The organism is Planococcus sp. A6 (assembly GCF_028823615.1).
Classification (GTDB): Bacteria; Bacillota; Bacilli; order Bacillales_A; family Planococcaceae; genus Planococcus.
The window spans coordinates 1-45134 of sequence record NZ_JAPEHT010000008.1; the positions used below are offsets into that span (position 1 = coordinate 1).

Annotated in this window: 44 protein-coding genes, 1 pseudogene and 1 other annotated feature; of the genes and pseudogenes, 37 read left to right on the forward strand and 8 right to left on the reverse strand. The window is 50.4% G+C overall.

What is annotated here, in order from left to right:
• Positions 1–11: 11 nt before the first annotated feature.
• Positions 12–374, reverse strand: a complete 363-nt coding sequence (locus tag ON064_RS02215) for a DUF2188 domain-containing protein (RefSeq protein ID WP_274623428.1) — start codon at positions 372–374, stop codon at positions 12–14.
• Between the two features lie 109 nt (positions 375–483).
• Between ON064_RS02215 and putP the strand changes: the two genes are divergently transcribed.
• Entirely contained in the window at positions 484–1962 is a 1479-nt protein-coding gene (gene putP / locus ON064_RS02220) for a sodium/proline symporter PutP (protein WP_274623429.1), read from the forward strand.
• A gap of 86 nt (positions 1963–2048) precedes the next feature.
• Here the strand turns inward: putP and ON064_RS02225 are convergent, their stop codons facing one another.
• Positions 2049–2471: a VOC family protein gene (locus ON064_RS02225; protein WP_274623430.1), complete on the reverse strand. Its 423-nt coding sequence runs from the start codon at positions 2469–2471 to the stop codon at positions 2049–2051.
• Between the two features lie 213 nt (positions 2472–2684).
• Positions 2685–4235: a BCCT family transporter gene (locus tag ON064_RS02230; RefSeq protein WP_121300900.1), complete on the reverse strand. Its 1551-nt coding sequence runs from the start codon at positions 4233–4235 to the stop codon at positions 2685–2687.
• A 203-nt stretch (positions 4236–4438) separates the two neighbouring features.
• Here ON064_RS02230 and ON064_RS02235 point away from each other — a divergent pair, with 203 nt between their 5' ends.
• The 3 genes from ON064_RS02235 to ON064_RS02245 all read left to right on the forward strand — a co-directional run bounded on the left by ON064_RS02235 (position 4439) and on the right by ON064_RS02245 (position 7585).
• Positions 4439–5152: a VOC family protein gene (locus ON064_RS02235; RefSeq protein ID WP_274623431.1), complete on the forward strand. Its 714-nt coding sequence runs from the start codon at positions 4439–4441 to the stop codon at positions 5150–5152.
• A gap of 105 nt (positions 5153–5257) precedes the next feature.
• The gene (gene hflX, locus ON064_RS02240) at positions 5258–6529 is read left to right on the forward strand and encodes a GTPase HflX (RefSeq protein WP_274623432.1); all 1272 of its coding nucleotides are present in this window, start codon (positions 5258–5260) and stop codon (positions 6527–6529) included.
• A 180-nt stretch (positions 6530–6709) separates the two neighbouring features.
• Positions 6710–7585 (forward strand): DUF6612 family protein, encoded by an 876-nt coding sequence (locus ON064_RS02245; protein ID WP_274623433.1) that lies wholly within the window; start codon positions 6710–6712, stop codon positions 7583–7585.
• 250 nt (positions 7586–7835) lie between these two features.
• Here ON064_RS02245 and ON064_RS02250 read toward each other — a convergent pair whose 3' ends face one another.
• On the reverse strand, positions 7836–8093 hold the full coding sequence (locus ON064_RS02250) for a hypothetical protein (RefSeq protein ID WP_274623434.1): 258 nt from the start codon (positions 8091–8093) through the stop codon (positions 7836–7838).
• Positions 8094–8291: 198 nt separating this feature from the next.
• On the opposite strand from ON064_RS02250, the gene ON064_RS02255 reads away from it, so the two are divergent.
• The 4 genes from ON064_RS02255 (at position 8292) to ON064_RS02270 (ending at position 11689) form a co-directional block, all read left to right on the forward strand.
• On the forward strand, positions 8292–9242 hold the full coding sequence (locus ON064_RS02255) for an ABC transporter permease (RefSeq protein ID WP_274623435.1): 951 nt from the start codon (positions 8292–8294) through the stop codon (positions 9240–9242).
• Positions 9235–10146 (forward strand): iron chelate uptake ABC transporter family permease subunit, encoded by a 912-nt coding sequence (locus ON064_RS02260; protein ID WP_274623436.1) that lies wholly within the window; start codon positions 9235–9237, stop codon positions 10144–10146. The genes ON064_RS02255 and ON064_RS02260 overlap by 8 nt, the downstream gene beginning before the upstream one ends.
• A complete protein-coding gene (locus tag ON064_RS02265; RefSeq protein ID WP_058381852.1) occupies positions 10147–10908 on the forward strand; it encodes an iron ABC transporter ATP-binding protein in 762 nt (253 codons plus the stop codon).
• Positions 10909–11041: 133 nt separating this feature from the next.
• Positions 11042–11689: a phosphatase PAP2 family protein gene (locus ON064_RS02270; RefSeq protein ID WP_274623437.1), complete on the forward strand. Its 648-nt coding sequence runs from the start codon at positions 11042–11044 to the stop codon at positions 11687–11689.
• Between the two features lie 90 nt (positions 11690–11779).
• Here ON064_RS02270 and ON064_RS02275 read toward each other — a convergent pair whose 3' ends face one another.
• Entirely contained in the window at positions 11780–13063 is a 1284-nt protein-coding gene (locus ON064_RS02275; RefSeq protein WP_058381850.1) for an ammonium transporter, read from the reverse strand.
• Positions 13064–13075: 12 nt separating this feature from the next.
• Positions 13076–13417: a P-II family nitrogen regulator gene (locus tag ON064_RS02280; protein WP_101189453.1), complete on the reverse strand. Its 342-nt coding sequence runs from the start codon at positions 13415–13417 to the stop codon at positions 13076–13078.
• Between the two features lie 187 nt (positions 13418–13604).
• On the opposite strand from ON064_RS02280, the gene ON064_RS02285 reads away from it, so the two are divergent.
• The 20 genes and pseudogenes from ON064_RS02285 to ON064_RS02390 all read left to right on the forward strand — a co-directional run bounded on the left by ON064_RS02285 (position 13605) and on the right by ON064_RS02390 (position 33323).
• Positions 13605–14261, forward strand: coding sequence for a uracil-DNA glycosylase (locus tag ON064_RS02285; protein WP_407951586.1), 657 nt, complete (start codon positions 13605–13607; stop codon positions 14259–14261).
• Between the two features lie 92 nt (positions 14262–14353).
• Positions 14354–15163, forward strand: coding sequence for a zinc transporter ZupT (gene zupT / locus ON064_RS02290; RefSeq protein WP_274623439.1), 810 nt, complete (start codon positions 14354–14356; stop codon positions 15161–15163).
• Between the two features lie 53 nt (positions 15164–15216).
• Positions 15217–16161 carry a DUF4003 family protein gene (locus tag ON064_RS02295; RefSeq protein WP_274623440.1) on the forward strand — a complete coding sequence of 315 codons (945 nt, stop codon included), beginning with the start codon at positions 15217–15219 and terminating at the stop codon, positions 16159–16161.
• 98 nt (positions 16162–16259) lie between these two features.
• The gene (locus ON064_RS02300; RefSeq protein WP_274623441.1) at positions 16260–17477 is read left to right on the forward strand and encodes an MFS transporter; all 1218 of its coding nucleotides are present in this window, start codon (positions 16260–16262) and stop codon (positions 17475–17477) included.
• 119 nt (positions 17478–17596) lie between these two features.
• On the forward strand, positions 17597–18439 hold the full coding sequence (locus ON064_RS02305) for a GNAT family N-acetyltransferase (RefSeq protein WP_274623442.1): 843 nt from the start codon (positions 17597–17599) through the stop codon (positions 18437–18439).
• A 53-nt stretch (positions 18440–18492) separates the two neighbouring features.
• Positions 18493–19447: pseudogene (locus ON064_RS02310) on the forward strand (ABC transporter ATP-binding protein).
• Positions 19444–20082 carry an ABC transporter permease gene (locus ON064_RS02320; RefSeq protein ID WP_274623444.1) on the forward strand — a complete coding sequence of 213 codons (639 nt, stop codon included), beginning with the start codon at positions 19444–19446 and terminating at the stop codon, positions 20080–20082. The pseudogene ON064_RS02310 and the gene ON064_RS02320 overlap by 4 nt, the downstream one beginning before the upstream one ends.
• Positions 20083–20164: 82 nt before the next feature.
• On the forward strand, positions 20165–21058 hold the full coding sequence (locus ON064_RS02325) for a glycine betaine ABC transporter substrate-binding protein (protein ID WP_274623445.1): 894 nt from the start codon (positions 20165–20167) through the stop codon (positions 21056–21058).
• Between the two features lie 160 nt (positions 21059–21218).
• Positions 21219–22370 (forward strand): thiolase family protein, encoded by a 1152-nt coding sequence (locus ON064_RS02330; protein ID WP_274623446.1) that lies wholly within the window; start codon positions 21219–21221, stop codon positions 22368–22370.
• 33 nt (positions 22371–22403) lie between these two features.
• Complete coding sequence (locus ON064_RS02335; protein WP_274623447.1) at positions 22404–23153, forward strand: SDR family NAD(P)-dependent oxidoreductase; 750 nt, start codon at positions 22404–22406, stop codon at positions 23151–23153.
• A 24-nt stretch (positions 23154–23177) separates the two neighbouring features.
• The gene (locus tag ON064_RS02340) at positions 23178–24326 is read left to right on the forward strand and encodes an acyl-CoA dehydrogenase family protein (RefSeq protein WP_274623448.1); all 1149 of its coding nucleotides are present in this window, start codon (positions 23178–23180) and stop codon (positions 24324–24326) included.
• Positions 24327–25310, forward strand: a complete 984-nt coding sequence (locus tag ON064_RS02345) for a CaiB/BaiF CoA transferase family protein (protein WP_274623449.1) — start codon at positions 24327–24329, stop codon at positions 25308–25310.
• A 144-nt stretch (positions 25311–25454) separates the two neighbouring features.
• Positions 25455–25684 (forward strand) — a binding site (T-box leader).
• A 62-nt stretch (positions 25685–25746) separates the two neighbouring features.
• Positions 25747–26739, forward strand: coding sequence for an anthranilate phosphoribosyltransferase (gene trpD / locus ON064_RS02350; protein ID WP_274623450.1), 993 nt, complete (start codon positions 25747–25749; stop codon positions 26737–26739).
• On the forward strand, positions 26736–27509 hold the full coding sequence (gene trpC, locus ON064_RS02355) for an indole-3-glycerol phosphate synthase TrpC (protein ID WP_274623451.1): 774 nt from the start codon (positions 26736–26738) through the stop codon (positions 27507–27509). Before trpD ends, trpC begins: the two co-directional genes overlap by 4 nt.
• On the forward strand, positions 27506–29314 hold the full coding sequence (gene trpB / locus ON064_RS02365; RefSeq protein WP_342455307.1) for a tryptophan synthase subunit beta: 1809 nt from the start codon (positions 27506–27508) through the stop codon (positions 29312–29314). The genes trpC and trpB overlap by 4 nt, the downstream gene beginning before the upstream one ends.
• The gene (gene trpA, locus ON064_RS02370; RefSeq protein ID WP_274623452.1) at positions 29311–30081 is read left to right on the forward strand and encodes a tryptophan synthase subunit alpha; all 771 of its coding nucleotides are present in this window, start codon (positions 29311–29313) and stop codon (positions 30079–30081) included. The genes trpB and trpA overlap by 4 nt, the downstream gene beginning before the upstream one ends.
• A gap of 20 nt (positions 30082–30101) precedes the next feature.
• Positions 30102–30695: a DNA-3-methyladenine glycosylase gene (locus ON064_RS02375; protein WP_274623453.1), complete on the forward strand. Its 594-nt coding sequence runs from the start codon at positions 30102–30104 to the stop codon at positions 30693–30695.
• A 70-nt stretch (positions 30696–30765) separates the two neighbouring features.
• A complete protein-coding gene (locus ON064_RS02380) occupies positions 30766–31284 on the forward strand; it encodes a type 1 glutamine amidotransferase domain-containing protein (RefSeq protein ID WP_274623454.1) in 519 nt (172 codons plus the stop codon).
• Positions 31285–31682: 398 nt separating this feature from the next.
• Positions 31683–32012: an ArsR/SmtB family transcription factor gene (locus ON064_RS02385; protein ID WP_274623455.1), complete on the forward strand. Its 330-nt coding sequence runs from the start codon at positions 31683–31685 to the stop codon at positions 32010–32012.
• 15 nt (positions 32013–32027) lie between these two features.
• Positions 32028–33323 (forward strand): arsenic transporter, encoded by a 1296-nt coding sequence (locus ON064_RS02390; protein WP_274623456.1) that lies wholly within the window; start codon positions 32028–32030, stop codon positions 33321–33323.
• Positions 33324–33364: 41 nt separating this feature from the next.
• On the opposite strand, the gene ON064_RS02395 is transcribed toward ON064_RS02390, so the two are convergent.
• Complete coding sequence (locus ON064_RS02395; protein WP_274623457.1) at positions 33365–34165, reverse strand: GNAT family N-acetyltransferase; 801 nt, start codon at positions 34163–34165, stop codon at positions 33365–33367.
• Positions 34166–34392: 227 nt separating this feature from the next.
• Between ON064_RS02395 and ON064_RS02400 the strand changes: the two genes are divergently transcribed.
• From ON064_RS02400 to ON064_RS02415, 4 genes are all read left to right on the forward strand, one after another.
• On the forward strand, positions 34393–35319 hold the full coding sequence (locus ON064_RS02400; protein ID WP_274623458.1) for a manganese-dependent inorganic pyrophosphatase: 927 nt from the start codon (positions 34393–34395) through the stop codon (positions 35317–35319).
• A gap of 103 nt (positions 35320–35422) precedes the next feature.
• Positions 35423–36133 (forward strand): DsbA family oxidoreductase, encoded by a 711-nt coding sequence (locus ON064_RS02405; protein ID WP_274623459.1) that lies wholly within the window; start codon positions 35423–35425, stop codon positions 36131–36133.
• 95 nt (positions 36134–36228) lie between these two features.
• Complete coding sequence (locus ON064_RS02410) at positions 36229–36861, forward strand: FMN-dependent NADH-azoreductase (protein WP_274623460.1); 633 nt, start codon at positions 36229–36231, stop codon at positions 36859–36861.
• A 281-nt stretch (positions 36862–37142) separates the two neighbouring features.
• Positions 37143–38696: an FAD-dependent oxidoreductase gene (locus tag ON064_RS02415; RefSeq protein ID WP_274623461.1), complete on the forward strand. Its 1554-nt coding sequence runs from the start codon at positions 37143–37145 to the stop codon at positions 38694–38696.
• A 49-nt stretch (positions 38697–38745) separates the two neighbouring features.
• Here ON064_RS02415 and ON064_RS02420 read toward each other — a convergent pair whose 3' ends face one another.
• Positions 38746–39270 (reverse strand): YceI family protein, encoded by a 525-nt coding sequence (locus ON064_RS02420; RefSeq protein WP_274623462.1) that lies wholly within the window; start codon positions 39268–39270, stop codon positions 38746–38748.
• 202 nt (positions 39271–39472) lie between these two features.
• Between ON064_RS02420 and murB the strand changes: the two genes are divergently transcribed.
• The 5 genes from murB (at position 39473) to ON064_RS02445 (ending at position 45131) form a co-directional block, all read left to right on the forward strand.
• Complete coding sequence (murB, locus tag ON064_RS02425; RefSeq protein WP_274623463.1) at positions 39473–40390, forward strand: UDP-N-acetylmuramate dehydrogenase; 918 nt, start codon at positions 39473–39475, stop codon at positions 40388–40390.
• A 104-nt stretch (positions 40391–40494) separates the two neighbouring features.
• On the forward strand, positions 40495–41970 hold the full coding sequence (locus ON064_RS02430) for a potassium/proton antiporter (RefSeq protein ID WP_274623468.1): 1476 nt from the start codon (positions 40495–40497) through the stop codon (positions 41968–41970).
• A gap of 85 nt (positions 41971–42055) precedes the next feature.
• Positions 42056–44413 carry a penicillin acylase family protein gene (locus tag ON064_RS02435; protein WP_274623464.1) on the forward strand — a complete coding sequence of 786 codons (2358 nt, stop codon included), beginning with the start codon at positions 42056–42058 and terminating at the stop codon, positions 44411–44413.
• 32 nt (positions 44414–44445) lie between these two features.
• Entirely contained in the window at positions 44446–44799 is a 354-nt protein-coding gene (locus ON064_RS02440) for a fluoride efflux transporter FluC (protein ID WP_274623465.1), read from the forward strand.
• The gene (locus tag ON064_RS02445; RefSeq protein WP_274623466.1) at positions 44796–45131 is read left to right on the forward strand and encodes a fluoride efflux transporter FluC; all 336 of its coding nucleotides are present in this window, start codon (positions 44796–44798) and stop codon (positions 45129–45131) included. Before ON064_RS02440 ends, ON064_RS02445 begins: the two co-directional genes overlap by 4 nt.
• The last annotated feature ends 3 nt before the right edge of the window (positions 45132–45134 follow it).

Consider the following 45134-nt stretch of genomic DNA (forward strand, 5'->3'; position numbering starts at 1 on the left):
CTGTTTTGGTTTTAATCGTATAGTTTTTCCTGCAGTGAATCATCTTCCGAGTAAATATGGAGCTCCCCATTGTTGCGGTTGACGTAGCGCTTCGCTTCGTCCATCAAGTCATCCTTCGTTTCTTCAATGAGTATGGCTTTTTTGCTGTCTTTCTTCTTCAGTTGCCAGCCTTCTGAATGCTTGCGGATTTCATAAATCGGGCCTTCGCTGTCTCCTTGTACGGTGTCACGTGCCTGGTCCAAAGCAATTGGAATGGCGCGCCCTTCCTCGTAGCCATCCCGCAAAAGAGCATTGGCGATTTCAATCGCTTTATTGCGGACATCTTCATCCAAATTTTTGAAGGAATCCGGGTAATCATTCTTATTCCACGGCATATTTATCGCCTCCTTGCCTCTCTATCCCCATTTAAATAGGAAATAAAACGCAAAGCCCCCTTTTCATATAAGCTCATTATGTTAAAGTGTTTAATAAGGAGGAGATGTCATGACAGATACAACTTATCAAATCATAGCCTTACTCGTGTACCTCGCGGCTATGCTATTCATTGGCTGGTATGCGTATAAGAAGACAGCCGACTTATCCGATTACATGCTCGGAGGAAGGGGACTCGGTCCATCCGTTGCGGCTCTCAGCGCCGGTGCATCGGATATGTCCGGATGGCTCTTGCTCGGATTGCCGGGGGCGATTTACGTCGGCGGTCTCGTGGAAGTATGGATTGCCATCGGTTTAACGATCGGTGCGTTTCTGAACTGGTTCTTTGTTGCGCCTCGTCTGCGGATCTACTCATTTGTCACCAGTGATTCCATCACCATTCCTAGCTTCTTAGAAAATCGTTTAAAAGACCGTTCGCGCCTCTTGCGGATTGTCGCTGGTATTATCATTTTGATTTTCTTCACATTCTACGTTTCATCCGGAATGGTAGCTTCTGGATTATTCTTCCAGAGTTCATTCGGAATGGATTACCATCTGGGCCTCATAATCGGTTCGGTGGTAGTCGTCGCTTATACTTTATTCGGCGGGTTCCTCGCCGTCAGCTACACGGACTTTGTGCAAGGGATCATGATGTTCCTGTCGCTTATTGCAGTACCGGTCGTCGGGATTTTCGTTACCGGCGGAGTGAGCCTTGTATCCGGCGCTTCCACCATTGGCGTCATTTCTGCCGCAGCGTGGGGCCTTGGTTACTTCGGCCAACCGCATATCATCGTCCGTTTTATGGCTATCAAAACTTTAGGAGAAGTTCGGACTGCCCGCCGCATCGGTATGGGCTGGATGATCTTGAGCCTTATCGGTGCCACGGGTACGGCTTTGGTCGGGATTGCTTATTTCCAGCAAAACCCCGAATCCACATTAGTAGATCCGGAAGCGGTCTTCTTGGACATGAGCCAAGTGCTCTTCCACCCGCTAGTGGCAGGTTTCGTTTTGGCTGCAGTTTTGGCAGCGATCATGAGTACGATTTCGTCTCAATTGCTCGTCAGCTCGTCAGCATTGATCGAAGATTTGTATAAAATTGCCTTTAAGAAAGAGTCGAGCGCTAAAGGCTATGTGACGCTTGGCCGTATCGCTGTAGCAGCCATTGCGGTCATCGCTGCAGCGCTTGCATGGGAGCAGAACAATACCATCCTTGGATTGGTCGCTTATGCATGGGCTGGATTTGGTGCCGCTTTCGGACCGATCATCTTGCTGTCCCTATTCTGGCGTAAACTTACTTCTAAAGGTGCGCTCGCCGGTATGATTGTCGGTGCTATCACTGTCATCATCTGGGACTTGGTTGGTACAGCTCCTGATGAAGCGGGGGCTACTGACCTGACGAACTTCATTGGCAGCGTCTATGAAATCATTCCAGGCTTCATCCTCAGCTGGTTGGCAACTTGGATTGTCAGCTTGGTGACTTACAAGCCAAATGCTGAAATTGATGCAGAGTTCGATGAAACAGTTCGCTTGATTCAAGAAGACAAGAAATAATCCATGGAAATAGGCTATCCTCATTGAGAGGATAGCCTATTTTTAATGCCTGCGTATGGTCAGCAATCTAGGGGGAATCTGCCCGTTCATTGCCGGCCGTCATCGTGGTTGAACATCCAGACAACACCGTATTTATCTTCTACTATGCCGTATCCAAGGCTCCAGAATGTTTCCTGCAGTTCCATTTGAACTGTCCCGTCTTGTCCAAGTTGGTTGAATTCCTCAGTCATTTTCCCCAAATCATCGGATAGCACGGTTACATTGATGTTTTTTCCGATTGAGACCGGTTCTTCTGACATGGCATCTGAAAACATGACGGCACTTCCATGGATGTCCAAGCTTGCATGCATGATCCGATTTTTCATCACTTCGGGCATTTCTTGCCCAGGCTCTGAAGGCATGTCTCCGAAACGTGAAAGCCCCTCCGGTTTTGTCCCGAATATTTTTGCATAATAGGCTACGGCTTCTTCGCAATTGCCATTGAAAATCATATAGACGTTGACGGTCATCATGAAAACTCCTTTCTATAAAATATGTAAAATACGAACAAACATTCCCTTTGATTTTATTATAGACCCTTGATGAAGAATGTAAAGTTATATTAACTCAATAATCGTTTTTTTTAGCTAGCTCGCTGAACGTGAGCATCATCAGCTTATCCAATGAAAAACTGCCTTAAAAGCTTTGAATCTTGAGCTTTTAAGGCAGTGATGGTTTTGCGCTTACTTATTCTGTTGTTTTCTCGCTTCGCGTTCCAAACGTCTAAAGCGGCGCAGTTCGGATTTACGTATCGGCGGCGACTCGCCGCGGATGATTTTGGTGAATGACCAAAGCATCAGGAGCAGGAGCACCGTAAACGGTAAGGCCGATATGAGTGAAGCGGTCTGCAAAGCGCTAAGCCCGCCAGCGTAAAGGAGAACGGCTGCGATGGCTGACATTAAAACGCCCCAGATGACTTTGAATAAAGTCGGCGGGTTCAAGCTGCCGAAGCTGGTCATGGTCGCTAAGATGTATGTAGCGGAGTCGGCTGATGTCACCAGGAACGTGAAGATCAGCAGAATCGCCAATACGGACATGATAGTCGATAGCGGGAGTACGTCAAAGGTTTGGAACAAGGCAGAAGTCAAATCGACATTGACTGCTTCCGCGATGCCCGATTGTTCGTTCAGGTCGTACCATAAAGCTGTACCGCCGAAGACGGCGATCCATACACAAGCGATGGCTGGTGGAATGACCAAAACGCCGAAGACGAATTCGCGGATGGTACGCCCGCGTGAAACCCGTGCAACGAACGCCCCGACAAATGGTGACCAGGCAGTTGCCCAAGCCCAGTAGAAGATGGTCCATCCGAGCACCCATTCTCCACCTGTATAAGGCTCCATGCGCAGGCTATACTGAACGAAATTAGTGATATAATCGCCGATTGCGAGTGTAAATGTATCCATTATAAAGACTGTCGGGCCGGCAAAGAAGACGAACACCATTAAGACAAGTGCCAAGCCTAAGTTTAAATTACTCAAATAGGCGATCCCTTTGTGAAGCCCTGTAGAAGAAGATAGGGTATAGGCTGCGAACATGACGCCGATAATCGCCAATTGGATTGGGAAGGCGTTGTCGATACCGAATACAGCGTTCAAGCCGCCGTTCATTTGCAAGACGCCGAGACCAAGTGAAGTCGCGATTCCCATGACGGTTGCAATGACTGCAAGTGAATCAATCGTGTGCTTGACTACTGGCTTTGAACCTAAGACCGGCTCGAGTGCGGTCGAGACAAGGCCAGGCTTTTTGCGTCTGAACTGCAAGAAGCCGATGACCAAACCGACGATGGCAAAGACGGACCATTGGCTGATGCCCCAGTGGAAGAATGAATAGCCCATCGCAATGCGCGCGGCTTCTTCCGTCTGCCCTTCCGTACCGAACGGTGTCGTAAAGAAATGGCTCATCGGTTCCGCGACGCCCCAGAAGACGAGCCCTGCACCGAAGCCGGCTGAGAACAGCATGCCGATCCAAGTGAAGAACGGGAATTCCGGGCGGTCGGAGTCGGCTCCGAGCCGGATGCTGCCATATTTGCTAATGGCAATGATGATTAGGAAAAGGGTGATGATGAAGACAGCTAGTAAGTAGAACCAACCGAAGTTAAGAGTGGTGAAGTTAAATAAAGTGCCGGCAACTTCGCCGAAACGAATCGGCATGAATGCCCCGGCAATGACCAACAGCAGGATCACGGCTGTCGATATGATAAACACGGGGTTTTTCAATAATTTTTTATCCATGATGACCTCCTTTGAAATATGGTAATTATCTTTTCCTATACCCTACCCTATCGAAAATGATGCCTAAAAACCACCCATTTCGCGGAAAAATCAGAATTGACAGGGAAAAAGTGACCATATACACAGCAAATTGACAACGCTAGAGGGTATTATATTTATATAGAAGAAAACGATTAATAGGCAAAGAAAAGGAGTGATAGCAAATGAAATTGGATCACATCGTCCATTTTACCCACACCAATCCAGAAGCCAGCAGCAAGTTTTGGAACGAAAAAGGTTTCCATGCAATTACAGGAGGCAGCCATAAAAACTGGGGAACGCAAAACGCCCTCATGTACGGTCCGGATTATTATATCGAGTGGCTGACAATTGAAGATGAAAGCGTTACAGAACGTTCCGGGCATCCGCTTGTCGAGCATTTGCGCCATGACCAGAGAGGTTTTGGCACGGTTTGCCTGCGTTCTGATAACCTAGACCTTTTGGCAAAACAAATCGAAGGGCGGGGGTTTCGGACGATTGGCCCAATGGATGCTGAACGGCTGACTGAAACAGGCGAAACCATCCGCTGGCGCTTGCTCTTTATCGATGAGCCAATTTCGTCCGCTTTGCCGCTGCCGTTCTTTATTGAATGGGAAGAGCCGGACGAGGCGCGCTTTGCTGGCTTGAAACAAAAAGGCGCCATCACGGAGCTTAATGAAGGCCTGAGCTTGGAGGCGCTTGTTTTCTCAGTGGAAAATCCAGCGCAAAGTGAAGCGCGATGGAGCAGTTTGCTCGGAGGAGGCATAGACTTGGAAAATTGTCATCTCGTGTTTGAGGCAGGCAAAGGAAAAGAGCGGCTGCGTGAAGTGCGTTTCGAATCGGCCGAGCAGGAAATCGTTTTTGAAGATGGCCGCTATCATGCGCCGCGTTTCGGATAGGGGCGGGCGTGGTACTGTGGTAGGATAGAAGGAAACTTCAAATTGACGAACAAAGACATAAGGGACCGGGCAGAATCCAGATTCTGCCGAAGGAGGCAACCGTAGATGGAACAATTGATTGAAAAAGCGATTATCGTGGGCGTCCAATTGCAAAAAGATACCCATTTTGAATACAGCATGGAAGAATTGCGGAATTTGGCGGAAGCGCTGGGTGTCGAAGTCGTGGGCGAACTGCACCAGAACTTGGACCGCGTCAATCCTGCCCATTACATCGGCACGGGAAAAGTTGACGAAGCAAAAATGTTGTACGAAGAAGCAGATGCTAACCTGATTATCTTCAACGACGAACTGTCGCCATCCCAGATCCGCAACCTTGAAGAAGAGTTGGAATGCAAAGTGATCGACCGGACGATGCTGATTCTGGACATCTTCTCGAGGCGCGCCCGTACACGCGAAGCGCAAGTGCAAGTGGAATTGGCGCAATTGCAGTATATGTTGCCACGCCTCGTCGGCTTGCGCGCGTCGCTCGGTCGCCAAGGTGGTGCCAGCAGTGGCGGGCTCGCCAACCGCGGCGCCGGGGAAACCAAGCTGGAGCTTGACCGCCGGAAAATCGAAGACCAAATCACCAAGCTTAGACGGGAACTCGACCAAGTAAAAGAACAGCGCACGACACAGCGCAAGCAGCGGCTGAAAAAAGGCATGCCGGTCGTCTCGCTGGTCGGATATACCAACGCTGGCAAGTCGACGATCATGAACAGTTTACTGTCGAAGACGGGGCAGGATGTAGACAAGCAGGTATTTGAAAAAGACATGCTGTTCGCGACTTTGGACACGTCCATCCGCCAAATCCGGCTAGAAGACAATAAGACCTTTTTGCTATCCGATACCGTCGGGTTTGTCAGCCGCTTGCCGCACCATCTAGTCAAAGCATTCCGCTCGACACTGGAAGAAGCGCGCAATGCGGACCTACTGCTTCACGTTGTAGATGTCTCGAACGATGAGCATGATTACATGATGGAAGTGACCGATGCGACGCTGCAGGATGTGGGCGTGGAGAACGTCCCGACTTTATATGTCTATAATAAATCGGACCTTGCCGGTGTCGTGTATCCAAGAAAGAGCGCGGATGCTGTGTGGATATCCGCCAAAGAAGAGGTGGGACTCGATGAACTGGTCGAAAGCATCCGCGACCGGCTCTTTGCGAACCATGTCATGTGCCGGATGGAAATTCCGTTCGGGCGCGGGGATGTCGTCGCGTATTTGAACGACCATGCGAGCATCAAAGAAACCGAATACGGCGAAGAAGGCACGTTGATTACCGTAGAACTGAGCCGTGCGGATTATGACCGCTACGAACAATTCGTTGTCGGTAAATAATCAAGCCATATTGCAAATAGACGAAAATAGGAAAAAGCCGGGGGAATTCTCCGGCTTTTTCCTGTGGAAATTCCATATTCGAAAGGTTCGGCAATTAATCGGTTGTAAATTGGGTAAACTGTGAGTAAAGGCAAAATGCTGTATAATGGACGACAAGTCTTTATAAGGAGAGTGAACGCCATGAGGAAATGGGTGGCAGTCATAGGAGCGGGCGCCGCTGTCATTGGTCTTGGCGCATGCAGTAATGCGCAAGCACCAACGACTGAAGAAGAGAGCGAGAATCCTGCGCAAGAAGCTCCTGAAGAAACGAAGAGCGCTTCGGAAGTTTACGCAGAAGCGGTAGAAGCTTCGCAGCAAGTAGAAAGCTTGCGCGCGCAGTCGAACACCGAACAACAGATGAAGATGCAGCCGGATGGCATGGAAATCAACATGACGGTGGATTCTGAAATGGAAATGACCTACGAGCCTTTAGCATTTCATCAAACAGGCGAAACCAGCATTGTATCGGATGATATCGACAACAGCAATCCGATGCTGACGGAAATGTATATGACAGAAAAGGGCTTATACATGCACGAGACATCTGTCGATATGTGGCTGAAGATGCCGGAAGAAATGCACGAAAACATGCAGTCGATTGCCGGACAGCAATCAGCTGACCCTGCGCGCCAATTAGATGAACTCGGTGATTTCGAAGAGGATTTCGTGCTGGAAGAAACGGATGAAGCATATATCCTGACACTCGATGCCTCGGGAGAAGAGTTCCAGGAACTAACGGACGAACAATTGGAGAAAACGCTGGGCCAGATGGAAATCGAAGCCCCGTTAGCCCCGGAAGATCTGGAAGTGCATGCCGTGAATTACATCATCACGCTGGATAAAGAAACTTATTTAGCGGACCGCATGGAAGTTGATATGGAACTCGACGTCGACGTGCGCGGCGAAATGATGGCAATCGAATCGCAGATGCAAGTGGACTACAGCGACTACAATGCCATCGAGCCGATCGAAATTCCACCGGAAGTATTGGAACAAGCACAGGAAATCGAATTTTAATACTGAACACAGAAAGCAGAGGGAATTTCCCTCTGCTTTTTTGTGCGCTGAAACACGTGCATAGCAGAGAATCCAGAAGCGGCGCCCGATGCCAGTACACACCCTGATTCCCAACCCAAGAAGCGATTCCCCCGCTAGCCGGGAACTGCTTAAAGAAGCAAATCCGGTAAACAAGCTTCAAACAATGAAATGTCTCAGCCGCCCAGCGTCAAGGGTGAGCCGAAACAATGAGACAAGCGTTCTTCTTTGCTCATTGTGAAAGGCCAACCCAAAGCAAGGCGGCGACTCCACAAATGACGTTCAATGCCTCGACACAATCCAACCCCAACCCAAGAAGCGATTCCCCCACTAGCCGGAAACTGCTTAAAGAAGCAGACCCGGCTAAACACACTTCAATCAATGAAATCACCCAGCCGCCCAGCGTCAAGGGTGAGCCGATGCAACAAGACAGGCGTTCTTCCTGGCTTGTTGCAAGAGGCCGACCCAAAGCAGGGCGGCGACTCCACAAACGACGCCCTGCTCAAGCAAGTCGGTTACCAAATTTGAAAAACAAGTGAACATTTCAAAGCGCCTACATTCTTAATGACAATAGTTCTCAATTATCCCTTGACGCTATTTTTTATACTGCTATACTAAAAAACAGTTAGTCATTGATAATCATTATCATTCTCAATTGGCAATAGCACTAGATAGGGAGCGGCATTACATGAAAAAACGTATTTTAATACCCATATTGATCCTTCTGTCGTTCATCTCCCTGTTTGTCGGAGTCAGCAGCATCAGCCCGCTGGACCTCCTTGATTTTCAATCGGAAGAAACACAGATTTTCCTCGTCAGCCGTTTTCCGCGTTTGGTCGCGATTTTACTTGCAGGGGCCGGCATGAGCATGGCGGGGCTCATCATGCAGCAATTGAGCCGCAATAAATTCGTCTCGCCAACAACTGCCGGGACGCTCGATGCAACGCGCCTCGGGATTCTTGTTTCGATGCTATTGTTTGCGAACGCTTCGATGATCGAGAAAATGGCTGTGGCGTTCTTGTTCGCGCTCGCCGGCACTTTCTTATTCATGCAAATTCTCAACCGCATCAAATTCAAGGATGCCATCTTCATTCCACTCATTGGCTTGATGTTCGGCAATATCCTGTCGTCGATCACGACATTTTTCGCCTACCGGGCAGACGTCATCCAGAATATGTCGGCTTGGCTGCAGGGCGATTTTTCAATGGTCATGAAAGGCAGCTATGAACTTCTTTACATAAGTGTACCGGTCTTCATCATCGCCTATATGTACGCCAACCGCTTTACGGTCGCAGGCATGGGGGAGGATTTCTCGAAAAACTTGGGACTGAAATACCGCAGTGTCGTCAACATTGGCTTGACGCTGGTCGCGCTTATTACGGCGACGGTCGTCTTGACGGTCGGCATGATCCCGTTCCTCGGCTTGATCATTCCGAATATCGTTTCCATCTTCAAGGGGGACCATCTGCAGAAAACCTTACCGCATACCGCGATGCTCGGCGCTATCTTTCTCTTGGTCTGTGACATTCTCGGCCGTGTTTTGATATATCCGTACGAGATTACGATCAGCTTGATGGTGGGGATCATCGGAAGCTTTATCTTCCTGATCATGTTGTTTAGGAGGAAGGCGTATGCGTGATATACATAAACTATGGATTTTAATTGGACTTGCCGCAGCGGCATGCGGTTTGTATTTATTTGATAATTTGAATGGCAGTTTTGATTATGCGCTGCCGAGAAGAGGCGTGAAAGTCTTCGCGATGGTGCTGACCGGTGTGGCGATCGCTTATGCGACGGTGGTATTCCAGACGATCACGCATAACCGCATTTTGACCCCAAGCATCATGGGTTTGGATTCGCTGTATATGCTGCTGCAGACGGTCTTGATTTTCTTCTTGGGCTCGGGGCATATCACGATCATCAACAAGCAAGTGAATTTCTTATTGTCGATTGCTGTCATGGTCATCTTCGCTTTATTGTTCTATAAATTGCTGTTCAAGAAAGACAACCAGCCGATTTACTTCTTATTATTGATTGGCATCATTCTCGGGACATTTTTCGGCAGCGTCTCGACGTTCCTTCAGGTGTTGATCGACCCGAATGAGTTCCAGATCGTCCAGGACCGGATGTTCGCCAGTTTCAATAATGTGAATGCCGATCTGGTCTGGCTATCGCTTTTTTTCATTGTCGTCTTGATCGGCTTGGCCTGGCGCCACAACGCGTCGCTTGACGTGCTGTCTTTGGGACGTGATACGGCGGTGAATCTGGGTGTTGGCTATGACGCGCTCGTCAAGAAGATGCTCGTGCTTTCTGCCGTATTGATCGCCATTGCGACGGCACTGGTCGGGCCGATCACGTTCTTCGGCTTGATCGTCGCCAATCTGTCCTATCAATTTTTCAGATCCTATAAACATTCAGTTATTATTGCCGGTGCGAGCATTATCAGTATCGTGGCGCTGGTCGGCGGCCAATGGGTCGTCGAACATGTCTTCACGTTCAATACGACGCTCAGCGTCATCATCAATTTTGTCGGCGGCGTCTAAATGATCCAAGTCCGTGAACTGACGAAATTATATGGAAAGAAACAAGTCGTGGAAAATGTCTCCGTCGATATTCGGCGAGGGCAGATCACTTCCTTTATCGGGCCGAACGGAGCCGGGAAATCGACGCTCTTGTCGATGGTCAGCCGGCTGTTGGACGCAGACACTGGAGAAGTGTTAATCGATAAGACCAACACGAAGCAGATGAAGTCCAACGAATTCTCGAAACGTGTCTCCATCTTGAAGCAATCGAATTTCATGAACGTGCGCTTGACGATCCGAGAATTGGTGTCGTTCGGTCGCTTTCCTTATTCCAGGGGCCGCTTGAACGCGGAAGATGAGCAGATGGTCGATCAGGCGATTGAATACATGGATCTTGGGGATATGGAGGATTCGTATTTGGATGAACTTTCAGGCGGGCAGCGGCAGCGGGCGTTTATCGCCATGGTTATCGCGCAAGACACGGATTACGTGCTGCTTGATGAACCGCTCAATAATTTGGACATGAAGCATTCCGTACAGATCATGAAGATTTTGCGCCGCTTGGTCGATGAGCTCGGCAAAACGGTCATCATCGTCCTTCATGACATCAACTTCGCATCGGTCTATTCCGACCGCATCGTCGCATTGAAAAATGGCCGTGTCGTCAAAGATGGGCCAACAGAAGAGATCATCCAATCGGATGCGTTAAAGGAAATCTACGATATGGACATTCCGATTCAACAAATGAATAATTGCCGGATTTGCGTGTATTTCAATTCCTGATAGTGGAAGTTAGTGGCTGCGAAAACAAGGAAATCCAGAATCCGTGTGGAAGTGTACTCCATGCGGGTTTTTTATTGGTTGCGGATGGTTTTCCAAAATGCCCTATGGATGCGGCAAGGAAGAAGGTGCAAGTATGAAGCGAATCTTTTATCCGTTGGCGATGGCGACACTGCTCGGGTTTTTCGGTATCCTTTACTATTATCGGCAAGAACCGGTCCGGGAACTGGATGAACGGGCCGCTGCGTTGTTCGGGGGAATGGGGTGGCTTGAGGCCATGTCATTCATCGGGGAGCAGTGGATGATCTTTACTGTAAGCTTTCTGCTTCTGGTCTTTCTGTGGGTATTTCGCCATAACTACCGGGGCATGTTTTTCGTTTTGTTGGCGGTCGGCGCAGGGAATGCATTGAATCAATTGCTGCAGCAATGGTTCGAGCGCCCGATGCCGGAATTTCCCGAAGAGGTAGCGTCCTATAGCTTCCCATCCGATCATGCGATGGTCGGCTTATTGTATTTATTCACGTTGGCCTATTTCCTGGGCGAAAGGGCCGCCGCAAGGTCTGTTCGCCTGCTGATCTGGCTGGCCGCAGCATTGCTGACGGTGCTCACGGCTTTATCGCAGGTAGCAAGCGGCACGCATTATCTGTCGGATGTTATGGCTGGGCTGTTTCTCGGTTATACCTTGTTCGTCTTGATAGCCATCTGGTATGAAATGAGGGAGCGGCATTTCCGCAAGCGCAAGGATATGCGACTTGTTGAGCGGGAAGATATTGAGGAGCGTTAAATTAGTGCAATAAAAAACGAACGGAGAAATTTTCTCCGTTCGTTTTTCTATTTAAGAACCCCCAAGTTTTTCGTTCTATCTCTCTTTGTTTTATACTTTGCCTGAAGCTGGCCGTTCTTCGCCGAGCTGGTTCAGGCGGTCTGCGAAATTATCCGCTCTCCCGGATGAACCGCGTAGCACGTCCTGCATCGAATAGGCTTGTGATCCGTGTTCTGCGAAGTCCAAGCCGGTTTCTTCCTCTTCAGCCGTTACACGCAGCGGCGTCACAATGCTGATCAATAGAAGGACGGCGCCAGTAGACAAGGATGCCCAAGCGATGACGGCCAGTACGCCGACTGCCTGGATGCCGAGAATTTCAGCTCCACCTCCGTAAAGCAATCCACCGTTAACATCGAAGAATCCGATCGCGAGAGTTCCCCAAATCCCTGCGATTCCGTGAACCGATACAGCCCCCACTGGATCATCCACACGAATTTTCGTATCCAATAGATGGACGGCTTCCGTCATGATGATGCCGGCGATCAAGCCGATCAAAATCGCACCGAGGAAGGATACATTGGCAGCGCCGGCAGTGATGCCGACAAGCCCTGCAAGTGCACCGTTCATCGTCAATGTGCCGTCAATGCGGCCATAGCGGAAGCGGGTGTAAAGGGCCGTAGCCAAAACACCGGCAGATGCAGCGAGCAAAGTGTTGGCGATGACGGGCGGAACCAGTGCAGGATCTGCTGCGAGCGTGCTGCCGCCGTTAAAGCCGAACCAGCCGAGCCATAGGATGAATACGCCAAGTGCGCCGAGCGGCAAGCTGTGGCCAGGAATCGTGTTGACGGTTTTTCCGGAATACTTCCCAAGGCGCGGCCCGATTTTCCAAGCCGCGATAAAGGCTGCGACGGCACCCGTCAAGTGGACGACTGTGGAACCGGCGAAGTCGATAAAGCCGATTTCAGATAACCAGCCGCCTCCCCATACCCAGTGGCCGACAATCGGGTAGATGATGGCTGTCATGGCAACCGTAAGCAAGATATAAGCGGTCAAGTGCATGCGTTCTGCGACAGCACCCGAGATGATTGTGGCACATGTGGCGGCGAAAACTGCCTGGAACACGAAGAATCCGATATCCGTGACACCCGATAAAGCGAATCCTTCCGTACCGATCAAGCCGAACGATGACGGCCCGAACATCAATGCATAGCCGACAATGAAATAAAGAATGGATCCAAGCGAAATGGTGATCATGTTTTTCATCAAAATATTAAGGGTATTTTTAGAGCGAGTGAATCCTGTTTCAACCATGGCGAATCCGGCGTGCATGAAAAAGACGAGCATGGCACCGAGCATGACCCACAGCATATCGACTGAACTTTGTACAGCTTCCATAATTATCTCCCCTTATCCAATCGCGACAGTGCCGCGTTCTTTTGTTCTGATCCGGATGGCTTCTTCTACAGGCAAGATGAAGATTTTGCCGTCTCCGACTTCACCGGTGGAGGCATAGTCAAGCAAAGCTTGGATGATGTCCTCGACTTTTTCGTCCGAGACGACCATTTCCAATTTCAGTTTTGGGGAAAATTCCATTCGGTAGGCATTCCCGCGGAACAAGCCGACGCGCCCTTCCTGTTTGCCGATTCCCGCGATTTCAGTGACGGTCAGCCCATCGATTCCTTCAAGAGCCAATGCTTGCCGGACATCAGCGAAAACAGAAGGGCGAATGATAGTCTCAATCTTTTTCATGCTTCTTCCTCCTCGTGTTAGGTTTTCTAACATGTAATTCGTGTTAGGTTTGTTAACATATTAATCAATATTTTCTGACAATGCAAGTTTTATTTTAGTTTATGTTAGGTTTTATAACGTGAAAGCGATTGCAAATAGCGGTAATCAAGAGAAAAATATATTTTTGACTTATTTAAAGGAAAAGGTGATGAGTGTGTATAGAATTTCGCAAGAACTGGCTGAATTGGGGAAAAAGCGCATTGCAGATTTTCCGGTAGAAGGTTTTGTCTGGGGGAGCGGCCCGCAGTCTCCGGCGTTGATGCTGGTCGGAGAAGCGCCAGGCGAGAACGAAGTGGAGACGGGGATTCCGTTTACGGGGCGCGCTGGAAAAGAATTGATGGCTTCATTGGAAGGGATTGGACTTGAGCGGGAAGATGTCTATATCACCAGCGCTGTCAGAAGCCGCCCGTATAAATGGGGAGAAAAACGCACCCGGAGCGGTGAAGTGGTGAAGCGTAAATACAACCGGGCCCCGAACAAAAAAGAAATCATCGCCCACGCCCCGATCCTTGATGAAGAAATTCGGGCGGTGAAGCCTCCATTGATTGTGACGCTCGGCAATATCGGCCTGCAGCGGCTCGTCGGGCGTGAGGCGAAGATCATGCAATTGCATGGAACGCTGATGGAAACGCCGATCCTGTACTGGGATGAAGATAGCGGCGCGTTTTTGGAAACGGAGGAGAGCTATCACATCTTTCCGACCTTCCATCCGGCGAGCGTGTTCTATAATCCGGCAGTCCGCGAACACAAGGATGCCGATTGGGAAAAACTTGGGCGATTGCTGCGTAATGAAGTGAATGAATAATGGGAAATCTTTCTTCGTTGAAAAAAGTTGCGCAAAGGAAACTTCTGGAGTAGAATAGCTTTATTCACTACTACTGGAAGGAAGTTGGCTTTATGGACAGTACGGTTTTATTCGCGCTTGGCTTGACGCTGTTCGCGGGGCTGGCAACCGGGATCGGCAGTTTGATCGCGTTTTTTGCTTCGCGCACCAATACGAAGTTCTTGTCAGTGTCACTCGGTTTCTCGGCTGGGGTCATGATTTATGTCTCCATGATCGAGATTTTCTTTAAAGCGAAAGATTCGCTGACGACTGCCCAAGGAGAAACGGCGGGATACTGGCTGACGCTCGTTGGATTTTTCGGCGGCATGGTCTTCATGGCAGTGCTTGACCGGATACTGCCGCAAATGGGAAATCCCCATGAAGTGCGCACTGTAGAAGATATGGACGAGGGCCCGACCAATGATGAATACGCTCGCCTCCGCAAAATGGGGATATTCACGGCGTTGGCCATCGCCATCCACAATTTCCCGGAAGGCATCGCGACGTTTATGTCAGCGATCCAGGATCCTGCGCTCGGCATCGCCATTGCAATCGCGGTGGCGATCCACAACATCCCGGAGGGCATTGCGGTGTCGGTGCCGATCTATTACGCGACAGGCAGTCGCAAGAAAGCATTTCAATACAGTTTTCTCTCGGGGGTATCTGAACCGGTTGGCGCAATTGCCGCTTGGTTGTTCCTCATGCCTTTTTTGAGCGATACTTTGTTTGGCATCATCTTCGCCGGCGTTGCCGGAATCATGGTGTTCATCTCATTGGATGAATTATTGCCGGCAGCGAAGCGTTATGACGAAGCCCATTTATCGATTTATGGATTGGTTGCGGGGATGGCGGTCATGGCACTCAGTCTCGTCCTTCTTGCGTAACTTGAAACTTCACGCTTTCTTGACCGTATAAATGGTCAAGGAGGCGTTTTTCAATGGAAGTCAAAAAGATAGAAGAAACTTACGGCCAAGTCTCGAAAGCGCTCGGGTGGGCAACAGACAAGCAAGTGTCGCTTGCGGTCACGATGATGTATTTGAGCCGAGGGCACGAATTCGATGCGGATGCACATCTCGAAGCGTCCCAGCTCATCAAAAAGAAAGAAGGGTTCACCTCGCCGCTGCGTGCGCATCTTCACCACATTGCAGCGGCATATCTGGTGCTTCGTGATGAGTCGGCTGAAGATGGGTTGGCCAAGCTCAATGCCAATCAGCAGGCACTGAACAACAGCAAGTTCTGGAAAAGTGCCTATACATATCTCGCGGGTTTGATGATGGACTCGCCTGAACAAGCGCAGCGGGCGAGAGAGTTGTATGATGCGATGAAAGCCTATCACCCATTCCTCACTTCGAGCGAAGATATTCCATACGTGGCTTTGCTTTCGAACCGGGAAGGCGGCGTACTGGAGCGTGCTGAAACGATGAACCGCTATTATAAAGAATTGCGGACGCAAGGGTTTTCAGCCGGCAACCATCTGCAATGGCTGAGCCAGGTCATGACCTTCGATTCGCCGGCGTTTAAGCCGGAAGTAGCGGGGCGCGTCGTTGCGATTCGTGATTTTTTGAAAGCGGAAAACATCAAAGTGCGCGGAGAGCATTACCCGGTGCTTGGTTTTTTAGCTATCGCGAATGCGGACGGGCAGGCGCTGGCTGCTGTCGTGGAAATGGCCCGCGCACTGGAAGCGACGAAATTGTTCCGCTGGTATGGCGGATGGGTTTTGCCATCTGCGGTCCAATTGACAATGGCAGAATCGGTAGAGCTGCGTGAAAGCGAAGCGGCGGTATTTTCGTCTTCCGTGGAAATGCTTATGCAGGCGCAGCAGGCAGCGATGATGCTCGGCATGAGCGCGGTAATCGCTTCTTCCAATAATTCCGGGAGCTGATTGCGAAGCTCTCAGACATCCCTTGTCACTTGAAGCCTGTAACGGTATAGTTAGGGTGTAAACAATAACAGACAAGTGTCAAGACAAGGGGAAAGAACATGACAACTGCCACAGAAAAAAACACAAAATCCATATCACAACGCAAACTATTAGGCGTAGCGGGGCTCGGCTGGCTATTCGATGCCATGGACGTCGGGATCCTGGCGTTCATTATTGCTGCACTTCATGAAGATTGGGGCCTCACTTCCCAGCAGATGGGCTGGATTGGCGGCGTCAATTCTATCGGCATGGCCGTTGGGGCGTTCGTTTTTGGCATTTACGCCGACCGGGTCGGCCGTAAGAAAATCTTCATCATCACCTTATTGCTGTTCTCGCTGGCGAGTGGCATCTCGGCATTCACCACAACGCTTGCTGCTTTCCTGATTCTGCGTTTCTTTGTTGGAATGGGGCTTGGCGGAGAATTGCCGGTCGCCTCGACTTTGGTATCGGAAAGCGTCCCGGCAAAAGACCGCGGGCGGGTGGTGGTGCTGCTGGAGAGTTTCTGGGCTGCGGGCTGGCTGGTGGCTGCGATCATTTCCTACTTCATCATTCCTGCATACGGTTGGCGGGTCGCGCTGTTGCTGACGGCATTGCCTGCGTTTTATGCCTTATACTTGCGCCTCAATTTGCCGGATTCGCCGCAATTCACGGCGAAAAAAGATGTGCTGCGCTCCGTTTCGACCAATATTCGTGACGTATGGTCAAAAACGTATCGGCGCCCGACGATGATGCTATGGATCGTCTGGTTTACGGTCGTCTTCTCGTATTACGGGATGTTCCTATGGCTGCCGAGTGTCATGGTAATGAAAGGATTCCCGCTCATCCAAAGTTTCCAATATGTATTGATCATGACGCTCGCGCAATTGCCGGGGTATTTCTCGGCGGCTTGGCTCATTGAACGTGCCGGCCGGAAGTTCGTGCTAGTGACGTATTTGATCGGGACGGCTGCTTCCGCTTTGGCTTTCGGCAACGCAGATGCCGTCGCGACACTATTGATATCGGGTGCCTTCCTGTCGTTCTTTAACCTCGGGGCTTGGGGAGCGCTCTACGCATACTCTCCTGAGCAGTATCCGACGGTCATCCGTGCGACAGGCACAGGTATGGCGGCGTCGTTCGGTCGGATCGGCGGCATTCTCGGCCCGATTCTGGTTGGTTCGATGCTAACTGCGGGATTCGGCATCAATGTCATTTTTGCGATTTTCTGCGTTTCGATCTTAATCGGCGCATTGGCGGTCGCTTTCCTTGGGACCGAAACGAAACAGATGGAATTGGAATGATAAAACGCGGGCCGAATGAGGTCCGCGTTTTCGTTTTCTCTAAACTGAAAAGAGGGAATGAGCCAAAAATAGCTAATAAGTAATGAAGAAATGAATTTAATGGAAACGAGTGTGGAGACATGGAATGGAAATGGTACCAGGAGATTGGCGAATATATGGAAAAAGCAAGGGCGCTACTTGAAAAAAGGGAAGACCTATACAGTTTATTTCTCGGCGTGCTTGGCCAAATTGAACAAGGGCGTTATGAACCCTTCTATTTAGGGCTAGCGGAAGACGCACAAGGCGTTGCGGCGCTGGCTTTGATGACGCCTCCCCATCCGTTGCAATTGATCGTCTTGCGGGAAGACGCGAATGTGGAAGCGTTGGTGGCGAATAAATTCCGCAATGCGGGAATCGAAATTTCCGGCGTCATTGGGGATAAAGAAACCGCTGAAAGATTTGCAGAAGCGTGGGGAGAATTTGCAGAAATTGCGATGGACCAAGGTTTATACCGGATCGACGCCGTGCGGAAGAAACTGGCGAAAAGCCCCGGCAGCTGGCGGGTGGCGAACCGGCTTGATGCACCCTTGCTCGTCGATTGGTATCAATTATTCGGTGTAGATACTGGCATCGGCAATCCATCGCAAGAGGAAGCCGAAGAAAAAATAGCCGACTTCATTTCACGTAAGGAAGTGTTTCTCTGGGAAGACGAGGGGCGTGTGGTGTCCTGCATGAAAAAAGCGCGGCCTTCCAAGCATGGTATCACCGTATCATTTGTTTTTACGCCCAAAGAGCTGCGAAAAAAAGGCTACGCGCGTACGCTCGTTGCGGAAGTTACGGAAGAGCTGCTCAATGAGTATGATTTTGCTATGCTTTATACAGACTTGGCGAATGGCACTTCCAACAAGATTTACCAGGAAATCGGCTATGAACAAATCGCCAATCCGGTGCACTTAAAATTTGGGCAGCCACAACGGGAGTAAAGCCCTGTGTATAAGGGTATAGAAAAACGACCAATTGAAAGGGGGCGAAGCGAATGATCCGCTTTGACAAGGTCACAAAACGATTTCCGGACGGTACGGAAGCGTTGAAAGATGTTACGCTCGATTTGCCCGCACGCCAGCTGACCGCCATCATCGGACCCAGTGGATGCGGAAAAACGACCTTGATGAAAATGGTGAATAAGCTCGAAAATCCGACAGCGGGCGCCATATACATAGACGATGAGCCGATCACCGGCATGGACGAGGTGAAGTTAAGGCGGTCGATCGGTTACGTCATTCAGCGCATCGGCTTGTTTCCGCATATGACCATCGCTGACAATGTCTCGTTAGTTCCGAAATTACTGAACTGGCCAGCCGATAAAACCGACGGACGCTCGAAAGAACTGCTGCAATTAGTCGGATTGGATCCTGCTGTGTTCATGGATCGTTATCCATTGGAATTGAGCGGCGGCCAGCAGCAACGTGTCGGCGTCGTCCGTGCACTAGCGGGTGATCCGAATATCGTGCTGATGGATGAGCCGTTTTCGGCGCTCGACCCGATCAGCCGCGAACAATTGCAGGATGAGCTGCGCCATTTGCAGCAGGAAATCCATAAAACTATCATTTTTGTCACCCATGACATGGACGAGGCCTTGAAAATCGCCGATACGATCGTCGTGATGAAAGATGGGCAAGTCGAACAGATCGGGACACCGCAGCAATTGATCGATGAACCCGCCAATGAATTTGTGCGGAACTTTATCGGCACTGAACGCATTAACCAGAAACGTTCATATGAAGGAATTCGTGTTCCTCTTCGATAAGGACTGGGCAGGAGAAGCAGAAGAGGTGGAAGCCGAATTGTCGGTCAGCGATGCGCATCAGCTATTGGAACAAAGCGGCAAACCGCGCCTCGCTGTAGTCGATGAAGGAAAATTGGTCGGCTTTGCCGGGGAGCGGGAATTGTTAAGAGCTGCCCTCCATGTTGAGAAGGGGGCGACCGCATGAATGCATTTTTCGATACACTCGTAAGCCGCCAGGATATGATTCAAGATGCCTTTATCGAGCATATCTATCTTTCCTTTGTTGCTGTGGCGATCGGCATCGCAATCGCTTTGCCTACAGGCGTTATGATCGCCCGTTATCGGCGCTTTGCCGAGCCGATCATCGGAGTTACTGCGGTATTCCAGACCATCCCAAGTTTGGCTTTATTTGGATTCCTAGTGCCGATTCTTGGCATCGGGTCACCGACTGCGTTAATTGCGCTGATTATTTATGCGCTATTGCCGATTTTGCGCAATACTTACGCTGGCATTAGCGGGGTCGATGGATCCACCATTGAAGCGGGGCGCGGAATGGGCATGACGCGAACGCAGATTTTGCGCCAGATCGAATTACCGTTAGCGCTGCCGTTTATCATGGCCGGCATCCGTACTGCAACGGTATTGACGGTCGGCATCGCGACGCTCGCGACTTTTGTCGGAGCAGGCGGCCTCGGCGATATCATCTACCGCGGGCTGCAATCGTATAATAATTCGCTGGTGCTTGCCGGTGCATTGCCGGTTGCCTTATTGGCAATCGGGTTTGATTTAATTTTGAAATGGATTGAAAAACGCGCCACGCCTAAAGGCTTAAAAACCTAATTTTAACGCCTGCGATTTGAAGTGGAGCAGCAATATGAATGAGCAAACAGGCTCGAAATGGGCCGAAAAGGGGGAAACAACAATGAAGAAAACAGCATTTGGCGTATTGCTTGGCACATCTGCGATCCTTGCTGCCTGCAGCGGCGGCGCAGAGTCGGAACCAATCGTCATCGGGGGCAAGCCGTGGACAGAACAATATATCCTGCCGCATATTCTCGGACAGTACATCGAAGCGAACTCCGACTATAGCGTGGAATACGAAGAAGGGCTCGGGGAAGTGTCGATCTTGACGCCGGCACTCGAGCAAGGAGATATCGACCTGTACGTTGAATACACCGGAACCGGCCTGAAAGATGTGTTAAAACGCGAGTCGACACCAGGACAATCTTCGGAGGAAGTATTAGAAGAAGTGCGTGCAGGATATGAAGAAGAACTCGACGCTACATGGCTCGAACCACTCGGGTTTGAAAATGGCTATACCTTAGCGTACGCCAAAGATTACGACGCGGAAACTTATTCAGACCTTGCGGAAATCTCCCAATCCGAAGACATGACGTTCGGGGCGCCGCATCCTTTCTATGAGCGGCAAGGAGATGGCTACGATGATATGGTCGCCACTTATCCATTCGAGTTTTCAGCAACTGAAAGCTTTGATCCTGCCATTATGTATGAAGCGGTGCAGAATGGTGACGTCGATGTCATCCCGGCGTTCACCACCGATAGCCGCATTGACTTGTTCGACCTGAAGACGACGGAAGATGACCAGTCGTTCTTCCCGAAATACGATGCTGTACCGGTCGTCCGGATGGAAACGCTCGAAGAATATCCAGAACTTGAGGACTTGTTAAATGAGCTGGCCGGACAAATCACGGAAGAAGAGATGCTCGCGATGAACTCGCGTGTAGACGTGGATCAGGAGATTCCGAGCGAAGTAGCGCGTGACTTCCTCGTTGAAAAAGGCTTGATCGAAGAATGATGAAAACCTGTGCTTTTTTTTGTTTGCGCGGAATTTCTCTTCGCGGTTTTTCGTGTAGTAATCCCTGGAGGATTCTTGTACAATAAATGAAGGTGAGTGAATAGTCATTCAATTCAGTTTAATTATATGGAAGCGATTTCAAAATTGGGAGTGATCAGGAATGAAAGAAGTAGTCATCGTTGAAGGTGTCCGGTCGCCAGTCGGCCGGCGCAAAGGCCAATTCCGGGAGATGCGACCGGACGAACTGGCAGCTGTCGTGATAGAAGAATTGGTGAACCGAGCCGGCGTCGATAAAGGCATGGTGGAAGACGTCATTCTCGGCTGCGTTTCTCAATCGGGTGAGCAAGGCGGCAATATCGCCAGAACGGCGGCATTGATTGCCGGATTCCCGGACTTTGTGCCGGGGGTCACCATCGACCGCCAATGCGGATCGAGTCAGCAAGCTGTTCATTTCGGTGCGCAGGCGATTCTTTCCGGCGATATGGACATTGTTATTGCGGGCGGTGTGGAAAGCATGACGCGCGTCCCGATGTTCTCCAATATGCAAGGGGCGAAGCCGAGTAAAAAACTGACCGATCAATACGAAATCATCAATCAAGGGCTTTCAGCAGAACGCATTGCTGAAAAATGGGGGTTCAGCCGCGAGCAACTGGACGCTTACGCAGTGAAGAGCCACGAACGTGCGCAGCGCGCGATCAATGCAGGGCTTTACGACAAGGAAATCGTCTCAATTGATGTATCCGATGAACAAGGAGATTTCCAGAAAGTCACGACGGACGAAGGACCGAGACCTGGAACGACCGAAGAAGTGCTCGCCGGCTTAAAGCCAGCATTCGATGAACAAGGTGTCATCACAGCAGGCAACGCTAGCCAAATGAGCGATGGGGCGTCCGCTGTTTTATTGATGTCAAAAGAAAAAGCGCAGGAACTTGGCTTAAAACCGAAAGCGCGTATACTTGCCCGCACGGTTGTGGGATCGGATCCGACTTTGATGTTGACGGGACCCATCGCCGCGACGAAAAAAGTGCTGGAGAAAGCCGGTCTGTCAATCGAAGATATGGACCGCTATGAAGTGAATGAAGCATTCGCGCCTGTTCCGCTCGCATGGCTATCGGATATCGGGGGAGATCCGGACAAGCTCAACGTCAACGGTGGCGCCATTGCACTGGGTCATCCTTTAGGCGCGACCGGCACGAAATTATTAGTATCGCTTGTGCATGAACTGGAACGCTCTGGCAGTCGCTACGGCTTGCTGGCGATTTGCGAAGGCATGGGGATGGCCAATGCAACGATCATTGAACGAATCAATTAACTAGATAAAGACACAGCCAAAGGGGAGAATGAAATGGATTTTTCTAAAGTGACAGCCATTGTCACGGGCGGCGCATCGGGCCTTGGTGAAGCGACCGTACGCCATATCGCAAAAAACGGCGGACGCGCCGTGATCTTTGATTTGAACGAAGAGCGTGCACAACAGGTGATGGCTGATTTCAGTGAAGGGCAAGTCAGTTATCTCGGAACGGATGTAACAAACGCACTAAATGTGGAAGAGAATGTGAAAAAGGCGGTCGGTCAGCTTGGCCATGTCAATCTCCTGGTCAACTGCGCAGGCATCGGCACGCCCGGAAAAGTCGTGTCGAAAGGGAAGCCGCTTGCACTTGAGCGTTTCGAACAAGTCATCCAAGTCAATTTGATTGGCAGTTTCAACGTCTTGCGCGCTGTTGCGGCGGCTGAGCAAGGGGAACGTGGAGTCATCATTTCGACTGCATCCGTCGCAGCATTTGAAGGGCAGATCGGGCAAGCGGCCTATAGCGCATCAAAAGGCGGCATCGTCTCGATGACCTTGCCGATTGCGCGTGAATTCGCGCGTGACGGCATCCGCGTCATGGCAATTGCGCCGGGTCTCATGAAAACGCCGATGTTCGACGGCTTGCCGGAATCCGCCATCGCTTCGCTTTCTGCGACCGTGCCATTTCCGACGCGTCTCGGACACCCTGCTGAATATGCGAAACTGGTCGAAAGCATTGTGGAAAATCCATTATTGAATGGCGAAGTGATCCGCTTGGACGGCGCGATCCGCATGCAGCCCAAATAAAGTAAGAAAAGGGGAATGGGAAAAATGGCAAGATATCGTTTTGAAGAAGAAGAGCATACGATGTTCCGCAAATCCTTGCGCAAGTTTTTGGAAAAAGAAGCGGTGCCGCATTATGAACAATGGGAAAAAGACCGCCTGATCCCGAAGTCGTTCTGGAGACAGCTCGGCGATATGGGGTTTTTATGCCCTCAAGTCGAAGAACAGTACGGCGGGCTTGGTCTTGATTTCCGCTACGGCGTCATTATCGGTGAAGAAATGGAGCGCGTCGGAGCGAGCTTGACGGGTGTCGGGCTGCATAATGATATTACCGTCCCTTATATTGAAGCATATGGAACAGAACAGCAGAAACAGGATTGGCTGCCGGGCTGCATCAGCGGTGAGTATATTACCGCAATTGCGATGACAGAACCAGGCGCTGGATCGGACCTCGCCAATATTTCGGCCACGGCTGTTAAAGACGGCGATCATTATATCGTCAACGGCCAGAAAACCTTTATTACCAACGGCATCAATTCGACGCATGTGTTGGTGGTCGTCAAGACCGACTTGAAAGCGGAACCGAAGCATAAAGGCATTTCGCTCTTGATGGTCGAAGAAGGGACGCCAGGGTTTACGAAAGGGCGCAAGCTCGATAAAGTCGGGCTTCATGCGCAGGATACATCCGAGTTATATTTCGAGGATTGCAAAGTGCCGGTCGCCAACCTGGTCGGCGAAGAAAACAAAGGCTTTACATACTTGATGGAAAAATTGCAGCAGGAGCGGCTCGTCGTGGCACTGGCGGCGCAAATCGCATCGGAAGATATGCTGGAGATGACGATGGATTATGTGAAATCCCGCAAAGCATTCGGCAAGCCGATCAGCGCATTCCAGAACACTCAATTCAAACTGGTGGAAATGGCGACCGAAATCGAACTTGGCAAAGCGTTTCTCGAATCCCTAATTGAAGAGCATATGGCCGGAAAAGACGTCGTCTCGAAAGTGTCGATGGCAAAATACTGGCTGACGGATACGGCGAAGAGAATATCGGGTGACTGCATGCAATTGCATGGCGGCTACGGCTATATGGAAGAATACAAGATTGCCCGGCGCTACCGTGACATTCCAGTTGCTGCGATTTATGCCGGTTCGAATGAAATCATGAAAACCATCATCGCCAAACGGATGGGGCTCTAGATGGAAAAGGCGCTGACGGGCGTCCGTATCCTGGATGTGACGTATTACGTTCCTGGACCATTTGCCGGCATGCGGCTCGCCGAACTCGGTGCAGACGTCATCAAAATCGAGCCTCCCACAGGTGATCCGTCGCGCAGTATGGGCGGCGGCCTTGTGCATAGCGCGCATAACGCCGGTAAACAAATCGTCCATCTGGACTTAAAATCCGAAAGCGGCAAGCGTGAGATGCTCGAGCTCGTGCGTTCTGCTGACGCTCTCATCGAAACTTTCCGTCCGGGAGTCATGAAAAAGCTGGGGCTGGATTATGAAAGCGTCCAAGAGCATAAAGGCGATATCGTCTATTGTTCGCTATCGGGGTATGGGCAAGCAGGTGAGCTTGCGCATCTTGGCAGCCATGACCTTAATTACCTTGCGCTTTCGGGTGCCTTGGACCAACTCCGCGATAACGTCGGCCGGCCAGTGCATCCGACCAATACGCTCGCCGATTATACCGGGGGCTTGCTGGCATCTGAACAGATCCTCGCCGCGTTGATCCGGAAGTTTCGGACGGGCGAGGGGTCTTATCTGGATATTGCACTTGCAGAAGTGATGGCGGAGTTTCTGCCGAATCACGATGCTTACACGAAAGCGGGCTTGGCGGATCACGGTGTGCCGGAAATCGGTGGCGGGCGCATCAGCTACGCGATTTACGAAACGAAGGACGGCCGCTTCGTGACGCTCGGTGCTTTGGAAGAAAAGTTCTGGCGCAATTTCTGTGAACTGGCGGGACGTCCCGACTGGCTGTCTTGGGGAGAGTGCGCCCCGGGCACGTCGGAGCACGGGCAAGTCGAGGCGTTTTTCAAATCGAAAAGCTGGGAAGAGTGGTATGGGTTGTCGCTCGTTCATGACTGCTGCCTGGCACCGGTCTTGACGGCGGATGAGCGCCATCGCCATCCTTTTTTCCTTGGCCGGGCGCTTGGAGCGAAAACCAGCAAAGTGCGCTGAACCGAGACGTTTGGTCGGTGCGTGTGGAGAAGTTGGAGTTTGTCACTTGACAGAATATACAAAACCTTTTAGTATGAAGGACAACTTGTTGGTAGCGGCAAGTCTATTCGAGAGAAGAGTTAGCAGAGACGAGAACAGAAGAGTTGTAAATCGAGGAATGAGACGAGTAGGCAGTGGCGTCTATTTAGAGAGTCAGCGGGTGGTGGAAGCTGATTAGAAGCGCTGTGCGAATGGACTTATGAGAGCCAGCCGGAAAGCGGAAGCGAGTATGGCGGACGTATCCCTGCGTTAAAGGGAAAGGCTTAAGAAGCCTGTTTGAGTGAGTGCAAAATGCATTAATGCGTGGTGGTACCGCGGTTAAAACCGTCCCCGCAACCGGAATAGACCCCGGTTGCGGGGATTTTTGCATTTAAAAACGAGACGAGGAGAGATTGAGATGAGCAGAGCAGAGAATATGAATGAACATACAATGAAACAGCGAGCGTTGGAATTATTGGAAGGGCGCATAGATCGCCAGCAGATGAAAGAATTTTTGAAGGAATTGCACGAAAAAGGTGAGACGGCTGATGAATTGGTTGGCATGGTCCTGGCAATGCGTGAGAAAGCAGTGAAGCTTCCGGAAATAACAGGCGAGCTGGTGGACGTTTGCGGCACAGGCGGCGACAAATCCTTTAGCTTCAATATCAGCACATTGACGGCTTTCGTGTTGGCGGGCTGCGGCATGAGCGTCGCAAAGCACGGCAACCGAAGCGTCTCCAGCAAAACGGGCAGCTCTGATTTATTGGAGGAGATCGGAATTTCCACTCAATTGGCTGTAGAGGAACTGCCGGCACTCGTCGAACAGACAGGCATCGCCTTTTTGTTCGCGCCGGCGATCCATCCGGCACTTGGTGGCTTGCGCGAAGTGCGCAAGGAAATCGGCACGCCGACCATCTTCAACTTGGTCGGCCCGCTGGCGAATCCTTTGCCGATCGCCATCCAAATGAGCGGCGTCTACCGCCCGGACATGATGGAACCGATGGCAGATGCCTTGATGCGTCTTGGCAGAAAGCGCGGGGCGATTGTCCACGGGGCAGGCGGGCTGGATGAATTATCTCTTGCGGGGACCAACCAATTGATCGTCTTTGATGAACAAGGCAAACGCAGCATGACAGTCCATCCTAACGAAGTCGGGCTTGAAACCGCGCCGATCGAGGCGATTCGCGGAGGCGATTCGAAGCGCAATGCTGAGATCTTCAAAGAAGTCATCGGCGGAACGCCGAGCGCTTATTTGGATACAGTAGCATTGAATGCGGGAACGGTGCTTTACGTGAGCGGCCGTGCCGCAAGCATTGCGGAAGGCGTGCATCAGGCAAGAAAATCAATCATTTCAGGCGAAACGGCGCGTGTGTATGAATTGCACCGCCTAGCATCGGGGGTGCTCGTATGACCATATTGGACAAAATCATGGAAACCAAGCGGCAGGAAATCACTGTTTATGAAAACAGTTATCCCAAAACCGAGCGATATCCGGATAAACCAAAGCTCATCGACAGCTTGCGGAAAAGCCGCGGAGTCATTTCGGAAATCAAGCGCGCATCGCCGTCAAAAGGCGCCATCCGCATGGAAGTGGATGTCGTTGAACAAGCCCGTCAATATGAAGGGGCCGGTGCAGCCGCCATTTCTGTATTGACGGATGAGCAATATTTTAAAGGGTCCATTGAAGATTTGAAGAAAGTGGCGCGCGCGGTTTCGGTTCCGGTATTGTGCAAAGATTTCATGGTCAGCGAAATCCAGATCGAACGGGCGCAAGCGGCTGGAGCAACGATCATTCTATTGATTGTCGCAGCGCTTAAAGATACGGAGCTCGAGCGATTATTCCGCTATGCGGATTCGCTCGGCTTGGAAATCCTCGTGGAAGTGCATGATGCAGTAGAGCTGGAAAAAGCCGTCGCGCTCGGGGCGCAATTGATCGGCGTCAATAACCGTAATTTAAAAACTTTTGAAGTATCCTTGGAGCGGACGGCAGAATTGGCTGAGAAATTTGCGTTCGACAGTGGCTCGGTGCTGATCAGCGAGAGTGGCATGAACGATACGGCGGATGCGCACAAAGCTTACGAACTCGGCGCACAAGGTGTATTGGTCGGGGAAGCGTTGATGCGTTCAGAAAATCCGGCAGCCTGGATTCGCCAGGCAACAGGACAGGAGGCAGCGCAATGACACGTGTTAAAATCTGCGGATTAATGGAAGAGCAACACGTTAAAGCCGCATCACAAGCGGATGCAATCGGATTTGTCTTTGCCCCAAGCAAGCGGCGCGTATCGATCGAACGGGCGCAAGAGTTATCGCGTCTCGCAAATAATGACATGCAGCGGATCGGCGTATTCGTCAACGCCTCATACGAAGAAATCGAAAATGCCGTTAAGGCGGTGCCGTTAACGATGGTGCAATTGCACGGCGATGAACCGGACGAATTAATCCGGCGCATCGAAGTGCCGGTCATTCAGGCCTTCTCAATCCGTACACCGGACGATGTAGAAAAGCTGAACAACTCGATTGCGGATTATATATTGGTCGATGCACCAGGCACCGACTACCGAGGAGGCAGCGGGCATGTGTTTGATTGGAGCCTGCTGGAAAATGTAGATTTGGACCATAGCCGTCTTATTTTAGCGGGCGGATTGAATAGAGACAACGTGCAAGCAGCCATCAGCCAAACTGCTCCGTTCATGGTCGATGTGTCGAGCGGTGTAGAAACGGATGGCCGAAAAGATGAAGTGAAAATCCAGCAATTCATACTACAGGCAAAGGGTGATTCGATGGAGAGAACACAGGAGAAGACGATAGATCCAGTAGGTTTTTTCGGGCGCTACGGCGGTCAATTTGTACCGGAAACTTTGATGAAAGCAGTCAAAGAGTTGGAAGCGGCTTATGAAGATGCCAAAAACGACGCGGAGTTCCAAAAGGAGTATCACCATTACTTAAAGGAATACGTCGGGCGTGAACAACCGTTGACTTTTGCGGCACGCATGACCGAAGCGTGGGGCGGGCCGAAAATTTATTTGAAGCGTGAGGATTTGAACCATACCGGCGCCCATAAGGTGAACAATGCCATTGGCCAAGCCTTGCTAGCACAGCGTATGGGCAAACGCAAAATCGTCGCGGAAACGGGAGCCGGCCAACATGGCGTGGCGACGGCTACGATCTGTGCGTTGTTCGATTTGGATTGCGTCGTATTCATGGGGGAAGAAGACATCAAACGCCAACAGCTCAATGTGTTCCGCATGAAATTATTGGGTGCGCGCGTCGAAAGTGTCACAAAAGGAAGCGGCACGCTCAAGGATGCAGTGAACGAAGCGCTGCGCTATTGGGTCACTAATGTTGAAGACACTCATTATTTGATCGGATCGGCACTTGGGCCGCATCCTTTCCCAACGATGGTGCGCGATTTCCAAAGTGTCATCGGCAAGGAAACGAAGCGGCAGATCCTTGAGAAAGAAGGGCGTTTGCCGGATGCGATCGTGGCATGTGTCGGCGGTGGATCCAATGCTATTGGCATGTTCCACCCGTTTATCGAAGATGCATCGGTCCGCTTGATCGGCGCAGAAGCGGCTGGAGACGGCGTGGATACTGAACGCCATGCGGCTACTTTGACTAAAGGATCGGAAGGCGTGCTCCACGGGGCGATGATGAAAATTTTGCAAGACGATGCAGGGCAAGTGCAGGAAGCACATTCGATTTCCGCAGGCCTCGATTACCCGGGCATTGGCCCGGAACATGCGCATCTAGCGGATAATGGGCGGGTGACGTATGAAGCGATCACAGACGACGAAGCGCTTGAATCGGTCATTGAAATGTCGCGCTTAGAAGGCATCATTCCGGCTTTGGAATCTGCCCATGCAATAGCGCAAGCGAAAAAACAAGCGCAGTCGATGACGGCGGATGAGTTGCTCGTCATTTGCGTGTCCGGCAGAGGCGATAAGGATATGGCGACATACGCCGAAAAATTGGAGGGGCTGTCATGAAACGATTAGCAGAACTGAAACAAGCAGGACATAAAGCCTTCGTCGCTTACATCATGGCAGGTGATGGCGGAATTGAAAAACTCGGTGAGCAGATCCAGTATCTGCAAGAACGCGGGGTAACGGCGATTGAAGTCGGCATTCCGTTTTCGGATCCGGTCGCTGATGGGCCGACGATCGAAGCGGCAGGAAACCGGGCGCTTGATAAAGGCATTACCCTGGAAAAAGTACTCGATGAAATGCAGCGCTTCGATTTCGAAGTGAAAGTGCCGCTCGTCATCATGACGTATTTGAATCCGGTCATTCGCTTCGGTGCGGAGCGCTTTACACAGGAAGCGAAAAAAGCGGGGGCATCAGGAGTCATCATTCCGGACTTGCCGTTCGAGCATCGCCAATTGATTGAACCGTTCGCGAAACAGCAGGAACTCGTACTGATTCAACTCGTCACCTTGACGACCATCGAGAGCCGCCTGGAAGAAATCCTCAAGCAGGCGGAAGGATTCGTTTATGCGGTAACCGTGACTGGCATTACCGGAAGCCGTGATGAGTTGGCGGAAGAAGTCGGCGCCTTCACACGAAAAGTGCGGGAATTGAGCCCTGTCCCCGTCTATGCAGGATTCGGTATCTCGAAAGAAAGCCATGTCGACAGGCTGCGTGATGATGTCGATGGCTTCATTGTCGGCAGCGCGATTGTCCAGGCATTCCATGAAGGCCGCATTGAAGATATCGAACCCTTGATCGATGCAGTGACTGCCCCTCATTCGGTATAATGCCGTTAGGAGGGATTAGCATGTTTGAGCCGTTGGATGCGAATTATTTTGAAGCGCCGACACTTGATTTGTCGCGCGACTTATTAGGTAAGATCCTGGTCCATGAACTGCCCGGCGGAATTGTCGCCGGCAGGATCGTCGAGACCGAAGCATATATGGGGGCGGAAGACCGGGCTGCACATAGCTTCGGCAACCGCCGCACCAAACGCACGGAAGTGATGTTTGGCAGGCCTGGCCTTGTGTATACATACCAGATGCATACGCACACGCTGGTGAATGTTGTCAGCGGGCCGGAAGAAACGCCGCGCGCCATCCTCATCCGTGCCATCGAGCCGGTCGAAGGCGTCGAGTTCATGGCGGAACGCAGAGGGCAGCATATGCCGATGAAGCAGTGGACAAGCGGCCCAGGCAAACTGACGAAGGCGATGGGTATCACGATGGATTATAATGGCCACCATTTTACGGATCGCCCGCTTTATATTGCAGGAGGCGATGCAGTGCATGCGGTATCTACGGGACCGCGCGTCGGCATAGGGAATTCGCAGGAAGCGGTCCATTATCCGTACCGCTTCTGGGAATCGGAAAATCCGTTTGTCTCGAAATTCCGCCCGTAATCCGGATGTTTAAGCTTTCCAATTCGTGGAATACTGAGAGGGAGCACATAAACAGAAGGAGTGAAGGAAAGTGGCAAAAATTGCAACGTTAATTACAGATATGTTCGAAGATGTGGAGTATACAGAACCGGCAAAAGCGTTTAACGAAGCTGGCCATGAACTGATCAATATCGAAAAGGAAGCTGGCAAGAAAGTAACCGGCAAACAAGGTGAAGCAGTTGTTACCATCGATAAAGGCATTGACGAAGTGAACCCGGACGAATTCGATGCACTGCTATTGCCTGGCGGATTTTCGCCGGACCAATTGCGCGGGGATGATCGTTTCGTGACATTTACGAAAGCGTTCATGGATGCCAAAAAACCGGTCTTTGCGATCTGCCACGGGCCGCAGCTATTGATCACGGCGAAAGCTTTGGAAGGCCGTAAAGCGACAGGATTCAAATCGATCCAAGTCGATATGGAATACGCTGGCGCAACTGTTGTTGACGAAGAAGTGGCTGTCTGCCAAGATCAATTGGTCACAAGCCGCCAGCCGGATGATATCCCGGCATTCAACCGCGAGTCACTGAAATTGCTTGAAAACAAATAAGGAACTATCCAAACCGCTCCCTTTACTGGGGCGGTTTTAAAGTGTTGAAGAAGGCTATGAATCAGTTATGAAATAAAATGGGATCATCTTTTCGACATTCAAAAATCAATGACCTATCTAAGTATTTGGAGAAGTGTTCGTTCGACTCGAGTGGATCAGCGAGACGACCGAGACCCCGCAAGCTGCGAAGCGGCTGAGGAGGCTTGGGCGCGAGCCCACGGAAAGCGAGCGATAAGCTTCGGAAAATACGATTTCTTACCTTTCTCGACAAGCTGGAACCGCTCCCTTTACTGGGGCGGTTTTTTTGTATCGGAAATTGTTCGGAAATCGAAATGCCCTCTTGCATACATAAGTGATTGCTTATATAATAAACCCATTGCCAAAAAGAGGTGACTGAAATGGACTATAAACAAATGGAACAGAGCTTGAAAGCGGTAAGCGACGAAACCCGCATGCTGATTTTGAAATACTTATCGAAAGAGGCATTGTGCATCTGTGAATTCACGGAGCTGCTCGATATGTCGCAACCGGCCATCAGCCAGCATATGCGCAAACTCAAGCAGGCGGGATGGATCTGTGAAGAAAAGCGCGGGCGCTGGACGATCTGGTCGCTCAATGAAAAACATGAGCTTTTCGAGGTGCTGTCATCGCTTCTTGCGATGCTGCCGGAACCCGAACGCACAGTTGAATCGCTCGTTGCGGAAGGCAAGAAAGTGAATTGCAATTAAGGAGTTGGAATTGAAATGGATGTTTGGTTAGCGATTATTATTTTTCTGGTGACCTTGCTGTTTGTCATCTGGCAGCCGCGTGGTTTGTCGATCGGCTGGTCGGCCATTGCGGGGGCAGTTGTCGCCTTGATATTCGGCGTCGTTGACTTCGGCGACGTGTGGGACGTAACGGGGATCGTATGGAATGCGACATTAACTTTTGTCGCTTTGATCATCATTTCCTTGATTTTGGATGAGATCGGATTTTTTGAATGGGCAGCCTTACATATGGCGCGCTTTGCCAAAGGCAGCGGCTTGCGCATGTTTTTCCTCGTTACACTTCTTGGTGCGGTCGTAGCGGCGCTTTTCGCCAATGACGGCGCAGCGCTCATTCTGACGCCAATCGTTTTGGCGATGGTAAGGGCCTTGAAATTCCGCGATACGATGATTTTGCCATTTATCATGGCATCCGGCTTTATCGCCGATACGGCGTCATTGCCGTTTGTCATCAGTAACTTGGTCAATATCGTCTCGGCTGATTTCTTCGGCATCGGGTTTACGGAATACGCATTGCATATGGTGGTTCCGAACTTATTCAGCATACTGGCGAGCATGCTTGTGCTGTACTTATTCTTCAAAAAAGACATTCCGGGCCGTTTTGACCCTGGCGTGTTGAAAAAACCGGATACTGCAATCAAAGATATCCGCATTTTCCGCCTGTCTTGGGTCGTTCTTGCGATCTTGCTAATCGGCTACTTCATGAGCGAATCGCTTGAGATCCCGGTTTCCTTGATCGCCGGTTCAATCGCGATCATCTTCTTGGCGATTGCACGCAATAGCAAGCACGTCGAAACGATGACGGTGCTAAAAGGCGCACCATGGGCGATCGTTTTCTTCTCGATCGGCATGTACGTCGTTGTCTACGGATTACGCAATGTCGGCTTGACCTCGGTTCTCGCCCAGGCGATTGAATGGACAGCGGGGCACGGCCTGTATACGGCGACGATCGGCATGGGCTTTATCGCAGCAATCCTATCGTCGGGCATGAACAATATGCCGACTGTCATGATTAATGCGCTTGCCATTGCCGAAACGAATACGAACGGCGTCATGCGCGACGCTTTGATTTATGCCAATGTCATCGGGTCCGACCTCGGCCCGAAAATCACGCCGATCGGTTCGCTTGCGACACTTTTATGGCTTCATGTATTGAAGACGAAAGGCGTCGAAATCAGCTGGGGCTATTATTTCAAAGTCGGCATCATCCTCACCGTCCCGACTTTGTTCATCACCTTGACCGGGCTGTATCTATGGTTAACGGTATTGAATTGATCAACACAACGAAAAATGCACGGGCATTTTTAAATTTTGGCTTAGTCCAAAAACTTGGCCAAGTAGATTTCGTCGTGTTCCTTGCCGTCGATGATGAGCGAACGGCGCCGTGTGCCTTCTGCTTCGAACCCGGTTTTTTCATATAGCTTGCGGGCGCGTTCGTTGGCTCCAAGGACCGTCAATTCCAAGCGGCTGATGCCTTTTTGTTTGGCCCACTCTTCAGCTTTTTCGAGGAGTGATTTGGCGATGCCCTTGCCTTGGGCTTCTTTTAGGAGGCCGAGGACCAGTGAGGCGCGGTGTGATGCCCGCTTCGCTTCATTGCCAATGACCATTAAATAGCCGACGTGTTGGCCGTTCAAGATGGCGATGATGATGGTAGAATGGCCGCTTTGCTTCCATTCGATGATTTGCTTGCGGACACGCTGTGTGGAGAGGGAACGCTCATCCTTGCCGTAAAGCATGAAGTCGGATTCGGCCTCCACGGCTTTTTGGAGCAAGGCCAACGAGCGGGCATCCCCGTGTTCAGCGGTGCGGATCAACAAAATATCTTTGTCTTCCGTCTCCGTGTCAGCTACTGTGTTCTTGGCGTCCGCCTTTTCGAAGACGACATAGCGGTCGGGCTCGACTTCCGTCACGCGGTAGCCGGCGTCCATCCAAGCGTGAAAATGTTTTGCAGGGGGCTTCGACTTTTTCCACCAACTTTTGTTTAAGTAAGCGGCATTCGGTAAATTCTGGCCCATGATCTGCTCGATTTCCGAAAAGGTCAAACGGATGCTGGAATTTGTTGCAGCCTGAAAATAATGAGACAGGGGAATGTATTTCTTTTCCAATAATATAGTCACTGGCACCTCTTCCTTCCAAAAACATAGGATTAGTTAGTCATATAATACCATTCAGGTATGCTAAAGTACACACTAAACTTTAAAAATACTGATAATTCTAAAATCATTTCCGTATTTAGTTGGTGTAATACTGTATAACACTAGGTTTTCAGTAGCAGATTTTTTCTGGAGAGGAGATTTGTGATAGAATAATCTCAGAAACTACACAAGCCAGGAGGCCATTATTCATGTCAAAAGTTTTTGTATTAGGTCATAAAAATCCGGACACTGACTCAATCTGTTCGGCAATTGCATATACCCATCTGAAGAAAGAGCTCGGGATGGATGCTGAAGCCATTCGCCTCGGTGAAGCAAACAATGAGACGCTCTTTGCACTCGAACATTTTAAAGCGCAAAATCCCCGTCTGGTGAAACGCGCTTCAGACGAAGTGAAGCAAGTCATCTTGGTCGATCATAACGAGCGCCAGCAAAGCATCGACGATATCGATGAAGTCCAAGTAACCGAAGTCATTGACCATCACCGAATCGCCAATTTCGAAACAACCGATCCGCTTTATTTCCGTGCTGAGCCTGTCGGATGTACAGCGACGATTCTTTTGAAGCTCTATAAAGAGCATGCTGTCGAAGTCCCGGCTGACATCGCGGGATTGATGCTATCGGCCATCATTTCGGATTCCTTGCTGTTTAAATCCCCGACCTGCACCGATCAGGACATTCAAGCAGCGAAGGAACTGGCGGATATCGCCGGGGTTGATACACAGGAGTACGGCCTTGCCTTGTTAAAAGCTGGCGCTGATTTAAGCAATAAAACGCTGGAAGATTTAATTTCACTCGACTCCAAGGAATTTGAAGCAGGCGACCACCGCTTTGAAGTGGCGCAAGTCAACGCCATCGATGTAGCGGAAGTACTGGAGCGCCAGGCGGAATTGGAAGTGCTCATCAACAATACAGTCGCGGCCAAAGACTTGGACCTTTTTGCTTTCGTCGTTACGGATATCCTGAACAATAACTCGGAAGCGATCGTCCTTGGCCGCCGCTCAGACATCATCGAATCGGCCTTCGAGTCAATCGTCGTCAACAACCGTGTGATGTTGCCGGGCGTCGTCTCAAGAAAAAAACAAATTGTTCCGGTCATTACCGAAGCTTTAAGCTGATTCCCTATGGGGAGTCAGTTTTTTTGTGCTGGGAATTATTTTCAAGCAAAAAAATTGTGGCGTATCTATGTCATTGCTATAGTAAGGGGCGAGGTGAGTAGTTATGAAAATTGAAGTTTGGTCAGATTACGTTTGCCCATTCTGTTATATAGGAAAGCGCACATTGGAACAAGCACTCGTACGCTCAGGCTACGAAAGCCAAGCGGAGATTACCTTTAAAGCATACGAATTGGACCCGCAAGCTCCAGTGGATTCCAATAGATTTGCTTATGAACACTTGGCTGAAAAGATGGGGCAAAGCCTCGAACGGGCAAAGGAAATGACAGCGGGCGTGGCACAACAAGCAAAAGCGTTCGATCTGCATTACGACGTGGAGAACATGCCCCACGCCAATACATTTTCTGCACACCGACTCGTCAAATGGGCCGCCACACAAGGCGAAGAACATCAATTGACCGAACTGTTGATGCACCATTACTTCGAAAAAGCGCATAATATCAGCAATGCGGAGACCTTGCTGTCGATTGTTGAAAAAGCAGGGCTTGATCGCGAACAGGCAGCGGAAGTTCTCGATTCGGATCAATTCCAGGGCGAGGTCGAGCGCGACATCCAAGAAGCCGGGCAAATCGGTGTACAAGGCGTCCCGTTTTTCGTCGTTAACCGAAAGTATGCAATTTCTGGCGCGCAGCCGCTTGAAGCGTTCATTGAGGCATTAGAACAAATCGCTGAAGAAGAAGGTTTGCGCCCGGCATTGAAGCCGATTGGAAAAGCGAAAACAAGCTTTTGCACAGGAGATTCCTGCGACGGCGAATAAGCCAAGCAAGCGCGTTGACTTTGTATCTCGAATTACTTATAATTAAAAAGTCTCGAATTAAAGAATAATATTAATAGTATAAAGGAGTTTTACAAGTGGAAAACATTTTAGTCGTAAAAGCCAATAACCGTCCGGCTTCTGAGGGCGTTTCAAGTAAAATGCACGAAGTATTCATGGAGAACTTAAAGACAGATGCAGAGGTCAATACATTTGACGTATTCGCAGAAGACATGCCGTATTTCGGGCAGGATTTCTTCGATGCCATGCAAAAATCCGCACAAGCGGAAGAATTGACTGAATTGGAGCAGCGCATCTTGACAGCAGCCAACAAGGCGATGGACGCATTCATGGATGCTGATGTAGTCGTGTTCGCATTCCCGTTGTGGAATAAAACAATTCCTGCGGCTTTGCAAACATTCATCGACTATGTCTACCGTGCAGGCATGACCTTCAAGTACACAGAAGAAGGTCCAGTCGGCCTAGTTCCAGAGAAAAAAGTCATCATCTTGAACGCACGCGGTGGAGTCTATTCGACACCAGAAATGGCGCCTAGCGAAATGAGCGTCAACTACATCCGTGCCATCATGAACTTCTTCGGCATCACGGATATCGAAGAAGTTATTATCGAAGGCCACAATATGTACCCTGACCGCGCTGAGCAAATTATCGCAGACGGCATGGAACGCGTGAAAGAAACAGCAGGATCACTTTCTAAAGTAAATGCATAATGTATGAAAAAGACGGGAACGCTTCGGCGTTTCCGTCTTTTTTTTGTTTAAATTTGCTAGTGTCTGGACCTCGCCAATGATTGAACTCAGCGGCTTGTCGTTTATTTATTTGCTCGACTTTCACTTTGCTCAAGCCTCGTGCATTCGCTTGCTCCCACATCTGCTTTGCAGATGCGTCGCAAATTAATGGACTCAGCTACCCTTCGTCCATTAATTGATTAGCAATTTCCACATAGGGGTAGACAGTCAATAAGCAAAACATTCAATAAAGGAGGGGCAGCATGTCTCAAAATGAACAACAAAGCCGTATTCCCGAATCGAACGAGTCTTTTTGGAGAGCGTACAAGGAATTGCCGGATTACCCGGCATTTATCGGCAACAAATCTACGGAAGTTGCGGTAGTAGGGGCTGGCATTGCCGGTGTCATCACAGCATATTTGTTGGCGAAAGAAGGTAAGAAAGTGACATTGCTTGATGCCGGCAAATTGATCGATGGCGTTACAGGCTATACGACCGCGAAGATTTCGGCTCAGCACGGCCTGTATTACGCGCCGCTGATCAAACTCGTTGGGCAAAAACAAGCGCAGCTTTATTACGAAGCCAATATGGAAGGCTTGAAGTTTATCGAAGGAACGGCAAAAGAACTGAACATCGATTGCGATTTCTCACACCAGGATGCGTTCATCTATTCGACGAAAGATTCCACGGTGAAGTTATTGGAGAAAGAAGCGGAAGCGTACCAGCAGCTGGGTATCGACGGGGGGCTTGCGCGCGAAGAGTCAGAGCTGCCGTTCCCAGTGACAGAAGCGCTCGTCATGCGTAACCAGGCTCAATTCCATCCGGTGAAATTCTTGACCGGTCTCGTAAAAGAAATGGAGAAAATGGGCGTAGACATCCACGAACAAAGCCGCGCCATGAAAATCCTGAGCAAAAAAGACCCGGTCATTCAGACGGAAAACCTATCTCATTTATCGTGCGATAAAGTAGTCGTTGCGACGCATTATCCGTTCAACGATTTCGACGGCATGTATTTCTCCAGGCTGTCAGTCAACCGCTCCTATGCCATTGCCGTCCGGACCAATGGCAAGATTCCAGAAGGCATGTACATCAGCGCCGACAGCCCATCCCGCTCCATCCGGTTTACGCCGGGAGAGGACGGGGAAAAACTCTTGCTACTCGGCGGAGACGGCCATGCAACGGGCCAAAGCTCCGTCGACACGATGGAACATTACGAGAACCTGGCGAAGTTCGGCGAGGATTATTTTGCTGCAGAAGACATTCCGTATCGCTGGTCGTCGCAGGATATGACGACTTTGGATAAAATCCCGTACGTTGGCACGATCACCGCGGGTTATGAAAATATCCTCGTCGCCACCGGATTCCATAAATGGGGCATGGCGAACGGCGCTATTGCCGGCCGGATTCTGACCGATCAAATCGTCGGGCGTGACAACCCATACGCTGCGCTATTCGATCCGACGCGACCGAAAGTGAAAACGGCCGATGCAGCAAGCTTCTTAAAAGACAATGCATCAGTGGCGAAAGAACTGGTCAGCGGCAAACTGAAAAAAGCCTCCAAGACCATCGACGACTTGGAAAAAGGGCAGGGCGGGCTTGTCAAAGTGGACGGCAAAAAAGCGGGGGGTTACCGAGATGAATATGGCCAAGTGCATCTTGTCAAACCGACTTGTACACATATGGGTTGCGACGTAGCGTGGAACGATGCTGAAACCTCCTGGGATTGCCCATGCCACGGCTCGCGTTTCTCACATACCGGGGAAGTATTGGAAGGACCTGCTGTGAAACCGCTGAAGAAATTGGAAGGCGGCATATAAAACGTAGAAAAAAAGAAGCAGCGACGGCTGCTTCTTTTTTTATGCTTACTTATGCTGGGTTCGCTTGGATTTCCAAGTTCAATTTGATGTCTTCGCCGACAAGCACGCCGCCTGTTTCAAGCGCCTGGTTCCATGTCAAACCGAAATCTTTGCGATTGATTTTGCCGTTGACGTTGTAAGCGACGACTTCAACGCCCCAAGGGTTAGTGGCTTTGCCGCCATATTCCGCTTCGAATTTCGCCGGGCGCGTTACGCCTTTAATCGTCAAATCGCCTGCGAGTTCGTATTCGTCTTCGTCTTTTTTGCGGATGTCTGTTGCATTAAAAGTGATATAGGGATGCTGTTCAGCGTCGAAGAAGTCTGCTGAACGCAAGTGATTGTCGCGGTCTTCGTTATTGGTATCGATGCTTGTTACATCGATTTTGAAATCGATCAAAGCGTTTTCCAAGTTGTTTTCATCTGCTTCCACCTGTGCTTCATATGAAGCGAAAGAGCCTTTCACTTTTGAGATCATCATATGTTTTACGGAAAATCCGATTTCTGAATGCGCTTGGTCTACTGTCCATTTTTTCATGAGTAATTCCTCCAATTTCGTATGTGTTAGCCTTACTATAAACAACTAATATCTCGAAGTCAATAGGTTTTAATTAAAATAGTTTTAATTAGAGATAAAATTTATCCGGACTTTAGTCCTTAACAAGGCAATATCGCTTGTCAAAACATGATGAAAAATGGATACTATTAAGAGCGAAAAGTTTAGAAGGGATTTGCTTGGAATGATGAAAGAAACTTGGTTGACGGATCTGCGCCGTTTTGTGGCAGAAGATCACGTCAAAATGGACGAGCCTCTGCATTTGCATACATTGACGAAAATGGGCGGGCCGGCCGATATATTTGTAGCACCGACAACTGAAGATGAAGTAGCTTATACAGTAAAATACGCATATGACAATGATATTCCGCTTTTGATGCTTGGGAACGGCTCTAATATGGTCGTCCGCGATGGCGGCGTCCGTGGAATCGTGCTGACGTTCAAGAAATTGGACGGCATCATGATTAACGGAACAACTGTGATTGCCCAAGGGGGCGCAGATATTAAGAAAGTATCCCGCGCAGCAGCGGACAGCCAGCTGACAGGCTTGGAATTCGCCTGCGGCATCCCGGGTTCGATCGGCGGCGCGATGGCGATGAATGCCGGCGCATACGGCGGCGAGATCAAAGACGTCATCGTCCGGGCGACCGTCTTGACCAAAGAAGGGGAAAAGCTGGTCTTGACGAAAGACGAGCTGGAACTCGGCTACCGCAAAAGCATCATCACGAAAAAAGGCTTTTATGTCCTTGCTTCCGAGTTTGGTCTCGAAATCGGCGAGCAGCGTTTCATCGACGCGAAAATGGATGAATTGACGTTCCAGCGGGAAAGCAAGCAACCGCTTGAATTCCCTTCTGCCGGAAGTGTCTTCAAACGGCCACCGGGCAATTTTGCCGGTAAGCTGATCCAGGAAAGCGGATTGCAGGGCAAGGGATTCGGCGGTGCGGAAGTTTCGACAAAACATGCCGGATTTATCGTCAATAAAAACAACGCGACCGCCAATGACTACATTCAAACGATTGAAATGGTGAAAAAAGCGGTGTTCGAAAAATTCGGCATCGATTTGGAGCTTGAAGTGAAAATCGTCGGCGAAGAAATGGCTTGATTTAAACTAGCGGCACTCCCTTAGAAGGAGTGCCACGCTTTTTTAAGTAGGGCCATTATTATGGTATAATGAATTCAAAGTAATTTGCGGAGTGGGTGGTCAATATACAGAGCTTTAGTGTAGACGGTATAATCTTGATCGGCGGGATCTTCCTACTTGCTGGCGTTTTGATGACGAAAGTATCTGCTCGCGCCGGCGTTCCCTCGCTCGTTTTGTTTATGTTCCTCGGCATGGTGTTAGGCAGTGATGTTTCAGGTCTCATCTACTTTTCCAATGCAGAAATTGCCCAGATGGTCGGAATTGTTGCCCTCATTATTATCCTCTTCGAAGGCGGTTTGCAAACCCAGTGGAAGCATATCCGCCCGGTTCTTGGCGGTTCGATCGTCCTGGCGACGCTTGGGGTTTTGATCACGACAGGCATTGTGGCTGTCGCAGCGTATTATGTTTTTGATTTGACTTGGCTGCAGGCTTTGCTGCTTGGGTCTATCGTCGGTTCGACGGATGCCGCAGCGGTATTTTCCGTTCTCGCAGGCCAAAACATCAAAGCCAAAATCTCCTCAACGCTCGAAGCGGAGTCAGGAACGAACGATCCGATGGCGATGTTTTTGACCATCGCTTTCGTGCAATTGATCATGATCCCAGATTCATCGGTCTGGACGATGCTCGGCAGCTTCCTGCTTCAAATGGGGCTTGGTTTGGTCCTGGGATTGGCACTTGGATTTTTCGCGTCATGGACCATCAACCGGATCCGGCTTGATGCATCGGGCCTTTATGCGGTACTTGCCGCAGGCTTTGCGATTTTCATCTATAGCTTTACAGCTGTCCTTGGCGGCAGTGGTCTGCTTGCGGTTTACTTGGCAGCGCTGGTGATCGGGACGCGTGATTTGACGCATAGCTATTCGATCGTATCCTTCCATGAAGGGTTCGCTTGGCTTATGCAAATTGTCATGTTCGTCATTCTGGGGCTGCTCGTTTTCCCAAGCCAATTGGCTGATTGGGATCTTATTTGGAAAGGGCTTGTGCTATCGTTCGTGTTGATTTTCGTAGCGCGCCCAATCGCCGTCTTCATCAGTACGGCGTTCTTCGATTATGATTTGAAAGAAAAGCTGTTCATGTCCTGGGCAGGGTTGCGTGGAGCGGTGCCAATCGTTCTAGCGACGTTCCCGATGCTCGCCGGCATGGAAAATAGCATCCTGTTTTTCAATATCGTTTCGTTCATCGTGCTGACGTCTGCGTTGCTGCAAGGTTCGACCATCTCGTTTTTTGCCGAGAAACTTGGGTTGAACGGCCGTCCGGTTCCAAAGCGAATCCATTCCTTGGAATTGGTGTCGATGGACCGTGCCAATGCAGAAATGCTTGAAGTTGAATTATCGGAGAAATCGCCTTTCGCTGGCCAGTTGGTACAGACGATCGGCCTGCCGAACCAGACCTTGATCAGTGCTATTATCCGTTCCGGCAAGCTCGTCATGCCAACTGGAACGACGCGTCTCAGAAAAGGGGATGTGCTGTACGTCCTTACTGAAAAGAAACAAGTGCCGAAAGTGAAACTGGTGCTTGGAGAAGAAGATTTCGTCAACTAAGCTTGCCTCTGCGGCAAGCTTTTTTTGATGCTTAGGAAGGATTTTCCACGGCGCCAGTCGAATGAAAAGCAAAAAGGGGGATCTAATGATGAAAAAGAAAAAATGGGGGAAATGGCTATTGATTGCATTCGGGTCGCTGATTGCATTGGCCGCCGTTGTAGGAATTTTTGCAAACGCTTACATATCGAAGTCGAAACCAGTCATTGAAGGGGAAGTAGCTGTACCCGTGCTGGAAGAACAAGTGACCGTCGTACGGGATGATATCGGCGTGCCGCATATCCAAGCGCAAAGCGATGCGGACCTGTACCGGGCGCAAGGCTATGTGCAGGCGCAGGACCGATTGTTCCAGATGGATTTATCGAGGCGGCAAGCAAGCGGCCGCTTGGCTGAAGTGATCGGGGAAGCAGCCGTCGATACCGATAAATATTTCCGCACCTTCAGTTTGCGCCGCGCCGGGGAAGCGTCTTGGTCCGGCTACGGGGAAGAAGCGAAACAAGTGCTCGAATGGTATGCGGAAGGCGTCAATGCGTATATAGAAGAAGCGAAAGAAGAGGAGCGCCTCAGCTATGAATTCGCGCTGCTCGGCTATGAGCCTGAACCGTGGACGCCTGTCGATTCTTTGGCGATCGGCAAATTCATGGCTTATGATCTCGGCGGCCATTGGAATTCGCTCGCTGTCCGGCATTGGGCATTGAATGAATTCCCGGAAGATAAAGCGCGTGAACTGTTCATCCGCTATCCGGAAGAAGCGCCTGCTATTTTGGCGGCCAATAAAAAGCGGCCAGTGTCGGTCGCAGGTGCGTTCGATCCGTCGGTCATTCCGCCAGAGTTCAACGGCAGCAATAACTGGGTCGTTTCAGGCGATAAGACAGAAAGCGGGCTGCCGCTACTAGCAGACGATCCGCATCTCGGGCTCAGCACGCCATCCATTTGGTACCAGATGCATTTGGAGTCCCCTGAACAAAATGTCAGCGGGGTCATCTTCGCTGGCATTCCGGGAATCATTCTCGGGCATAACGAACAGATCGCGTGGGGCGTGACGAATGTCGGACCGGATGTACAGGATCTGTATATCGAAACGCCAAACCCTGACGATCCGACACAGTTCCGCTATGAAGGCCAGTGGGAGCAAGCAGAAGTGCTGGAAGAACCGATCCGAGTAAAAGACGGGGAGACGGTCGATTTCGAAGTGCTCGTCACCCGCCATGGCCCGGTCGTATCGCCGGTCTTATATGAAGAAGAAGAGCCTTCCGCCGTCTTTTCCATGCAGTGGACCGCGCTTGAGCCGACGCTTGAGCTGCAGGCCGTGCTGAATTTCAATAAAGCGGAGAACTGGGAACAATTCGAAACGGCTTTGGAAGATTTCCAGGCGCCTGCACAGAATTTCGTATTCGCATCGACTGACGGCACCATTGCATACAAAGCGAACGGGCGTATTCCAATCCGCAAGCAAGGCGATGGGCAATTGCCGGTGCCGGGTGATTCTGCTGAATATGGCTGGGACGGCTATGTGCCGTTCGATGAATTGCCGCGTTCGGTCAATCCGGAATCCGGCTTTATCGCGACCGCCAATAACCAAGTCATAGATGATAGCTATCCGTACCATATTACGGATTTCTGGGCGCAACCTTATCGCTATGAGCGCATTGCAGAAGTGCTCGAAGGGAACGATAAACTGACTGCGGAAGATATGATGGCCTTGCAGATGGACCAGAAAAATCTGTACGCTGCAGAATTTCTCGAAGGGATGATGGCAGAAGTCGAAAAATTGACGGATGAGCATGAAGAATTATTCAAGATGCTGCGGGAATGGGACCAAGTCGACAGTGCAGGGCAAGCAGCGCCTTTCGTGTTCCATACATGGATGCGCCAATTGCCGGACACCTTATTCGAAGAACAATTTCCTGAAGATGTCTACGATATGCTGTCAGGCAAAAACCATATCACTGACGCTATGTTGCGCCAAGCTTTTGAAGGAGACGAGGGCGCATGGGTCCGTGAATATGGCGGTACAGGGAAATGGCTCGCTGATTCGCTCGATCTTGCTCTCGATGATATCGAAGCTGAACAAGGCAGCGATCCGCAAGACTGGGAATGGGGCGAATACCATCAGTTGACCTTCCCGCATCCTGTCGCGGGGGCTTCACCGATTCTCGAGCGGTTCTTGAATCCGGACAAGGTGCCGGTGGGCGGCTCGAATATTACCGTTCAGGCAGCGGCCTTCAATGATGATGGAGATGTCGATCACGGGGCCTCTTGGCGTTTTGTGGCAGACCTTGCCGATTTGTCGAAAGCCTATCACATTGTCGGGCCAGGGCTGAGCGGCCACGTGAAATCCGACTTTTTCCATAACCAAGTCGACAAATGGGCGCAAGGCGAGTTTCATGAAACCCGCATCGAAGGCGATGTGGAAGGAGCCGAATTAACGCTCATTCCTGAATAAGGTATACTGGAGAAAAACGTTCGGGGGATTTTATGAAAAACATATTGGCTGTAGGGTTCGGCGGCATGGCCGGATCGCTTCTCCGCGCGGCTGTGTTTCAATTCGCCGGGGCGGGTCTGGGCTTGTGGCTTGCGAACATTCTCGGAAGTTTCATCATCGGCATCGCGGCAGCCCGATTGGTGAATCGTTCGGCGAGAACGCGGCTGTTCGTCTCGACCGGGCTGATCGGTTCGTTCACGAGTTTTTCGGCCTTTTCAGCGGATTGGTTCCGCCTGCTTGAATCGTCCTTATTAACAGGCATCATGTATGCGCTTGGCATGACGGCCGCATCGATTGTTGCAGCGGCTTTGGGGTTGTTAGCGGGGCGCAAGGGGGCGGTCGAATGATCAGCATCTCGATATTCGGCTTTCTTGGTGCCGTGGCCCGCTATCTCTGCTATATGGCGGTGGAGAATCGTGCGCGCCAGCCGAAACTTGCGACTTGGTTCGTCAACAGTCTAGGCTCGCTCATCATCGGTGCATGCCTCGGGGCGGGTGTGCCGGCAGCTTCCGGAATCTTCGGGTTTCTCGGCGCCTTCACGACATTTTCGACGATGGCGCTCGACAGCGTGAAGGATTTTGAGGACGGCCAGTGGAAGCAAGGCATCTTTTATATTTCCGCGACGCTTGTTTCTGGTTTAGTGCTGTTTGCGGTCGGCTATTCCATTGCTTCTATGTAAAAA

Excerpts from the sequence above, each read along its gene's own strand:
- ON064_RS02215 (WP_274623428.1), bottom strand. The coding sequence starts at position 374 with ATGCCGTGGAATAAGAATGATTACCCGGATTCCTTCAAAAATTTGGAT.
- putP (WP_274623429.1), top strand. The coding sequence starts at position 484 with ATGACAGATACAACTTATCAAATCATAGCCTTACTCGTGTACCTCGCG.
- ON064_RS02225 (WP_274623430.1), bottom strand. The coding sequence starts at position 2,471 with ATGACCGTCAACGTCTATATGATTTTCAATGGCAATTGCGAAGAAGCC.
- ON064_RS02230 (WP_121300900.1), bottom strand. The coding sequence starts at position 4,235 with ATGGATAAAAAATTATTGAAAAACCCCGTGTTTATCATATCGACAGCC.
- ON064_RS02235 (WP_274623431.1), top strand. The coding sequence starts at position 4,439 with ATGAAATTGGATCACATCGTCCATTTTACCCACACCAATCCAGAAGCC.
- hflX (WP_274623432.1), top strand. The coding sequence starts at position 5,258 with ATGGAACAATTGATTGAAAAAGCGATTATCGTGGGCGTCCAATTGCAA.
- ON064_RS02245 (WP_274623433.1), top strand. The coding sequence starts at position 6,710 with ATGAGGAAATGGGTGGCAGTCATAGGAGCGGGCGCCGCTGTCATTGGT.
- ON064_RS02255 (WP_274623435.1), top strand. The coding sequence starts at position 8,292 with ATGAAAAAACGTATTTTAATACCCATATTGATCCTTCTGTCGTTCATC.
- ON064_RS02260 (WP_274623436.1), top strand. The coding sequence starts at position 9,235 with ATGCGTGATATACATAAACTATGGATTTTAATTGGACTTGCCGCAGCG.
- ON064_RS02265 (WP_058381852.1), top strand. The coding sequence starts at position 10,147 with ATGATCCAAGTCCGTGAACTGACGAAATTATATGGAAAGAAACAAGTC.
- ON064_RS02270 (WP_274623437.1), top strand. The coding sequence starts at position 11,042 with ATGAAGCGAATCTTTTATCCGTTGGCGATGGCGACACTGCTCGGGTTT.
- ON064_RS02275 (WP_058381850.1), bottom strand. The coding sequence starts at position 13,063 with ATGGAAGCTGTACAAAGTTCAGTCGATATGCTGTGGGTCATGCTCGGT.
- ON064_RS02280 (WP_101189453.1), bottom strand. The coding sequence starts at position 13,417 with ATGAAAAAGATTGAGACTATCATTCGCCCTTCTGTTTTCGCTGATGTC.
- ON064_RS02285 (WP_407951586.1), top strand. The coding sequence starts at position 13,605 with ATGAGTGTGTATAGAATTTCGCAAGAACTGGCTGAATTGGGGAAAAAG.
- zupT (WP_274623439.1), top strand. The coding sequence starts at position 14,354 with ATGGACAGTACGGTTTTATTCGCGCTTGGCTTGACGCTGTTCGCGGGG.
- ON064_RS02295 (WP_274623440.1), top strand. The coding sequence starts at position 15,217 with ATGGAAGTCAAAAAGATAGAAGAAACTTACGGCCAAGTCTCGAAAGCG.
- ON064_RS02300 (WP_274623441.1), top strand. The coding sequence starts at position 16,260 with ATGACAACTGCCACAGAAAAAAACACAAAATCCATATCACAACGCAAA.
- ON064_RS02305 (WP_274623442.1), top strand. The coding sequence starts at position 17,597 with ATGGAATGGAAATGGTACCAGGAGATTGGCGAATATATGGAAAAAGCA.
- ON064_RS02320 (WP_274623444.1), top strand. The coding sequence starts at position 19,444 with ATGAATGCATTTTTCGATACACTCGTAAGCCGCCAGGATATGATTCAA.
- ON064_RS02325 (WP_274623445.1), top strand. The coding sequence starts at position 20,165 with ATGAAGAAAACAGCATTTGGCGTATTGCTTGGCACATCTGCGATCCTT.
- ON064_RS02330 (WP_274623446.1), top strand. The coding sequence starts at position 21,219 with ATGAAAGAAGTAGTCATCGTTGAAGGTGTCCGGTCGCCAGTCGGCCGG.
- ON064_RS02335 (WP_274623447.1), top strand. The coding sequence starts at position 22,404 with ATGGATTTTTCTAAAGTGACAGCCATTGTCACGGGCGGCGCATCGGGC.
- ON064_RS02340 (WP_274623448.1), top strand. The coding sequence starts at position 23,178 with ATGGCAAGATATCGTTTTGAAGAAGAAGAGCATACGATGTTCCGCAAA.
- ON064_RS02345 (WP_274623449.1), top strand. The coding sequence starts at position 24,327 with ATGGAAAAGGCGCTGACGGGCGTCCGTATCCTGGATGTGACGTATTAC.
- trpD (WP_274623450.1), top strand. The coding sequence starts at position 25,747 with ATGAGCAGAGCAGAGAATATGAATGAACATACAATGAAACAGCGAGCG.
- trpC (WP_274623451.1), top strand. The coding sequence starts at position 26,736 with ATGACCATATTGGACAAAATCATGGAAACCAAGCGGCAGGAAATCACT.
- trpB (WP_342455307.1), top strand. The coding sequence starts at position 27,506 with ATGACACGTGTTAAAATCTGCGGATTAATGGAAGAGCAACACGTTAAA.
- trpA (WP_274623452.1), top strand. The coding sequence starts at position 29,311 with ATGAAACGATTAGCAGAACTGAAACAAGCAGGACATAAAGCCTTCGTC.
- ON064_RS02375 (WP_274623453.1), top strand. The coding sequence starts at position 30,102 with ATGTTTGAGCCGTTGGATGCGAATTATTTTGAAGCGCCGACACTTGAT.
- ON064_RS02385 (WP_274623455.1), top strand. The coding sequence starts at position 31,683 with ATGGACTATAAACAAATGGAACAGAGCTTGAAAGCGGTAAGCGACGAA.
- ON064_RS02390 (WP_274623456.1), top strand. The coding sequence starts at position 32,028 with ATGGATGTTTGGTTAGCGATTATTATTTTTCTGGTGACCTTGCTGTTT.
- ON064_RS02400 (WP_274623458.1), top strand. The coding sequence starts at position 34,393 with ATGTCAAAAGTTTTTGTATTAGGTCATAAAAATCCGGACACTGACTCA.
- ON064_RS02405 (WP_274623459.1), top strand. The coding sequence starts at position 35,423 with ATGAAAATTGAAGTTTGGTCAGATTACGTTTGCCCATTCTGTTATATA.
- ON064_RS02415 (WP_274623461.1), top strand. The coding sequence starts at position 37,143 with ATGTCTCAAAATGAACAACAAAGCCGTATTCCCGAATCGAACGAGTCT.
- ON064_RS02420 (WP_274623462.1), bottom strand. The coding sequence starts at position 39,270 with ATGAAAAAATGGACAGTAGACCAAGCGCATTCAGAAATCGGATTTTCC.
- murB (WP_274623463.1), top strand. The coding sequence starts at position 39,473 with ATGATGAAAGAAACTTGGTTGACGGATCTGCGCCGTTTTGTGGCAGAA.
- ON064_RS02435 (WP_274623464.1), top strand. The coding sequence starts at position 42,056 with ATGATGAAAAAGAAAAAATGGGGGAAATGGCTATTGATTGCATTCGGG.
- ON064_RS02440 (WP_274623465.1), top strand. The coding sequence starts at position 44,446 with ATGAAAAACATATTGGCTGTAGGGTTCGGCGGCATGGCCGGATCGCTT.
- ON064_RS02445 (WP_274623466.1), top strand. The coding sequence starts at position 44,796 with ATGATCAGCATCTCGATATTCGGCTTTCTTGGTGCCGTGGCCCGCTAT.